The following is a 56,431-nucleotide window of genomic DNA, read 5'->3' as shown; positions in this document are numbered from 1 at the left end:
GCGCCACGCTCTGCTTGCCGCGGTTCAGCCAGACGAAATAGGCCGACATGCCTTCGACGGCGGAATCGTAGTGGCGCGCGGTTTCGCCTTCGGGACGCTCGATCTTCACCACGCGCGCGCCGGCGTCGGCGAGGCGGACGGTGCACAAGGGAGCCGCGACCGCCTGCTCGATCGAAACGACAAACAGGTCCTCCAGCGGGCGGGCGGCGTCAGACATTGCGCTGCACCCCGGAACGGGCGAGAACACCCGGCTTCAGCCGCTCGTTCTTGCCGTAATCTTCGGCCGGGTGGAAAAACAGGCGCGGGGTGTCGTCGATGTCCTCGAGCCTTTTGCGATAGGCCTCCAAATAGGCCTTGCGGCCTTCCTCGCCGACACGGCCGGGCATATAGGCGACGAAAGGCGGCAGCACGTCGAAGCCGGCATAGCGTAGCAGGCCGTTGTGGATAGGCCACAGCACCGTCAGGATGTCGCCATCGATGCCATCGGGCGCATAGGTATCGGCCGAGGTGCCCGTCGTGGCGGCCACCATGGCGAGCTTCCCCTTGAACATGCCGGTGTCGTATTTGCGGCCAGGCAGATAGGCAAAGCCGCGCGCGAAGACGCGGTCTGCCCAGCCCTTGATCATCGCGGGCATTCCGAACCACCAGACGGGAAACTGGAAGAGCACGAAGTCCGCCCGTTTCAGCTTTTCGATCTCGGCATTGATGTCGGCCGCCAGCCGGCCCGTCTCATAGGCGGCGGTCTGCTCGCGCTGCAGGCTGAAGAAATCCGGATCGTTGCGCTCGCCGGTCATGTCTTCCGGTCCCGCCACGGGGTTGAAGCCCATGGCATAGAGATCGCTTACGATCACGCTGTGGCCCACCTTTGTCAGCGTCTCCGCGGCAAGGTCCCTCATCGCCCCGTTGAAGGACTTCGGTTCCGGATGTGCATAGACGACGAGGACGTTCACGGCGACGACTCCTAGTAAGAACGCGGTAGGCCGAGCACGTGCTCGGCCAGGAACGACAGGATAAGGTTGGTGGAGATCGGCGCGACCTGATAGAGACGTGTCTCGCGGAACTTGCGCTCGACGTCGTATTCCTCGGCGAAGCCGAACCCGCCATGCGTCTGGATGCAGACATTGGCGGCTTCGTTGGAAGCGTCGGCGGCGAGCATCTTGGCCATGTTCGCCTCGGCGCCGGGGTTCTTGCCGGCTTCGTAAAGGGCGAGCGCCTCGCGCACCATCAGCTCTGCCGCGCGCATGTTGGCGTAAGCCCTGGCGATCGGGAACTGGATGCCCTGGTTCTTGCCGATCGCCCGGCCGAACACATGGCGCTCCCTGGCGTAGGCGCTTGCCTTTTCAATGAACCACTTGGCATCGCCGATGCATTCGGAAGCGATCAGGATCCGCTCGGCATTCATGCCGGACAGGATGTAGCGGAAGCCTTTTCCTTCCTCGCCGATCAGGTTTTCGGCGGGCACGCGCAAATCATCGAAGAAGACCTCGGTGGTGGCGTGGTTCATCATGGTGCGGATCGGCCGGATGGTCAGGCCGTTGCCAAGAGCTTCGCGCATCTCGACGATGATGACGGAAAGGCCGTCGGTCTTCTTCATGCCGTCCGCCAGCGGCGTGGTGCGCGCCAGAAGCAGCATCAGGTCCGAGTGCTCGGCGCGGCTGGTCCAGATCTTCTGACCCTTGACCACGAAATGGTTGCCGTCGAGCCGGGCGGTGGTCTTCAGCGCGCCGGTGTCGGTGCCGCTGGTCGGCTCGGTGACGCCGAAAGCCTGCAGGCGCAACTCGCCGGTGGCGATCTTCGGCAGATAGCGCTGCTTCTGCGCTGCCGAGCCGTGGCGAAGCAGCGTGCCCATCGTGTACATCTGTGCATGGCAGGCGCCGCCGTTGCAGCCGGCGCGCTGGATCTCTTCCAGCACGGCAGCCGCGGCCGAAAGCGGCAGGCCGGAGCCGCCATACTCCTCGGGGATCAGGATCGACAGCCAGCCCGCTCCCGTCAGGGCTTGGACGAATTCGCGGGGGTAGGCCATATCCCTGTCGAGCGCGCGCCAATACTCGCCGGGAAAGCGCGCGCAGAGCTTTGCGACGGCTTCACGAATGTCCTGATAGTGTTCCATGAATTGCCGGGCCTTTCGTCTCGCTCCGGCGTCCAGTATCACGCCGATACATCTCGACAGCAACGCAGGGCACGCGTGATCAGCTATACCGAAATTGAAACCCTTACGGCGCCGGGCCGAGAAGCTGGCCGACCCACACCGCCCGCTCGACAAGATCCCGAGCGGTATCCTCTATCGCCTGGCCGGCAAAGCGCGCCAGCCGCGAGGCCGGCCGGTCGGCCGGATAGGCAAGGATGAGGCGGCGCACGGGCACGGGATCGATCAGCGGCGCGGCGGTGAGCAGGCCGGCGGCGACATCGGCATGGATGGGCGCGAGCGGCAGGATCGTCCAGCCATGGCCGTTGCGAACGAGGTCCTTCAGCACCGAATAGGTGTCCGCCTCGATGCCGACATCGAGCGTGATGCCAGTCTCCGCGGCGCAGCGTTCGACGATGATGCGCAGCCCGTGCTTGATGCTGGGCAGAAGCAGCCTTTTCCCGGCGAGCGAGGCGAACGGCACGGCGCGCACGGTCGAGAAGCCGGCGTCGGGCGGCCCGATCAGGAAGAGGTTCTCCAGCAGCAGCGGCCTTGTGCGCAGCGACCTTGCCATGCGTGGATCGTAGAGCACCGCGATGTCTATTTCGCCCCGATGCAGCCAATCGAGCAAATAGCCGGTATAGGCGCTGACGAGCCTGAGCTTCGCCTTGGGATGGGCTTTGCCGAAGGCCGCCGCGAGCGGCAGCGAGATGATGTCGGCCACCGTGGGTGGCAAGCCGATGGCAATCTCGCCGGTCAGCGGCGCATCGGCGGGCGTGGCGGTGGCGCGGATCTCGTCGATCTCGGCCTGAACGCGCACGGCGTGAGCCAGCACTTCCTTGCCCTGTTCGGACAGCACCATGCCGCGCCCATGACGCAGGAACAGGGCAAAGCCCAGTTCCTCCTCCAGCATGCGTACCTGGCGGCTCAGCGCCGGCTGCGCGATGTGCAACCGGTCGGCGGCCTTGCTGAGGCTGCCGAGCTCGGCGACGTGGATCAGGGTGCGCAGCTGCGATAGCTCCATGAGCTATCGAATATCATTATATCTGATCACGAGAAAGAGACGAAGATTGGATTTGTGAAGCACGGTAATATAACCGGCAAATCCAATCCTCGGGGGTCCAAGGTGACGGCGAGCCTACAAGCGAAACACCCGGACGCGGCTGCCTCCGCGGCTCTTCCGGCGGCATCTGAAACGCAGTGGCCGGATCAGGTCTATGACGTGCTCAAGGCCGCCGGCATCAGCCAGATGTCCTATGTGCCGGACGCCGGCCATACCACGCTGATCCGCCGCTTCAGCGCCGATCCCGAGGTCATCACCAATGTGCTGACGACCGAGGAGGAGGGCATTGCCATCGCCGCCGGCTCCTGGCTCGGCGGCAAGCGCAGCGTCGTGCTGATGCAATCCTCCGGGGTCGGCAATTGCATCAACATGCTGTCGCTGCCGGTGCAGGCGCGCTTTCCCTTGCTCGTCCTGGTGACGATGCGGGGCGAGTGGGCCGAGTTCAATCCATGGCAGGTGCCGATGGGACAGGCGACCGAAGCTTCGCTGAGAGCGATCGGCCTCAGCGTGCTGCGGGCAGAGACCGGCGCCGACCTGGTGGACACTGTGGCGCAGGCGGCCGCGATGGCCTTCGACGCCGACCAGCAGATCGCGGTGCTGATCGGCCAGCGGCTGCTTGGCAAGAAGAAGTGGTGAACGACATGACATTGCCGACGATGGATCGCCGCGTAGCGGTGAAGAAGTTGCTCGACGCGCGCGACGGCGCCCTGGTGGTGACCGGGCTCGGCTCGCCGAGCTACGACGTGCACGCCGCCGGCGACCGCGACGACAATTACTATCTCTGGGGCGCCATGGGCGGCGCGGCATTGGTCGGCCTCGGGCTTGCCCAGGCTCAGCCGCGGAGGCGGGTGATGGTCATCACCGGGGATGGCGAGCAACTGATGGCCTTCGGATCGCTTGCGACGATTTCGGTGGCGCGGCCGAAAAATCTCGACCTGGTCATTCTGGATAACCAGCATTTCGGCGAGACCGGCATGCAATCCAGCCATACCGGCCGCGGCATCGGCTTCGATAAGGTCGCCGCCGCCTGCGGTTTCGCGGAGGTCGCGGAGCTGCGCTCGTTGGAGGAGGTCGACGCGCTGTGCGAAAAGCTGCGCCGTCCCGCCGAAGGGCCTCGGTTGTTCGTGCTGAAGATCACCGCCGAGAACCTGCCGCGCTCGCTGCCGCCGCGCGACGCCGTCGCCGTCAAGAACCGCTTTCGCGCCCATCTGGGCTTTGCCACCTGTTGAGGGCCGACATGCCGCTGGTCAGCTTCCAGAACACGGTCGGCGGTCGGCTGCAATCGAGCGCCGACACGTTCGAGAGCTATGACCCCTTCACCGGCAAGCCGTGGGCGTTGATCCCGCGCGGCGGCAAGGCCGAAGTGGACGCGGCCGTGGCGTCCGCCAGGGCGGCTTTCCGGTCGAAGGACTGGGCCGGCATAACCCCGACCGCGCGCGGCAAGCTGCTGGTGCGGGTGGCGGAGCTGATCGCCGAGAACGCCGAGCGCATCGCCGCGATTGAGACCCGCGACAATGGCAAGCTGATCACCGAGATGACGGCGCAACTGCGCTACATTCCCGAATGGTACCGCTATTTCGGCGGCCTTGCCGACAAGATCGAAGGATCGGTGTTGCCGATCGACAAGGCCGGCATGTTCGCCTTCACCCGCCACGAGCCGCTCGGCGTCATCGCCGCGATCGTGCCCTGGAACTCGCCGCTGCTGCTGCTCACCTGGAAGCTTGCGCCGCTGCTGGCGGCCGGCAACACCGTCGTCATCAAGCCGTCGGAACACGCCTCGGCCTCGACGCTGGAATTCGTGAAGCTGTTCGCGCAGGCGGGCTTTCCGCCCGGCGTCGTCAACACCGTCACCGGCATGCCGCAGGATGTCGGCGTGCCGCTCGTCTCCCATCCCGACGTCGCCAAGATCGCCTTCACGGGCGGCGAGCCGGGCGGGCTTGCCGTCTACCGCGCGGCCGCCGAGGGGTTGAAGACGGTCACGCTCGAGCTCGGCGGCAAGTCGGCCAACATCGTCTTCGACGAGGCCAATCTGGAAAGCGCCGTCAACGGCGCGATCTCCGGCATTTTCGCGGCCAGCGGCCAGACCTGCATCGCGGGTTCGCGGCTGCTCGTCCAGCGCAAGATTCACGACCGGTTCGTGGACGATTTGATCACGCTTGCCGCCAGCGCCCGAATGGGCAACCCGGCGCTGCCGGAAACGCAGGTCGGACCCATCACCACGCAGTCCCAGCGTGAGAAGGTGCTCTCCTATCTTGGAATCGCCAAGCGCGAGGGCGCGTTGTGCGTGCTGGGCGGTGGCAAGCCTGCGTCGGACAAGCTGGCGGACGGCTGGTTCGTCGAACCCACCATCTTTGCCGGCGTGAACAATTCGATGCGCATCGCGCGCGAAGAAGTGTTCGGGCCGATCCTGTCGGTCATTCCTTTCGACGACGAGGAAGAAGCCTTCGCCATCGCCAATGACAGCCCCTACGGGCTGGCGGCGGGACTGTGGACGAGCGACATGGGCAGGGCGCTGCGCGGCGCGGCGGCGATGGAGGCGGGCATGGTCTGGATCAATTCATACCGCGCGGTCTCCTATATGGCGCCCTTCGGCGGCTACAAGAAAAGCGGTATCGGCCGCGAGAGCGGGCAGGAGGCGATCGGCGCCTATCTGCAGACCAAGACGGTGTGGATGGATATGGCAGGGAAGACCGCCAATCCCTTCGTGATCCGCTAAGATAGGCAAGGCCTCAAGCGGGGATGGCCCGTTCAGAATGACGAGGGAACAGCATATGAGACAAACTGGCAAGGTGGCGGTCGTCACCGGAGCGGCACGCGGGATCGGACGCGCATGCGCCGAGCGCTTCCTGGCTGAAGGCGCGAAGGTCGTGCTCGGCGATATCGACGCCGACGAGCTGAAGAAATGCGCTGCCGAAATCGGCACCTCGGAGACCGTCCTGGCCGTGGTCACGGATGTCAGCAGGAAGGACCAGGTCGACGCGCTGGTCGCGGCGGCGGTCGCCAGGTTCGGCCGTGTCGATATCATGCTCAACAATGCCGGCATCGCTCCGGTCCAGGATTTTCTCGACATCAGTGAGGCCGACTACGACCGGGTCCTCGCCGTCAATTTGAAGGGCGCGTTCATGGGCACGCAGGCGGCGGCTCGCCAGATGATCGTGCAGGGGCAGGGCGGCGTGATCATAAACATGTCCTCGATCAATTCGGGGCTGGCCAATCCGCGCGTCGCCACTTACGCGATTTCCAAGGGCGGCATGAACCAGGTCACCGGCACCGCCGCCGTCGCCTTCGCGCCCTACGGCATCCGCGTCGTCGGTGTCGGTCCGGGCACGATTGCCACCGAGATGGTGATGGACGGCACATTCATCGATTCCGAAGAAATGCGCCGCGCGATCCTTTCGCGCACGCCGCTCGGTCGCCTCGGGACGGCGGCGGAGATCGCTTCGGTCGTGGCGTTCCTCGCCAGCGACGACGCGTCCTACATCACCGGCGAGACAATCTATCCCGACGGCGGCCGCCGCGTGCTTAACTACACCGTCCCGGTCAAGGAATAGGGAAATGGGAAACAAGGTAATAAGCAATTTCGACAAGCTGCATCACATCTGCATCGTCGTGCACGATATCGACAAGGCGCAGGCCTATTACGACTCCATCGGTATCGGCCCGTGGGAATCCTACCCGCCTCTGGCCGAATATGAGGAGCTGCAGGTCCCGAGCCCCAAAGGCTTCATGGCGATGCAATACCGGATTTGCAATTTGCCGAACGTTCAGTTGCAGCTCTGCCAGCCGAGCCACGATCCTACGCCGCAGCGCATCCACCTGGACACGAAAGGCGAGGGTGTCTTCCACATTGGCTTTGAAGTCCGCGACGCGGATGCAGCCGAAACGGAGGCCGAGGGCGACGGCCTCTCCGTGCTGATGCGCGGGCGCCGGGAAAATCGCACAGGCTTCACTTATTACGACACGGCCGACAAGGCGGGCGTGATCCTTTTGACCCGGGCTACGAATTTACCGGGCAAATGATCCACCGAGGATATGACATGGCGCGCGGCACGCTGATGCAGCCGCTCTATCGTTTGTTTCCGCGCAATTCCGGACGGAAGGTTACGGCGAAGTCGCCGAGCCTAACCGCTGCGCACTTTTCCTGGAATTGCGTCAGTCGCCGCGCAATTCCTGAAGCCTGTCGACCAGGAATTTGCCGCTGGTGATGATGTGCATTTCCAGCAGGCTGACGGCGCGCAGCGTGTCCTTGGCCTCGCACAGCTCGATAAGCTGCCAGTGGTCTCGATCGGACTTCACCTGGATTTCGGTGAGCGAGACCATCATGCGGGTATAGCGCTCCAGCTGCTGGTAGATACGTCCCACCAGCTCGATCGTCGCCTTGCGACCGGACGGAGCGTAGAGGGCGGCATGGAAGTTCCAGTTCAGCTGGTTGGAGTATTCGCCGGTCGCGCCCTGCTCTTGATGCTGCTTCGCTCGTTCCTTGGCAAGTGCGAGGTCGTCGTCGGTCATCCTCGGGATGGCCAGCGCGAGCAGCCACGTCTCGATCCGGGCGCGCAATTCATAAAGCTCGAGGATCTCGTCGAGCGAGATCGAGGAGACGACGGCGCCTTTATGGGAGACGAGCGTGACGAAGCCTTCCGAATGAAGCTGGTGCAGCGCCTCGCGCACGGGTATCCGGCTGACGCCGAATTCTGTCGCCAGATGCTCCTGCCGCAACTGGGCATTCGCCTCGTATTCGCCGACCAGGATCTTCTGCCTGATGGCGTCGGCGACCTGGGCCGATATGGTTTTCTTCTGTACGAGCATGGATCAGCCTAGAGCGACGGCGCCTTTGTTTAGCGTGCGGCGCCATTTTGATTGCAGAAACGGACGCATAGCACCGCTCGCAGGTTGTTGTCACTCCGATGCCAATGCCTTGCCTCCGCTTCAGTAGACATGTTCCTCGATCGGCTGGTTGTTGGCGATACGCTCGTAGCGGAAGGCCGAGAGATCGATGGAACGGTATTCGCCATACGCAATGAGGTCGCTCACGCCTGAGCCGGTTGCCGCGGCGTGCATCATGCCATGGCCGCTGAAGCCGGTGGCCAGCACGAAGTTCGAGATCTCCGGATGAGGCCCGATGATACCGCTGTGGTCGAAGGTGTTGTACTCATAGAGGCCTGCCCAGGCGCGCAGCATGCGCAACTGTTCGAAGCCGGGTATGCGATGCGCCAGGGCCGGCCAGATCAGCTCGTCGAACAGGTCGTAGTCCACGTCGAGGCCAAAATCGCCCGGATCGTTCTCACGCACGGGTGGAATACCGCATAGGAAGAGCTGACCCTCCGGCCGCAGCCAGAAGCCGCTGGTGTCGAAGACGAAAGGACAATTGTCGATCCGCGCCGGGCTTTCGAAGACGAAGACGCATCGCTTGCTGGGCACGACCGGGAGATCCGTGCCGGCCATCCGCGCAATGCCCGCGCTCCACGGCCCGGCCGCGTTGATCACCATGCCGACGGAAAGCCGTTCGCCATTGTCCAGCACCACCTCGCCGACCTTGTTTCGGGACGCCATGGTCAGCCCGGTCACGGTCGCGGCACGATAGTCGACCTTCTGGGCGCGTGCCTTGCGGCGGAAAGCCTGCATCAGGCCAGGTCCGTCGAACCAACCTTCGCAGCCGCGGCCGAAAGAGCCGAGCGCCAGGTCGTCTGTGTTGAGCCAGGGAAAGCGCCGCGCCAGATCGGCCTTCTCGATCAGCTCGATATCGACACCCATGTCGCGCTGAACGCGGTTCTTGGCGCGCTGTGCTTCGGCCCGCTCCGGCGTCGCCAGCACAAGATAGCCAGGCTCGTGAAGTCCGATGTCCGCCGGCTCGTCTCCGACCGCAAGCCGGGTGCCCACCTCGCGCAGAAAGTCGAGGCTGAATTTCGACATGGCGATATTCGGCGGCGTGCCGAACTGCTGGCGTATGGCACTGGTCGACAACGAAGAAGATGAGGCGGTGTAATAGGGGTCTCGCTCGATAACCGCGATGCTGCCGTCGAAATCCGGATTGGCGGAGAGGAAATAGGCGATCGAGCTGCCGACGACGCCTCCGCCGACGATCACCACATCGTAATTTGCGCTCATTCCGGTCGCGTTCCCTTGCTCAAACGTCGTGGGTCACGGCGAAGATTGGATACTTTCCCTGCCAGCAAGCCCCTTGAGGACACTCATAACCCAGGCCAACGGCAAGAAAAAGAGGTTTGACGAGAAAATCAGAATACATTATCCAATTTTTACGCATCTGCTGCCGGCTGGACCGCGCAGTCATTCCGGGAGTGTTCAGTGGGTTTCATCGCGCCCCGTCTCGACGTCATCAAGCCAAGTCCGAGCATGGCGGTTACGGCCCGAGCGATCGGCATGCGCGCGGCCGGCATCGACGTCATCAGCCTGAGCGCCGGGGAGCCTGATTTTCCGACGCCGCCGCATGTCGTCGAGGCGGCCTATGAGGCGATGCGCAGGGGCGAGACCCGCTATACGGCGGTGGACGGCACGGCGGCGCTGAAGAAAGCGGTGGCCGACAAGTTCAGGCGCGAGAACGGCCTCGACTACAGGCCGTCGGAAATCACCGTCGCCAGCGGCGCGAAGCAGATCATCTACAACGCCCTGCTGGCAACGCTGGCGCCAGGCGACGAGGTGATCGTTCCCGCCCCTTACTGGGTTTCCTACACCGACATCGTGCTTCTGGGCGAAGGCAAGCCCGTGGTCGTTCCCTGCGGCGAGGAGCTCGGCTTCAAGCTCACGCCATCTGCTTTGCGGGCAGCCATCACCGGGCGCACGAAATGGCTGCTCATGAACACCCCGTCCAACCCGACGGGCGCCGTCTATAGCCGTGACGAGCTTGCTGCCCTGGCGGCAGTGCTGCTCGACCATCCGCACGTTCATGTGCTGACCGACGACATCTACGAGCACATCCTGTTCGATGGGCGTACTTTTCATACAATCGCCGGCGTCGAGCCGCGGCTGAAGGAGCGTACGCTGACAGTCAACGGCGTGTCGAAGGCCTATGCCATGACAGGCTGGCGGATCGGCTATGCCGGCGGGCCGGAACCACTGATCCACGCCATGGCGACGGTGCAGAGCCAGAGCACGTCGAACCCGTCATCCATCTCGCAGGCCGCGGCCATAGCCGCGCTGGACGGCCCGCAGGATTTCTTGGCGCCGCGCGCGCTCGAGTTCCAGGCGCGACGCAATCGAGCATTGGAGCTGCTGCGGGCAATCCCCGGCCTTGCTTGCCAGACGCCAGAAGGGGCCTTTTATCTCTATCCCAACTGCACGGCCCTGATCGGCCGCCGGCGTCCGGACGGCTCTGTCGTCGGCAGCGATGACGATCTTTCGCTCTACCTGCTCGATCAGGCGCGGGTCGCGGTGGTGCAAGGCTCGGCCTACGGCCTGTCGCCGCATTTCCGCATCTCCATAGCCACGTCGATGGACCTGATCGAGAAGGCGATCGGGCGTATCGCCGAGGCAGTCGAAGCCATGCGGTAGCGCGGCGATGGACTTGAACCTCGTCCGAGAGCTTATCGACGCCGTCTCGCGCTCACCCATAGGCGAGCTGCAAATCGAGCGCGACGGAATTCGCGTCCGAATTGCCAGGCACGTGTCGGCGTCCGCATTGCAGACCCAATCGCTGCCGCAACCCGTGTCAGTGTCAAGCGCGACCGGTGCCGGCCCAACCGTTGCGGTCATTTCGCGGTATTCGATCCGCGCACCGTTGACGGGCGTGTTCTATCGTTCCGCCGGCGAGGGCGAACCGCCGCTCGTTTCGGTGGGCGATGTGGTCGAGGAGGGTCAGAAGATCGGCGTCCTCGAAGCCATGAAGACATTCAACGTCGTCGAAGCCGATCGCGCCGGGAGGATTGTCGAGATCGCGCTCGATGACCATGCCGCCGTGCAGTCGGGTGACGTGCTGTTCGTCCTGGAAGAGGCGGGTTGAGCGTCATGTTCGACACCGTCCTGATCGCCAACCGGGGTGAAATCGCGCTGCGCATTCTGCGCGCCTGCCGCGATCTCGGCCTTCAGTCGGTGGCGGCCTATTCGGAAGCCGATGCGAGCCTGCGCCACGTAGCGCTGGCGGACAAGGCGATCTGCATCGGGCCGGCGGCTTCGGCCGACAGCTACCTCAACATCGAGGAGATCATCACAGCCGCGCAACTCACCGGCGCGGGCGCGGTCCATCCCGGCTACGGGTTTCTGTCGGAGAATGCGGCTTTCGCCGAGGCCATCGAAAATGCCGGTCTTGTCTTCATCGGGCCGTCGGCTGCGGCAATCCGCACGATGGGCGACAAGGTCGCGGCCAAGCGGGCGATGGTCGCCGCCGGCGTGCCCTGCGTTCCAGGCTCGGAAGGCGCGCTGCCGCAGGACGAGCAAGCGGTGCGCGCGATCGCCGAAACCATAGGTTATCCGGTCATCGTCAAGGCGGCCGGCGGCGGCGGCGGGCGCGGCATGCGCATCGTGCGCGAGGAAGGCGCGCTGATGGAAGCCGTCGCGCTGGCGCGGGAGGAAGCCGGACGAGCCTTCGGCAACCCGCACGTCTATCTGGAAAAATTCCTCGAACACCCGCGCCATGTCGAGATCCAGATTCTGGCCGACCGGCATGGCGCCGCCGTGTGGCTTGGCGAGCGGGACTGCTCCATGCAGCGCCGCCACCAGAAGATCATCGAGGAGGCGCCCGCGCCCGGCATCGATCGCGAGGCCATCGGCGGAATCGGCGATCTTTGCGCCCGCGCCTGTGTCGAGATCGGCTACACGGGCGCCGGCACGTTCGAGTTCCTCTACGAGGACGGGCGGTTTTATTTCATCGAGATGAACACTCGGGTGCAGGTGGAGCATCCCGTCACCGAGCTCATCACCGGCATCGACATCGTTCGCGAGCAGATCCGGATCGCCCAGGGCCAGCCTCTGTCCTTCGGGCAGGAGGATGTTCGCATCCAGGGCCACGCCGTCGAATGCCGTATCAACGCCGAGGATCCTTACAGCTTTCGGCCGCATCCGGGGCTGGTCGAGCGCTGGACGCCGCCGGGCGGTCCTGGGATCCGCGTCGAGTCGCATCTCTATTCCGGCTACACCGTGCCGCCGCATTACGACTCCCTGGTCGCCAAGCTGCTCGCGCATGGCGCCACGCGGGGCGATGCGATCCGCAGGATGAAGGGCGCGCTCGCCGAGATGGAGGCGGTCGGCATCGCCACCAACGCGCCGCTGCACGGCATGTTGATGGAGGAGCCAGGTTTCGCGGCCGGAGGCTTCGACATCCATCATCTCGAGCGCCTGATCGAAGGCGGCCTGCTCGACGGACGAGGGCAGCGATGACGGCCGAGGAGATCGAGAGGCTTGCCGCATGGTGTACGGCCGCGGGTGTCGGTGAGATCGAACTGGCGGAGGCCGGCTTTTCGCTTTGCCTGCGTATCCAGTCAGCCGATCCTGCGCTGCGCGCGGCGGCGAGCGAGGTGCCGAAGGCCGAGGTTCTGAAGACCGTTCGCGCGCCGGGCGTCGGCACGTTCCGTCTCGTTCATCCGACGACTGGCCACCCGGTCATCGAACGCGGCCAGCCGGTCCGGAAGGGTGAGGTCGTCGGCGTCCTCCAGATCGGCTCATGCCTCAAGGGCGTGGTCGCGCCTGCGGACGGCGCGCTGGGAGCCGCGCTGGCCGAGGATGGCGCGGTCGTCGGCTATAGCACGCCGCTCTACGAATTGCTGTGACATGAATTCTGAGGAAGCCGCCATGACGGACAGCGGACTTGAAGTCGATATCAATTCGGACATGGGCGAGGGCTTCGGCGCCTACAGGCTGGGCGACGACGCGGCGATCCTCGATATCGTGAGCTCGGCCAATGTCGCCTGCGGTTTCCACGCCGGCGACCCGGAGATCATGACGGCCACCTTTTCCATGGCGCGGGCGAAGGGCGTCGCCGTCGGCGCGCATCCGAGCTTCGCCGATCTGTGGGGGTTCGGACGCCGCACCATTCCGCATTCGGCGGACGAGATCGAAAGGCTGGTCGCATACCAGATCGGCGCGGCGCAGGCGCTCTCCTCCTATGCGGGGCACCCGATCCGTTATGTGAAGGCGCATGGCGCGCTGGGCAACCTCACCCAGACCGATCGCGCGGTCGCCGAAGCCGTCACGCGCGCCGTCAAGGCCGTCGATCCTACCTTGATCTGCCTGGTGATCGCGCTCGGCTTCCAGGACAGGATCGCGCGCGACGCAGGCCTGACGGTCAAGTCGGAGATATTCGCCGATCGCGCCTATACGCAAGAGGGGTTCCTGGTCTCGCGCAAGCTGGAGGGCGCCGTCATCCACGACGCCGGGAAGGCCGCGGAGCGGGTCGTGCGCATGGTCAAGCAGGGCGCGATCGAGACGATTTCCGGTCAATTGCTGAAGACGCCGATCGACTCGGTCTGCGTCCACAGCGATACGCCGGCAGCGGTCGCCATCGCCGCCCGCGTGCGGGCCGGGCTGGAACAGAGTGGTATAAGCGTCAAGGCCTTCGTTGCAACGCGCTGAGGCTCGGTCGCGCCCGAACTCACGGCGCCAGCGCTCGCGCCAGGCGTTTCAGACGGCGTCGAGTCCCAGTTCGAGGAAGCGGTCGAGCTGCTCCACTTCCTGGGGTGTGAGGCTGATGCCGTCCCGTTTCGACTTCTCACGGGCGAGGAACCGCCTCTGCGAAGGCAGGCGCGCGCCCTGGCCGACGATCGCCTCGAACAACGCTTCCGCCCGGGAGAAAGGACTTCCGGGGCGACCAGCGGCGAAAGCTTCCGGCGACAGGGCGATGACCAACTCGCCATGCCTCGGATAAAGCGTCGTGGTGCCAAGCAGGTCGAGGGCCTCGCGGCTCGTCAGGTCGCCGAGCATGGCGCCGGCGAGCAGCTCGATCATGGTTCCGATGGCCGAGCCCTTGTGACCGCCGAAGGAAAGCATGGCGCCGGCAAGCGCTGCCTCCGGATCGGTCGTCGGCCTGCCGTCAGCGTCGATCGCCCAGCCTTCCGGCAATTGTTTCCCGGCACGGCGATGCAGCTCGATTTCGCCGCGCGCCGCGACGGACGTCGCGAAGTCGAAGACATAAGGCGGATGCCCCTGGCGTGGCCAGCCGAAGGCGAAGGGATTGGTGCCAAGCAAGGGTCTTGAGCCTCCCGTCGGCGCGACCGTCGCGTAGCTTGGACACATGGCGATGCCGGCAAGACCGGCGCCGGCCAGTGCCTCGACCTCGACCCAGAGGGCGGAAAAATGAACCGCGTTGTTGATCGCCAGCGCCGCGATGCCGGTTGCGCGCGCCCGCTCGACCAGCACGGGCAGGCCGAGCTCGAAGGCGGGATTGGCGAAACCGCTCTTCGCGTCCACTTTCACGATTGCCGGCGCGTCCGGCGGCAGCAATTCAGGCACTGCCTTGGGCTCGGCCTTTCCGGCCTTGACGGTGCGCAGCGCGCCTTCGATGCGATAGATGCCGTGCGACTTGCAGGCGTCGCGTTCCCCGGCGACGATGGCGCGCGTGATCGCGCCAGCCTGGGCAGGGTTCAGCCCGGCCTTGCTGAAAATCGCCTCGACGCGCTCATGCAAAGCTTCGATGGTAAGGGCGGTTGTGCTCATTCTCGCCTTCGGGGTTGCCCGCAGGGCATGCGCCTGCAGGTCAGGAAAATTGCAGCTCGCTCGCGAAGGCTCTCAGATCCTGCGCGAGCAGGCCGGGTTGCTCTAAGGCTGCAAAATGCCCGCCGGATGGCATTGTTGTCCACCGGCGCACATCGCGAAAAACCCGTTCGACCCAGCTTCTTGGCGGCATCGGCAATTCCTTCGGAAACAGCGCTACCGCGAGCGGAACCTCGATCCGCGCGCCAGGCGGGAATGTCAATGGCCGAGCGCGAGTCTCCCAATAGAGTCGCATGGACGAGGCGACGGTTCGCGTGAACCAGTAGAGCGAGATGTTGGCGAGGACTTCGTCGCGAGAGAATGCGGCGTTGTCCAAGTTGCCGTCGCAGTCGCTCCAGTCGCGGAACTTTTCGATCATCCATGCCGCCAATCCCACGGGCGAATCGCTGAGCCCGTAGGCAAGGGTCTGGGGGCGTGTTCCCTGAATGTGGCTGTAGGCGCCATGAAGATCCGCCCATCGGACTTTCTCGCTAAGGAAGATGCGTTCTTCCGCGGTGAGGTCGCCGCCGAGGCCTGGGTCATGCGGGGGCGAATACGAGCCAGGAATGAAATTCAGATGCACTCCGGCCAGATTGCCTGGATGCGCGTGCGCCATGATGGTCGACACGCTGGCGCCGAGGTCGCCGCCCTGCGCCAGATAGCGCTCATAACCCAGGCGGCTCATCAGCTCGGCCCAGAGGCCGGCGATGGCGAACAGGTTGAGCCCGGCCTTGGTCGGCCGGCTCGAAAAGCCGTATCCGGGGAGCGACGGGATGACGACGTTGAAGGCGTCTTCTTGCCTGCCTCCATTTGCAGTCGGATCGGACAGCAGCGGAGCAAGCTTGATGAATTCGCAGAAGCTGCCCGGCCAGCCATGGGTCAGGATGACGGTTCTGGCAGTCGGAACAGCGGCACGGACGTGGAAGAAATGGATGGTCTGGCCGTCGATATCCGTCTGGTAGTGCGGAAAGGCATTCCAGGCGGCTTCGTGTTCGCGCCAGTCGAAGTCTGTGCGCCAGCGCCCGACAAACCGCCGTAGTTCCTCCCGCTCCGTCCCTTGGGCCCAGCCGATTTCCTGCAACTGGTCCGGTTCGCGCCAGTCTGAAATGCGCCGCTTCAGGTCGTCGATTTCAGCCTGTGCAATCCGGATCGTAAAGGGGCGGATAGCTGTTGACATGTTCTCTCGCCGATATGGGTTGAACCAGTCGATATCGTTGCGGCTTTTGTTTTCGTTCCGGCCGTCATCCTGATCGGAGGCCACCGGCGCTGATGTTCCGCGCGGGGACGAACGCGTCAAGCTGCTGCCTGGCAGCACGCAGTGCTTGGGTCGCCGCTTCGATCGAGACTGGCACAAAACGCAAGCGCCCGCCGACCGGGGCCTGCGCGAGTCGCCAGAGATCGGCTTCGATCACGGTCGCGATCTTCGGGTAGCCGCCGCAGGTGTTGGCATCGGCAAGCTGGATGATCGGCTGGCCGGATGGCGGCACCTGAACGGTGCCTGGCACGATGCCATGCGAGAGCAATTCCAGGGGTGAGATGAGCGAGAGCGTTTCTCCGGACAGGCGATAGCCCATGCGGTTGGCGTCGCTGGTGATCTTCCACTCGCTGCTGGTGAAGGCGACCTGCGCCTGCGCCGTGAAAGCGTCGAACTCGGCGGCGGGAAGTACCCTCAGTTCGACCGGAGAGGCGGTGGTGCTGCCGGTGACTTGCCGCTCTTCCAGTGCCACGCCAAGGCCGGCTGGAGGAAGCGGGCACATCGCGGTGTTGAGCCGAAGCCGGTCGCCGCGCGCCAGGCCGCGCCCAGCCAACCCGCCGAAACCAGCTTTCGCATCCGTCGCGCGCGATCCCATGACGGGCGGCAGGTCGAGCCCACCGGCGAAGGCGATGTAGGAACGCGCGCCCGCGCGCGGCGCTTCCACAAGAAGCGTCTCGCCCGCGCGAATGCTGGTTGCCCACCAGGATGGATACCGCCGGTCGCTGATGCTGATGGGGCAATCGGCTCCGGTGACGGCCAGCGCGGTGTCGACATGTGACTTGAGCCGGAAGGGATAAAGCGCAATCTCCAGCCCCGCGGCCGATCGATCATTGCCCAGCATGAGATTGGCGATCGCCAATGCCTGTTTGTCCATCGCGCCGCCGTGGCTGATCCCGAGCGACAGATGACCCGGACGGCCAAGGTCCTGGACAGTGTTCGGAACACCGGTGGTCAGGATTTCGATCATTGCTCTATGCCCGCAATCTCGAACCGGATCTTGTCTCCGGGCCTCAGCAGCACCGGCGATTGCGCCTGAATATCGAAGATCTTCACGTCGGTGTGGCCGATGATGTGCCAGCCCGACGGGGCGGCCATGGGCATGACGCCTGCCTGCGCGCCGCCGATGATGACGGCGCCCTCGGCTACTTTCAGGCGAGGGTTGTTGCGCCGTGGCCAGGTGAGCCGCGGCTCGAGACCGGACAAGTAAGGGAACCCCGGCATGGCCCCGATGGCGGCGACGGAATAGGTCGCGGCCGCGTGACGATTGACCGTCTCTTCCAGCGACAATCCACAGTGCGCGGCCCAGCCAGCGAGGTCTTCGCCGCGCGAGCCGCCGTAATGCACGGGAATCCTGTGCAAGGTGCCGGCGGCGGCTTGTGGATCGGTGCCCACCCAAAGTGATTGCAGTTGCTCGCCGACACTCAATGCATCCGTGACGAGCGGGTCGAACAGCACCAGCAGGTTGTTCATGCCGGGGACCGCCTCACGCACGCCGTCGAGGCCTCGTGCAGCTCCGGCAACAGCCCAAACCAACTCTTGAGTGGCGTCGTCGAACCTTGCCTGCGCGCCATCGAGAAGCAGCGCGCCTGATCCCGCAAGGCTGATGCGCGGCGCTGGCCCAATGGTCATGAGCGGTCAGTCCTTCACCGGCACCGTGTAGTTCAGGATCAGGCGGCCGCCATCTGGATAAATGGTCTGACCGACGATGTAGGAGGCATCGTCGCTGGCCAGGAAGGAAGCGACGCTGGCGATCTCCGATGGCTCGCCGCAGCGACCGCTCGGCGTTCGCGACAGGATGGTCTGTCGCTGCGCCTCGCTGGCCATGACCGAGCTCTTGACCATGTCGGTCAGGATCGTTCCCGGTCCGATGGCGTTGACGCGGATGTTGTGCGGGATGAGCCCGACCGCCATCACCGCCGTCAGTTGCTTGATGCCGCCCTTCGACACCGCGTAGGCGACGGAGTTGGGAATGGCGAGGATCGCGTTGATCGACGACATGTTGATGATCGAGCCGCCGCGCCCCTGAGCGATCATGGCTCGCGCCGCGGCCTGGCCGAGAAGGAACGGCGCCTTGAGATTGATGCGCTGAACCCAATCGAAGGCTTCCTCGGGGAAGTCGACGAAATCATCGAGGTGGATCACGCCGGCATTGTTGATCAAGACGTCGACTCCGCCAAAGGCGTCGGTGGCCTCGGCGATGATGTTGGCGGCCATGTCCGCCGTGCATGCGGAAAGATCGGCTTCGAGCCAGACGGCGCGCGCGCCGAGACGTTGCGCATGCTCGCGGCCGCGATCAGCCTTCACATCCACGAGCACGACATTGGCACCATCGGCATGAAAGCGCTCGGCGCAGGCAAGGCCCAAGCCCTGCGCCGCCCCGGTGATGATCACGACTTTTCCTGCATGCTTCACAGCCGATTCCTTTTTTGCTTCAAATGAGGATATGTTATCCAATCTATCGCCAGGCGTGAGCTTATGGCAAGCCCGGTGTGGAGGTCAAAAAGCGGCCACGTGCCCAGGATTGCCGGGAATCGGCCTTTTTTGAATGATCCCTTGCAAGTCGGTTGACTTTGCGCTTCAGATGATGATTGGATAATATATTCAGAAAATTGACTGCTGGAGGATGAAAATGGCGGGCGGGCAGCGGGAAGGTGAACTGGTCGAGGCGTTCCGTGTCTTTGCCACGCCGTTGATCAGCGACAATCTCGCCCGCGTGCCCGGGGCTGTCGGGTTGCGACCGTTCCATAAGATCGACGGCGTCATGGTCGGACGGGCGCTGACAGTGAGGACGCGACCCGGCGACAACCAGTTCATCCACCGCGCGCTCGACTTGGTGAAGCCGGGCGATGTCATTGTCGTCGACGGTGGCGGTTACGAAGGGCGGGCGCTCGTCGGCGAGATCATGACAAGCCTCGCTGCCTCACGCGGCGCCGCCGGCATCGTCATCGACGGAGCCATCCGCGATGCCGGCGCCATCGGCCGCAAATCATTTCCCTGCTTCGCACGATCGGCCATCCATCTCGGCCCTTACAAGGACGGTCCCGGGGCCATCAATGTTGCGGTCTCGGTGGGCGGAATGGTCGTCGGTCCCGGCGACATCGTCGTGGGCGACGAGGACGGCGTCGTTGCGTTTCCGCTCGAGGGCGCCGCGACCTTGCTGGCAGCCGTCAAGGCGCAGGAAACGCGCGAAGCCGACATCATGCAGAGCATCAAGGAGAACCGTTACCAGGGCGCCTATGCCCAGGCTTCGGCCAGCAGCCATTGAGCTGCGGAACTTGACGCCGGGGCCTCGATTGCAGGCCGGCCAGCGATTGCAGACATTGCCGCTCCGCCTCTGAAGGAGGAGCGCAACCTCGCCGATCCGCCCGGGGCGGCTCGGCGACAATCAAGCAGAATGCATTCCGGGCCACGACCCGGATGCGCCAACAGGGGAAAATGGAGAGAATGATGGTTGTTTCCTTCAAGAGGCTTGCCTGCGCCACCGCCCTTGCCGGGTTGGCCATGACCGCAGCCGCCGCCGCTGCAGAGATCAAGATCGGCATCGTCGCGCCGATGACCGGCCAGTTGGCCAGCGAAGGCCAGGACATGGAAAACGCGGTGAAGATGGCGATCGATGCCGCCAATGCCAAGGGTGGCGTCAATGGCGACAAGATCACCACGACCACTGCCGACGACGCCTGCGATCCGCAGCAGGCGGTCACCGCCGGCAGCAAGCTGGTATCGGAAGGCGTGACGGCAATCGTCGGCGGCTATTGCTCCGGCGCCGTCCTGCCGACATTGAAGATCTATGGCGACGCCGGCGTTCCGTTCGTCATCATCGGCGCGAATTCGACCAAGCTGGTCGCCGCCAATCAGGGCAACGCCTTCCTCGCCAATTCGACCGGCGACATGCAGGCGACGACAGCCGTCGAGCTCTTCAAGAAGAATGGCTACAAGAAGATCGCCGTCATAGACGAGGGCGATGCCTATTCGTCCGACCTGGCAAAGCTCACCGCCGAAGCCTTCAAGAACGCGGGCGGCGAGATCGCCGCCAAGGAAACCACCACCGCCGGCGAGCAGGACTATTCAGCGGTCGTCACCAAGGTGAAGTCGAGCGGTGCGGACGCCGTTTTCTGGACCGCCTACCATGCCGGCGGCGCGCTTCTGACCAAGCAGCTTCGGCAGGCAGGCTTCCAGGGCGGCATCGTCCTTGGCGACGGCAACAATTCGCCGGAATATCTGGAGATTGCCGGCTCGGCCGGCGAGGGCGTGTTTATGCTCTCTCCGCCGACCGTCGATCTCCTCTCCGGCGCTGCCGATTTCAAGGCCAAGTACAAGGGGGCCTACGGCCGCGACGCAGGCGCCTACGCGGCACTTTCCCATGATGTCGGCAACCTGATCGTAGACGCCATCGCACGGGCAAAATCTGCCGATCAGAAGGCGATCATCGAGGCGTTGAAAACAAGCGACTTCAAGGGTCTGGCCGGCGAAATCAAGTTCACCGACAAGAACACGCTGCAGACGTCGAACTTCCGCCCGGTTGTTGCCAAGGGCGGCAAGTGGGTCGCCGAGGAGTAACGGCAAAGGCAAGCCGATGCCGGGGCGGCAGTGTGCCAGCCTCGGCACCATTGTCGTTTTCGGCTCGTTTTCTGGGCGGGGTATCGATGCCGCGCCAAGGCACGACTTTTCCAATACCTGCACCGGAGCATCAATGACGCTCGACCTTGTCATTCAGCAACTGGTGAACGGCCTGATCGTCGGCTCGTTCTACGCCCTGATAGCGCTCGGCTACAGCATGGTCTTCGGCGTCATCAAGCTCCTGAATTTCGCGCATGGCGATATCTATATGAGCGGCGCCTTCGTCGGCCTTATCGTGTTTTCCTTCGTCGGCATATGGGTTGGCAATGGCTGGCTTGGTGTCGTTTGCGCGTTGCTGGTTTCGATGCTCGCCGTAGGCCTGCTCGGTGTCGTCATCGAGCGCTTCGCCTACCGGCCGATGCGCAACGCGCCGCGCCTGTCGATCCTGATCACCGCGCTCGGCGCCTCGATGGTCCTGAATGGCACGGCGCTTGCGCTGACCGGCGGGCGGCATTTCGCATTCAACACCGATCTCGGTTTTGCGGGCCTGGACGTTTCGGCCGTGCACATCACCTACACACAGATCGTGCTTGTCGCCGCCTCGATCCTGCTGATGGCCGGCATGCAGGCCTTTGTCTCGCGCACTATGTACGGCAAGGCGATGCGCGCCGTGTCGATCGACATGGGAGCCAGCCGCCTGATGGGCATCGATGTCGATCGGGTGATTGCGCTGACCTTCTTCATGGGGTCGGCACTTGCGGCCGGCGGTGGCGTGATGGCCGGCGCCTACTATGGCAGCGTCCATTTCTTCATGGGCTTCATCATGGGGCTCAAGGCCTTCACCGCGGCCGTCATCGGCGGCATCGGCAGTGTACCGGGCGCCATGCTGGGCGGTCTGCTGCTCGGCCTTCTCGAGGCCTACGGATCATCGTTGCCCTTCGTCGGATCGGAATGGCGCGACGTCTTCGTGTTCGGCGCGCTGATCCTGTTCCTGGTCTTCAAGCCAACCGGCCTGCTCGGACGCTCGGTTGTGGAGCGGGTGTGATGAGCGACGGAGCGAGCACCTTGTCCGCCGCCGCGCAACCGCCATTGGTGCGGCGCTCGTTTTTGCTGTCCGGTCTCGTCGCTCTGGGTTGCGCGCTCGCGCTGCCGCAATTCGCCAATGCCTATGTGACGGAGGTGGCAACAACGGCGCTGCTCTATGTGGTGCTGTGCCTCGGTCTCAACATCGTCGTCGGCTATGCCGGTCTGCTCGACCTCGGCTATGCGGCCTTCTTTGCCGTTGGCGCCTACACGACCGGCATCCTGACCTCGGAATTCGGTTTCAACTTCTGGCTCACCATTCCTGTCGCCATGGCGGCTGCCTGCCTGGCCGGCATCATCATCGGCGCGCCGACCTTGAGGTTGCGCAGCGACTATCTGGCGATCGTCACGCTGGGCTTTGGCGAGATCGTGCGCATCATTGCCCGCAACCTCGATATCACCGGCGGCGCCAGCGGTCTGGTCGGTATCGAGCGGCCGGAGATATTCGGCTTCAAGCTGATGCAGGTGCAGCATTTCTACTACGCATTCCTGGCGCTGGCGCTGCTCGCCGTTTTCGTCTGCCTGAGCGTCGAGCGGTCGCGCATGGGGCGTGCCTGGTTCTATGTCCGTTATGACGAGGACGCCGCCGCCGGGATCGGCATCAACCGCGTGTCGGCCAAGCTTCAGGCCTACATGATGGGGGCCGTGATCGCGTCGGTGGCCGGCTGCCTCTATGCCGCGAAGATGACCGCGATTTCGCCGGAAAGCTTCACCTTCAACCAGTCGCTTCTGATCCTGTTGGGCGTCGTCCTGGGCGGCATGGGCCGCATTCCCGGTGTGGTCTTGGGTGCCATCCTCGTGGCCCTGCTGCCGGAAGTGCTGCGCGGAGTCGGCACTTATCGTCCGCTGGTGACGGCTGTGGCGCTGCTGGCAATCATGCTCTTCAGGCCGAACGGCCTGTGGCCGGACAAGCGGGGTTGACCATGGCTTTGCTGGAAGTCCGCGATCTGCGCCTCAGCTTCGGAGGGCTGAAGGTCCTGCAGGATATTTCGTTCTCGGTGGAGAAGGGCGCCATCAACAGCCTCATCGGGCCGAATGGCGCGGGCAAGACGTCCCTCTTCAACTGCCTGACCGGCTTCTATAGGCCAAAGGGCGGCTCGATCCGGCTGGGCGGCCGGCCGATCACGGGCTTGCCGCCGCACCGCATCACGGCGCTTGGCCTTGCCCGCACTTTCCAGAACATCCGGCTGTTCAAGGAAATGTCGGTTCTGGAAAACGCCATGTCCGGCCAGCATTGCCGCAGCCGCCACGGCATCGTCTCGGCAATCCTGCACCTGCCGTCGCAACGGCGGGAGGAGGATATGATACGCGCGGCGGGAATGCGCTGGCTGGACTTCGTCGGCATCGCCGAGCATGCGCATCGTCTCGCCGGCGGCCTATCCTACGGCGACCAGCGACGGCTTGAACTTGCAAGGGCCTTGGCCTCGACACCGGAGATCATCCTGCTCGATGAGCCCGCCGCCGGGCTGAACGAGCGCGAGAAGCTCGACCTGGTGCATCTGATCCGCCGCATTCGCGACGAGACGGGCGTCACCGTGCTCTTGATCGAGCACGATATGGGGCTGGTGATGCAGGTATCGGAAAAGATCGTTGTCTTCGACTATGGGCAGAAGATCGCCGATGGCGCGCCCGAGGCCGTGCGCGCCGATCCCAAAGTCATCGAAGCCTATCTCGGCACGGAGGATTGATGGACACCGATATTGTCCTTGCGGCCGACCGGATCGTCACGCGCTACGGCAGCATCGAGGCGCTTCATGGCGTCAGCCTCTCGATAAGGCGTGGCCAGATCGTGGCATTGCTCGGCGCGAACGGCGCCGGCAAAAGCACGACATTGCGAACGCTGTCCGGTCTCATTGCGGCGTCCTCGGGAAGTGTCCGGTTCCTGGGTGAGGACATAACCAAGGTCCCGGCCCACCGGTTGCCCCACCGCGGTCTTGTTCACGTTCCCGAGGGACGGCGCATTTTCGGCGACATGACGATCAAGGAGAATCTCGACCTGGGTTCGTTCACGCTGACCGACGATGCAGAGCGGCGACGGCGGCTGGATCATGTGTTCGAGCTCTTCCCGATCCTGGCGCGACGGCACAATGGCGATGCAAGGAACCTGTCCGGCGGAGAGCAGCAGATGCTGGCGATCGGGAGAGCTCTCATGGCCGCCCCGAAGGTGCTGCTGCTCGACGAACCCTCGATGGGGCTGGCGCCGCAGCTGATCAAGGAAGTCATGAACATCGTGCAGCGCCTCAATCGCGAGGGGGTGACGATCCTATTGGTGGAACAGAACAGCAAAGTCGCATTGAAGTTCGCGGACTACGGCTACGTTCTGAAGGGCGGACGTATAGTGCTTGAGGGGCGGGGGAGCGATCTCGCCAACAATGATGCGGTCATCAGCGCCTATCTGGGCGGTGTCGCGGCCTGACTGACCGTCAATGTGCGGATTTGCGCTTTCGAGACCGTCTCAGATCTCCCGCCACGCCCAGTTGATAGCCGATCCCGTCGGTCAGGCTTGTCGTTTGCGATCAACATGTCCACTGGGATAGCGCCGCGCCAAGGCCACGAAATCTCGCTCGCCCCTCCAAGTGTATGTCCAACACGGGATCGGCAAGAATCAATGCGCTGTGTTCATGGTCCGGGCGAAGGTCTCGGCGATCGCGAGAACGGCAGCGTGAATCGGTCCTGCGGTGAGACTGGGCATGATCGAAGCGTCAACGACAAAAAGATTGTCGAGCGCCTTGAGCCTCAGATTAGGGTCGACAACGGCACCGGCATCCTTGCCCATCCTGCAGGTACCGCAGGGATGATGATGTGTGATGACCGACTGCGCTATGAAATTGTCGATCTCCGCTTCACCATTCAGGGCGGCTGGCAAAAGTTCGCGCTCTCGCCAATCGGCAAGCTCGTCTCGATGACCGATCTCTCGTGCCGCCTCCAGGGCCTGTCGAAACAATTTTCGATCTTGGCCGGTTTGCAGATATGCGGGGTCGATGATCAATCGATCATCGAGCTCCGGCCCGCTTATACGCACGCTGCCGCGGCTCGTCGGATGAGTGATCCCGAACAGCAACGAATATGCCGTGCCGGCGGCAGGCGCCTCAAAGCGTTCGGACACGATCGGCGCCACGCCGCAACCAACGACAATTTCGGGCTGCCCGGTACCGGTGAACCCGGCAGCTCGCATATAGGCCATCGACTCGGAATGCTGGAGGCGTGATGGCGGAATCGGCTTGCGGGCCGCATACAGGTTGCCTGCGCCCAGCAGATGGTCCTGAAGGTTTCGACCGATTTCCGGCATATCGATCAAACAGCCCACACCGGCGGCCTCAAGCGTATCGTGCGGACCTATGCCCGAGCGCATCAGCAAAGCCGGACTCTCCAGCGCGCCGGCACACAGCACCACTTGATCCGCAAGCACTTCCAAGGGGCTGCCGTGTGGCCCCACAATTTCGAGACTGCGCACCTGATTGCCATCCAAGGTGAGCCGGCGCACCTGGGATCCCGTTAGGACAGTTAAATTTCCGCGGCTTCGAACAATCGGCGTGAGCCAGGCGTCGGCCACAGTAACCCGCCGCCCATCCCGAATGTTCAGGGAGTTCGGGGTGACGCCGATCATCTGTCCGCTGTTGTGGCCCTCAAGACGTGGCAGGCCCAGAGAGGCGCCGGCTTCGATGAATGCGCGCGCCACCGGACTGACATGATCCGACGGCAGATAGACGGGCATCGGCCCACCCTTGCCGTAAAGGCTGCTGCCTCCGAGCGGATGATCTTCGATCGCCAGAAATGAAGGTAGCAATTCATCCCAGCTCCATCGGCGATCGCCAGTCACCTCGACCCACGCCTGGAAGTCCGAGGGATGGCCGCGCATGTAGCCCATCGCATGCAGGCAACTTGACCCGCCGATCAACCGGCCCCGCGCCCAGCGATGTACCCGGCCCGCGGTCCCCTTCTGTGGCTCCGTGGGATAGTTCCAATCGTAGCTGCGGCCCTGAAGCGCGGGCCAGGCGGCTGGAACCCTGATATCGGGATCGCTCTCTTCCTCGCCCGCCTCTATCAGCATGACACGGCGGGCCGGCTCCTCGCTCAGCCGCGCCGCGAGCAACGAGCCTGCCGAGCCACCGCCGACGATGACGACATCGGCACTCGGGTTGTGCCCGCCAATCGCCTTGGTCATCTCCCCTCCATATTCTTATCAAGTCCAAGCTTCGGCGGTTGCGTGCCCGACGGTTCCGCAGCCAACCCAGCTCGCCAATCCCGGCCGGGCGGATGCGCGATCCGAAACACAGGAAGGATTGCGAGACTCCAGTCGGACGTCTCCGAGGCCTTAACTCTCGCTATTCATGGACATCTTTGCCGCCGCTTTGGCCTTCAAGAGGTGTCGTTTCGAGGCTTTACGGGCGGCTTTCTCGTCGCCGGCGGCAATCGATTCGTATATCTCGCGCATCTCCGACAGGCTGCTTTGCGCTCTGCCCTCCAAAGACATCGATCGCCCTCGAAAAAAGCTGATCCTGGCCACCAGACCGCGATGGACTTCCTCAAGGATGGGGTTGCCGCAATTCGCGAGTATTATTGAATAGAAGTCGGCTGCGGTCATGACCTGGGCCAGGCTGTCATTACTTGAGGCCGCCTCCTCGAATGCGGCAAGAGACTTCTCAAGTTCGTGCAACTGTTCGGTCGGGATTCTGGTAGCGCATCGTCCGGCTGCCTCCACTTCCAACAGCTCTCGAACCTCGTAGATGGCGGTTGCCTCGCTCCACGAAAGCGCCGGTATCGACGGCCCGCGATTGGGTACGATCTCGATCAGGCGTTCGGCCTCGAGGCTGCGCAATGCCTCCCTTAGCGAGGGGCGGCTTACGCCGAGCTGTGCGCACAACTGGCTCTCAATAAGGCGGCTTCCCGGCTCAAACAGGCCGGACAGGATGGCGAGCCGCAACTTGCCGACAGTCTCCTGCTGCACTGTTCGTGGCGAAATCCGCAAATTCAGTTCGGGCGGCATCGGTTACGTCTCACGGGCTCAGGTCAGAATCTGACGCATCATATGCGAGGCCGGTGGCATTGGACAGTGGGAATGGCCAGATTGTCAATTCTTAAGATTGCAAGAATGTCAGACAATATAGGTTGACGCCCCAGTGGTTGTGTGATCCTCTTCTGCGAGCAAGCAGCAGCACCGGGGATCATGAACGTCGTGGCAGGCATACTTTCCAGGCAGATTGGTTCGCGACGTGTGGATACCGATCGCATCGTCCTGAATGTGCGAGAGAGCGGTACCGGCCCGTTGATGCTGTTTTTCCACGGCATAACCTCCAACTCCGCGGTCTTCGCGCCGTTGATGATTCGGCTCTCGGATCGCTTCACGACTGTGGCTGTCGATCAGAGAGGACATGGCCTCAGTGACAAGCCGGAAAGCGGCTATGAGGCGAATGACTACGCGGACGACATCGCCAGCCTGATACGCACGCTCGGCCGGGGTCCTGCCATCCTCGTCGGACATTCGCTCGGCGCCAGAAACTCGGTCACGGCCGCCGTGAGGTATCCAGACCTGGTACGCTCAGTCGTCGCAATTGACTTCACGCCATACATCGAGACCGAGGCATTGGATGCGCTGGAATCCCGGGTGAACGCGGGAAGCAAGCTTTTCAAGGATCTCGAGGCCGTCGAAGAATATCTGGCCGGCCGCTATCCGAACATCCCCGCCGGCGCCATCAAGATCAGGGCCGAAAGCGGCTATCAGCGGGTCGAGGGAGGCTTGCGCCCCTTGGCGTCGCCTGCGGGCATGGCGCAGACCGCCAAAGGCCTGCGGGCAGACTTGACGCAGACCTATCGGGACGTGACCAGACCCGTCCTCATTGTCCGCGGGGAACAAAGCAGGCTGGTCTCAGCGGCGGCGCTGGCAAAGACGAGCCGACTGCGGCCCGACCTGCCCGTGGTCGTCGTCCCGGACGCCGACCACTACGTCAACGAGGTCTCGCCCGAGATCACGCTGAAAGCCATCACCAATTTCATCGACGCCTGACGGTCGAGCAGCCGTCTTCTTGCATGCAGGATCAAGACAGAAAATGGCCAATGTAAACAACACTCCGGGCAAGACGCGTCGTGCCGAGGTCGCGGGTGGCGGCTTTGCCGGCCTGACGGCCGCGATCGCTCTGCGGCAGAACGGTTGGGATGTCCGGCTGCACGAAAAGAGTTCCGAGCTCAGGGCCTTCGGCGCGGGCATCTATCTCTGGCACAACGGCCTTCGCGTCCTCGAAGGGTTGGGCGCGCTGGACGAGGTCCTCCAGGGTTCGCATACACCTCCGACCTATGAGACCTGGATGCACAACAAGTCCGTCTCCAAGGAGACGTTCAACGGCTTGCCATGGCGCATCATGACCCGGAGCCATCTGCATGATGCGCTGGTCAACCGCGCCCGCGCGCTCGGTGTCGACATCCGCGTCAATTCCGAGGCGGTCGCCGCCGATCCGGAAGGCCGCCTCACCCTGCAAACCGGAGAGGTCCTCAAAGCCGACCTGATCGTCGGCGCCGACGGCGTCGGCTCCAAGGTGAGGGACTCCATCGGCTTCACGCAGGATCGATGGATATCGAAGGACGGCCTCATCCGTTTGATCGTCCCGCGCAAGAAGAAGGAACTCGGCCATGGCGAGTGGGACAACACCATCGACATGTGGAACTTCTGGCCGCGTGTCCAGCGTATCCTCTATTCGCCCTGCAACGAGAACGAACTCTATCTCGGCCTGATGGCTCCAGCCGCCGATCCGCGTGGATCGGCAGTGCCGATCGACCTCGAAGTCTGGGTCGAGATGTTTCCTTTCCTGGAGCCGTGCCTGGTCGAGGCGGCGAAGCTGAAGACCGCTCGATACGACAAATACGAGACGACCAAGCTGGATAGCTGGACGAGGGGCAAGGTCGCCCTTGTCGGCGATGCCGCGCACGCGATGTGCCCGGCTCTTGCCCAGGGCGCCGGCTGCGCGATGGTCAATGCCTTCAGCCTGTCGCAGGACCTGGAGACGGGCTCTTCCGTCGAAGACGCGCTCGTCGATTGGGAGAAGCGCATTCGCCCGATCACCGATCGCTGCCAGGCACTGTCCGGCGACTATGCGGCGAACCGTTCGCTCTCGAAGGGAAACATGTTCACACCCGCAGCCCTGGAAGCAGCGCGTTACGACCCGCTGCGCCGCGTTTTTTCATGGCCGCAATAATTCGGCCCGGCCGGTCAACAGATCAATCGCGCGGCAGAAGCTGTGCTCTCCTCGGGAGATAATATGGACCATTCATTGGAAGTTGAAAAAAACTACGACGTTCGGGGCTGGTATTCGACTGTCCATGAGATCCGGCATGACGGCGGGGAACCCGGCGACACGCTCATCAAAGTCGCGGTAGGGGTCGTCATCCGCAATCCTTTTGCCGGCAAATTTGTCGCCGACCTGTCCGATATCGTGAATCCCAGCCCCGCCATCGGCCATGCGCTTGGCGAACGAGCCGCGGCGCTGCTCGGCAACCGGCCGGTCAACAGCTACGGCAAGGGCGGCATCGCCGGAACGGCCGGCGAACAGGAGCATGTCGTCGCCTGCATCACCACGCTGTTCGGCGATCCGCTTCGGCAGCAGGTGGGAGGCGGCAGGGCCTGGATTTCATCGGTCAGCAAGGTCGCCGCTGCCGGCACGGCGATCGATATTCCTCTCGCCCACAAGGACGAGCTCTACATCCGTTCCCATTACGATGCCGTCACCTTCTCCGTGCCGGATGGCCCGCGCCCGGATGAGCTTCTGATCTGCGTCGCCGTTGCATCGGGTCCGCGCGTGCATCAGCGCGTCGGGGGCAAAACCGTCGCCGACCTCGAGGCCGCCGTCTAGTTCGATCGAAAAGGATCAATTCCATGCCCCTGAACATCAAGGACCTCAAGATCACCTCCGCGGATTTCCAGCCGCTCGGGAAACTGCGCGACGAGCATGCCGGCGACAAAGGCAACGTGTTGCCCAGGCTGACCGTCAGCGGCGTCCCGGCAGGTGCGAAAGAGCTCGCGGTCATCTGCCATGACCCAGACGCGCCCTTGGCCAACGGTTTCACGCATTGGGTCGTCTACGGGATAGATCCGTCGACCACCGATCTTTCGGACGCGCAGCGGAAGTTCCGCGTCGGACCCAACGGCGCCGGCGACAAGCAATATTACGGCCCCCAGCCTCCCGCCGGACATGGCGAGCATCACTATTACTTCTGGGTCTATGCCCTGGACACGAAGGTCGAAGGGACGCCCACCAGGGAAGAGTTCCTGCAGAAATATGCCGGGAACATCATCGAGCAGAATCGGATCGTCGGCATCTACGAGAACAAGTGAAACCCCGCGTCGCCGGCGGCCGACAACAACAATAAAAATGGTCGTCATCGTTGCGCAATGGGAGAATTGGAAATGAAAGACAAAAGCGCAGCGCACCGTAAGGTCTTCGAAGAACTGGTCACAGCGACGAAGATACTTCTGAACGAAGGCATCCTGGACACGTTCGGGCACATCAGCGCCCGTGACCCCGAGGATCCCCAAAGTTTCTTCCTCGCCCAGAAGCTTGCGCCAAGCCTGATAACGGCCGACGACATGCTGCGGTTCAATCTCGATGGCGAGACCACGGACAACCGGCCGTCCTACCTGGAACGTTACATCCACAGCGAGATCTACAAGGCGCGGCCTGACGTCAACTGCGTGCTCCACAGCCACTCTCCGGCCGTCCTGCCCTATTGCTTTACCGACCAGCCGTTGCGGCCCGTGACCCATATGGGCGCGTTTCTCGGCGAGTCGGTTCCCGTCTACGAAATACGCGACAAGCAGGGTGACGCCACGGACCTCTTCGGCGGCAGCCCGAGCGTCTGCCGGGATATAGCCGAAAGCCTCGGCGACCAGACCGTGGTCCTCATGGCGCGGCACGGTGTCGTCAATGTCGGCAGTTCTGTCCGGCAGGTGGTGTTCCGGGCTTTCTATCTTGAACAGGAAGCGGCAGCGCAGACCGCCGGCCTGCAGATCGGCAAGATCAAGTATCTGTCGCCAGGCGAAATCAAGGCTGCGGGAAACCTCGTCGGCGCCCAAATCGACCGGGGATGGGATCACTGGTCGCAGCGCCTTAGGGAAGCGGGTCTGGCCTAGCGCCAGCGGGTCTTTGAACACCCTGGCACGGCCTGCTCCCTGCCAGGGTATCCAGCCCCGACCTCGAAAATTCTCCGGGGCCAGAGCGTCAGGCGAAAGCAGTAGAACCATGCCGCACGCACAAAGCTACGATTACATCATCGTTGGGGCCGGATCGGCCGGTTGCGTGCTCGCTAACCGGCTGAGCGCCGACCCGCAATGTTCCGTGCTGCTGATCGAGGCCGGCGGCTGGGATCGCGACCCGATGATCCATATCCCGCTTGGATGGGGCAAGATCCTGACCGAACGCCGCCATGACTGGATGTATTTCTGCGAGCCGGAAGACAATGTCGGCGGCCGCCGCGTCGAATGCGCGCGCGGCAAGGTCATCGGCGGATCGTCGTCGACCAATGCCATGGCCTATGTGCGCGGAAACCGCGGGGACTACGATCGCTGGGCCGCCGGCGGGCTCAGCGACTGGTCGTATGAGAAGGTCCTGCCTTATTTCCGCAAGCAGGAAAGCTGGGAAGGCGGCGAAAGCCGCTTCCGTGGCGGAAGCGGCCCGCTCAACACGCAGTTCTGCCGCTACAAGGACACACTGATCGAGGCCTTTGCGCAGGCCAGCCTGCAGGCGGGCTATGCGCAGACGAGCGACTACAATGGCGAACAGCAGGAAGGTTTCGGCCGCCTCCAGATGACGATCGCCAAAGGCCGGCGCAGCTCGGCTGCGTCTGCCTATCTGCGGCCGGCCTTGAAGCGCCCCAATCTGACCGTGCTGACCGAAGCGATGGCGACGAAGATCGTGCTGGAAGGCACGCGCGCCAAAGGAGTGACGATAAAGCATCACGGCGCCGAGCGGACGGTCATCGCCCGCAGGGAAGTCCTGCTCTCGGGCGGGGTGGTCAACACCCCGCAGCTCCTGATGCTGTCCGGCATCGGGGCCTCCGACGAGCTTGCGGCGCACGGCATCCAGACGCGGGTCGACTCACCTTCGGTCGGCAAGAACCTGCAGGATCACGTCTCAGTCATCCTTATGTACCGGCGCCGGACCCCTGGCCCGTTCCTGCGCAATATGCGCGCGGACCGGATCGGCCTGGATTTCCTCAAGACTTATCTCACGGGAAGCGGTTTTTCGGGGGATGTGCCGGGCGGGGTCGTGGCATTCCTGAAAAGCGCACCGGAGCGGCCGCTGCCGGATGTGCAGCTGCTGTTCACTGCTGCCCCACTCGCCGCATGGCCATATCTTCAGCCGTTCAAGGCGCCGTTTGCGGACGGCTTCGCGACACGGATCGTGGCGACGCAGCCCGAGAGCAGGGGAGCGGTGAAACTCGCCTCGGCCGATCCTGCCGCGGCGCCGCTTATCCACCAGAATTTCCTCGCCTCCCCGAAGGACTGGCAATCGCTGCGGGCCGGTTTCCGGGTGGCAAGGAACCTGGCCGCCCAGCCCTCCATGCAGCCCTTCATCGAGGCGGAGTTCTTTCCCGGCCCCAAGTGCCAGAGCGATGACGAGATCGACGAGCATATCCGCAAGACCTCCATCACCGTGCATCATCCCGCCGGGACCTGCCGGATGGGCGCCGACGCGGCCTCGGTCGTCGACCCGCAATTGCGCCTTCGCGGCGTCGACGGCCTGCGCGTGGTGGATGCCTCCGTCATGCCCGACCTGGTCTGCGGGAACATCAACGCGGCGGTGATCATGATCGCCGAGAAGGCCGCCGACCTCATCGCGGCATCGAAAGCAACAATAGAAAGCAGGGCAGCGTGATGATCCGACGTATCGCCATCATAGGTCTGGGCACGATGGGGCCGGGCATGGCCGCCAGGCTCGCCAGGGGCGGCCTGCAGGTGACCGCCTATGATGTCGCCCCGGCAGCGATTGAGCGCGCGCGCACCATGCTGGGCACGGCAGAGGGCGTTCTCGACTCCCTTGGCGTCGCGCCCTCGTCGGCCGGCGCCGGAACGGTCCGCTTCACTGACGATATCGGCGATGCGGTGGCGGACGCCGATCTAGTCATCGAGAACGTGCCCGAGAACATTTCGGTCAAGGCTGAAGTCTATCGAATGATCGATGGCCTGATCTCATCGGACACGATCGTCGCGTCCGACACTTCCGGCATCCCCATCACCAAGCTGCAGGCGCATATCTCGCATCCCGAGCGGATGGTGGGCATGCACTGGTCGAACCCGCCACACATCATCCCGATGATCGAGGTGATCGGCGGCGAGAAGACCGCGCCGCAGACCGTGGCGACGATCCGCGAGCTGATCCGCTCGATCGGCCTGCTGCCGGTGGTGGTGAAGAAGGACGTACCGGGCTTCGTCGAGAACCGCGTTTTCTATGCGTTGCTGCGCGAGGCGGTCGACCTCGTCGAGCGCGGCGTCATCGAGCCGGAAGATCTCGACACATGCGTGTCCTGGGGCATCGGCTACAAGATCGCGGTGATCGGACCGATGGCGCTGCTCGATATGGCGGGCCTGGATATCTACAAGTCCGTCTCGTCTTTCCTCAACGCCGATCTCTCCAACCGCGATGATGTCGCGCCGATGGTGCTGGAGAGGACGAACGCCTCGAAGTTCGGCATCAAGTCGGGCGAAGGCATGTTCTCCTATACGCCCGAGCAGACCAAGGCGCTGCAAGCCGACCGCGCGCGCAAGCTCGTCGCGGTGCGGCGCATCCTGGAAGGCCGGGAGTAGCCGATGGCGCGTCGAGCTCACAGGGCGGGTTGGGTTGGAGCGCTGGCCGTTTGCGCCGGGCGCGCCTTTGGGCACCGGCCGGCACGGCTACCTCTGACGGCAGTTCATGGAGCGGCAAGCCATGCGCATTGAACCCATTCGAGCGGCCGGCGGCCGGCCGGCCCATATCCGTCACGACGACGACCTGATCCTGGCCAAGGGCGTTTCGGTGACGCTGGCCCGGCAACTGGTTCTGCAGAATATCGATCTGTCGATACCGAAAGGATCGTTCGTCTCCCTCATTGGCCCTTCCGGCTGCGGCAAGAGCACCTTGCTCAAAGTGCTTGCCGGGCTGGTGAATCCGACAAGCGGCAGCGTTTCGATCGCCGGGCTTTCGCCGGTCGAGGCCGCGCGCAAGCGCATGATCGGCCTCGTCTTCCAGGACGCCAACCTGCTGCCGTGGAAGAATGCCGTCGACAACGCGTCGTTGCTGCTCAGCATTGCCGACAAGTCGCTCTCGCGCGCGGATCTGCGGGCGAGGGGGCAGGAAATGCTGGAACTGGTGGGATTGGGCGACAGCGCCCACAAGCGCCCCCATGAATTGTCCGGCGGCATGCGCCAGCGCGTCGCCATCGCGCGGGCGCTCGCGCTCGATCCGGCGGTGCTCTTGATGGACGAGCCGTTCGGCGCGCTCGACGCCATCACCCGCGACTCGATGGGCCAGTCGCTACTCGAAATCTGGCAGCGCACCGGCAAGACCATCGTCCTCGTCACCCACTCCATCGACGAGGCCATACACCTGTCGCGGCATGTCCATGTCCTGGGCATCAAGCCGGGGCGGATCACCGGGAGCCTCGACGTCGGCCTGCCTTACCCGCGCGACCTGTCGGTAACGGAAGACCCGGAATTCGTCAGGCTGGTCGTCCAGCTTCGCACGATGCTGCGCGCCAGCCATCAACCGGGAGACGCGTCATGAGCGATCAACCTCTCTCCAATCTCTCAGAGCCTCGGATTGCCTCGAATTGGGGCGCGGCGACCAGCAGTTGGCTGCCCGCGGTCATCCTCCTGCTGGCCACGATCGTGGTGTGGGAAGCCGTGGTGCGGATTTTCGCCATATCGGCTTTCATCATCCCTGCTCCGTCCGAGATAGCGCAATCGCTTGTCGCGCAATGGGGGACCCTCATGCAGGCCACGCTGGTGACGGCCGGCGAGATCCTGTTCGGCTTCCTCGTCTCTGTCGTGGTCGGCGTCGTCATCGCGCTGGTCATCGTGCGCTTCGACTGGCTGGGACGCGCGCTCTATCCTCTGGTGGTCCTGTTCCAGAACGTGCCCAAGGTGGCGCTGGCGCCGATTTTCATCCTTTGGTTCGGCTACGGGCTCGCCCCCAAGATCGGCCTGATCCTGGTGATCGCCTTCTTCCCGGTGACGCTGTCGATGCTGGCGGGCATGCAGTCGGTCGACCGATCGCTGCTGTCGCTGATGAATTCGGTCGGCGCCAGCCAGACGCAGATCCTATTCAGGATCCGTGTTCCACATTCGCTGCCGAACCTGATGGCAGGAACCAAGATAGCCGCCACGCTGAGCGTGATCGGCGCCATCGTCGGCGAATTCGCCGGCGCCTCGGACGGGTTGGGCTATGTCATCCAGTTCGCCTCGACCCAGCTCGACACCGCGCTGGTCTTCGCCGCCTTGCTCCTCGTTTCGGTGCTGGGCATCGCCTTCTACTACGCAGCCGAAATTCTCGAACGCATCGTGGTGCCATGGGCACCGAAATTCAGCCACGCCTAGGTTTCCTGGGCGAGCCAACGTCAGAAGGATCAATCAATGCTAAGACGCTCATTCATCAAGGCGGCCACGCTCGCAGCGTTTGCCGGGACGCTTGGCTTCTCCGGCGGGGCGCTGGCGGCGGACAAGGTCAACGTCCAGCTCGACTGGGTGGTGCGTGGCAACCACGCCATGTTCTTCGTCGGCAAGGAAAAAGGCTTCTTCGCCAAGAACGACATCGATGTCGCCGAGATCCGCAAGGGCTCAGGGTCGCCCGACGCCATGCGGCTGGTCGGCAATGAGAACGCCGATTTCGGCTTCGGCGATCTTCCCACGCTCGCCGTCGCACGGTCGCAGAATGTCCCGGTGGTGGCGGTTGCCGCCGTCAATCAGCATTCGCCACTGGCGATCGTCTCGCTGGCCAAGACGGTGAAGCTCGCCAAGCCGGCTGATCTCAAGGGTCTCACCATCGGCATTCATCCGGCCGGTTCGACCTACATCTTCTTCAAGGGATTCCTGGCAGCCAATGGCCTGACCGAGAAGGACATGACGCTGAACAGCGTCTCGCCACCCTATGAAAGCTATCTGCTTCTGGGCCGGGTCCAGACGGTTGTCGGCTATGTCGACGCCGAGGTTCCCGAACTGGAGGCCAAGGCGGGCGGTCCCGGTTCGCTCAGCATCATGATGGGCGCGGACCATGGCTGGAAGGCCTACGGCTCCGGCCTGTTCACCTCGGAGAAGATGATCAAGAACAAGCCGGACGTCGTCGCCCGCTTCGTCAAAGCCTACCGGGAAGCCTTCGACTATGTCGTCGCCCATCCGGAAGAGGCGGCCGAGATCACGTCCAAGGCAGCTCCAGGCTACGCGGACAAGAAGGATGTGCTGCTTGCGCAGATCAACGCCGACATCGCCTCGACCTTCACCAGCCCCGACACCAAGGAGCACGGTCTCGGCTGGATGACGAAGGCGCAGTGGGAGGAAACGCTGAAGACGCTCACCGATCAGGGCGTGCTCAAGACGGCCCTGCCGGCGGATGACGTCTTCACCGACAAGTTCCTGGCGAAGGAATAGGCGCGCCATGACGCGGGTCGACGGATCGATGGGCGCCTATCGGCACGCCAGCCTGTCCTGCTCCACGCCGCAGGACACAGCGCGCCTCCCCTCGGCCGCGTCGGTACGGTCGAGCGTGATCTGTGCCCGGGTGGCATATGCGCGGCGCGACAGGCCGCACCACAGCCGCTCGATGGGCAGGTTCTCGCGCTTGTCGTTGAGAATCGTGAACGTGCCGGTCTTGGGGTCGAACCACAGCTCGAGCCGGGCACTCTTGCCGGACTCGATCGTTGCGATCCCAGCCGAATACCAGTGGGCGAAGTCGGCATTGCAGGCCAGTTCTTCATTGCCCGCATTCGAAATCGTCAACGGGACCATGTCGAGCCCATCTGTGCCCTTCCGGACGTTGACATGGTGCAACTCAACCGCGTTGGCGAGGGATGTGAACGACAGCATCACCGGGAGGACATAACGAATTTTCACTTTGCCTGGGCTCCATGGGTAACTTTTCTCAGGCAGTCTATCTCGCTTCGGCGCAATAACAACAAGAATATTGATTGGTAAATCAAACAATGAGGGTAACATGTTAAAGATTCTTAAGAGTAGTGTAAGCGCAGTCATCTTGAGTGGCGTCTTGCTCGGAAGCGCGCTGGCTGGCGAAGTCAAGTCGATCGCCATCCTGACGCCGGAGGAAGGCACCGATTATGGCTGGAACCAGCAAGGTATCGACGCCGCCAAGGCGGCCGGCAAGGCAGCCGGTGTCGAAGTGGTCGTGGCCCAGGGGCTCGGCTATGGCGACGTCCGTCCGACGCTGCGGGAACTCGCGTCAGACGGCGCCAGCCTGCTGATCGCGCATGCCAGCGGCTACAACACCTCAGCGCCTGAGATCGCCAAGGAACTCAAGGTTCCGGTGGCGATCGTCGACACGCCGAACGGCCTGGAGAAAGGTCTTGTCGCCGACTACACGCTCAGCGGCCACCAGGGCGCTTATCTCGCCGGCCGGCTTGCCGCCAAGATGTCGCGCTCGAAGTCGGTCGGTATCGTCGTGTCTGGCGAACCGCCGTCATGGAACTCGCAGTCGGCAGCGTTCGCGCAAGGCGTGAAGGCGGAGAACCCGGACGTCAAGATCACCTATGCGGTGATCGGCCCAGCCGCCTACAGCGACGCGGCAGGCGGCAAGCGCGTGACCGAGAGCGTGATCGCCTCTGGCGCCGACATCATCTTCGGCCAGGGCAACGGCTCCAGCTTCGGCATGCTGCAGGCGGTCGAGACCACCAAGGCCACGGATGGCGGGAAGGTCTACTTCATCGACGTCATCGGCGACAAGTCGCCCATCGACAAGGGCTTCCTGCTTTCGTCGGTGGTGTGGAACATCGAGCCGGTCTATGCGGCGATGATCGCCGACATCAAGGCGGACACGTTCGGCACCAAGCACTATGCGATCGGCCTCAAGGACGATTCCGTGAAGCTTTTGAAGACCGCCGCGATCCCGGACAAGGTATGGTCCGAGATCCAGGCTGTGCGCGACGACGTCATCTCCGGCAAGATCAAGGTCGATCCGGTCTATGACGCCGCCGCCGTCAGGGCGCTGATGACAAGCGTCGCCCAGTAAGGCGACCAACAGCTTTCGGAGGGGCGACCGGTTCACCCCTCCGGATATTTCCCGCTTTTCAGTGCTGGGCCGTCATGAGCAGTTTTTCTTCATTGCCCGCCGACAAGCGCGACATCGTCGCGCTCGAAGGCGTGACCAAACGCTTTCCAGGCATCGTCGCCAATGACGGTATCGACCTGTCGATCCGCCCCGGCGAGGTGCATGTGCTGCTCGGCGAGAACGGCGCGGGAAAATCCACCTTGATCGGCATGCTGTCGGGACTGCAGCAGCCGGATGAGGGGCGCATTCTGGTCGATGGCAAGCCGACGCCGATCGCTTCGCCGCGCCATGCGCTGGCGCTGGGCATCGGCACGGTGTTCCAGCACATGATGCTGGTGCCGACGCTGACGGTGGCCGAGAACCTGCTTCTTGGCGGGCCATGGTGGCAGCGGCCCAAGACGGAGGAACTCGAGGCCCGCGTCGCGGGCATCACCAGCAGCCTTGGCATAACCGTGAAGCTGCATGCCAAGGTTTCGGAACTTTCGCTCGGCGAGCAGCAGCAGGTCGAGATATTGCGCGCCATGGTGCGCAACAGTCGCCTGCTGATCCTCGACGAGTCCACGTCGATGCTGACCCCGAAGGGCATCGAGGGGCTCGGCGCGCTGATGCGCCGCCTCGTCGAGCAGGGGCTGGCGATCGTCTTCATCACCCACAAGCTCAAGGAAGCCGCGGCCTTCGGCGACCGTATCTCAGTGCTCAAGCTCGGTCGCAAGGTTGGTGAGATTCCGCCCGAACGGTTTCGCGCGCTTGGCGAGCAGGAGATCATCTCGGAGATCGTGGAACTGATGTTCGGTAAGCAGAAGGGCGATCCCGAAGCGGTCGAACGCCCCGTCCGCGCGGTCCACGCCGAAGCCGCGCCATTGCTCAGGGTGGTCGACCTGACGGTGGCGCCGACCGACAACGCGCCCGGCCTGTCGTCGATCTCGTTCGACATCCGCCCGGGAGAGATACTCGGCATCGCTGGCATTGACGGCAATGGCCAGAAGCAGTTGGCCGAGGCCTTGGCGGGGCAGCGTGCGGCGATCGGCGGCTCGGTGCGGCTGGAAGACACCCCCATCGAAGCCTTGAGCGTCGGCGAACGCCGCCAGCGCGGCCTTCGCTATCTGACCGACGACCGGCTGGGCGAGGGCACGGTGGGCACGTTCCCCGTTTCCATCAACTTCTTCCTCAAGCAGGTTGGCGCCGCGCCCTTCTGGCGCGGCGGCGTCGAGCAGCGCGCCGAGATCGACAGGCGCGCAGCCCATCTGGTACGCGAATACGATGTGCGCACACCCAGCCTGAAGACGCCTGTCGCCCGGCTCTCGGGAGGCAATATCCAGAAGGTGCTCCTGGCGCGCGAACTGGCCGAAGGCGCCAAGGCGGTGATCTTCAACAAGCCGACTTATGGGCTCGATCTCGCCAACACAATGGCTTCGCGCCAGCGCATCCGCGACACGGCGGCGCGCGGCCTCGCCGTGCTGCTGATCTCCACCGACCTCGAGGAACTGCTCAGCATGTGCGACCGCATAGCCGTCATCGCCAATGGCTCGCTGGTCGGCACGGTCGCCAATGCCGAAGAGGCCCGCATCAAGGTCGGCCGCCTGATGATTGGACTAGCCGCATGAGCATCGACACCGCACCTGGCGCCGGCGCCACCGCACTCGACGCCACGAGCGGCGCCACCACCCGCCGCGACATACTGCACCGGCTGCTGATGACGCTCGGACCCATCCTTGCCGCTCTCGTCATCGCCGGCTGCATCCTGCTTGCCGTCGGCGTCGACCCGCTCGCCTACTACGGCTATGTGCTGGAGAAGGGGCTGTTCTCGCCGCTCGGGATCCAGCAGACGCTGACGCGCATGGCGCCGCTTTTGTTTCTCGCCGCCGGCCTGATCGTGGCCTTTCGCGCCGGCATGTGGAACCTGGGCGGCGACGGCCAGTTCCTGCTCGGAGCGGTCACGGCGGCCGCCAGCGCTCCCGTCCTGGTGCAGGTCATGCCTGCCTGGCTGGCGCTGATCTGTTCATTCCTGATCGCCACGGTGGTGGCCATGATCTGGTCGCTGCTACCGGCGCTGCTGCGCGCCTATCAGGGCGTCAACGAGATCATCACCACGCTGATGATGACTTTCCTCGGCACCTCGCTTGCCAACGTGCTGGTCAAGCTCGTGTTCCGCGACCCTGGCACGACCGTGCCGCAGACCCGTACCTTGCCGGTGGACGACAGGCTGCCGCGGCTCTTCGACACGACCATCACCAGCGGCCTTGTGCTCGGACTTGCGGCGATCATCATCGTGCACCTGGTGATGACGCGCACGGCGTTCGGACTGAAATTGAGGATCGTCGGCGCCAATCCGCGCGCGGCCGTCCATGCTGGGCTGGGCGTGCCCGGCCTGACCATGGCCGTCTTCGCCATTTCGGCGGGTCTCGCCGGCCTTGCCGGCTCCGTCGACATCATCGGCGTGCAGGGCAATGTCCGCGCCGACTGGAATCCCGCCTATGGGTTGGCGGTCATTCCCGCGGTGTTCCTTGCGCGCATGAACGGCTTCGCCGCGATCGGCTTCGTGTTCCTGCTTTCGGTGCTTTCGATCGGCGGCGAGAGCGCTGCGCGGCGGCTGGGCGTGCCCAATCACTTCACGCTGGTGCTGGTCTCGATCGTGCTGATCGTGCTCGCCCTCGCCGAATATGTAGACCACCGCTACAACCAGTCGAGAAAGGCCTGAGACATGACCGGGCTCTTCAGCGAAGTCTTTCTCAGCGCGCTGCTGTTCGGTGCCGTCACCGCGGCCATTCCGCTGCTGCTTGCCGGCCTCGGCGAGCAGATGTCGGAAAAGGCCGGCGTGCTCAACATCGGCATCGAAGGCATGATGCTGGCCGGCGCCTATCTCGGTTTCGTCGGCGCCTTTTATTCGGGGTCGCTTTGGCTCGGCTTCCTTACTGGCGCCGCTGGCGGCATCGCGGTGGCGCTGATCATGGTGTTGCTTTGCGTGCGCATCGGGCTGAACCAGATCGTCATCGGCATCGCGCTGACGCTCGGGCTGGAAGGCCTGACGGCGCTGCTCCATCATTTCCAGTTTTCGCGCAGCTATCCCCGCCTGCCGGCGGCGGACGCGACCGTCATTCCGCTGCTGTCGGACATTCCCGTCATCGGGCCGGCCTTCTTCAAGCATCACTTGATCGTCTATCTGGCGGTCGCCCTGGTTTTCGCCATGAGCTATCTCTACCGGCGCACGCAGCTCGGCCTCAACCTGCAGGCCGCCGGCGACAAGCCAGCCGCGCTCGATGTCGCGGGTATCGACGTCATCAGGACACGCGCCATTGCGGTGCTGTCGACCGGCGCTCTGGCCGGGCTAGGCGGCGCCTATCTTGCCAATGTCGGAGCCGGCCTTTTCATTCCCTTCATCACCAACGGCGCCGGCTTCCTCGGCATCGTGCTGGCCATGCTGGCGCGGGGACATCCAATCTGGGTGCTATTTGGTGCCCTTCTGTTTGGCGTGTGCCTGTCGCTGACCACGGCCATGCAGGTGGCGGGCATCAACATTCCGACCGACATCATCCAGATGCTGCCGTTCCTGGCGGTGATGATCATGCTGGTGCTGTTCGGGAGGCGCGCCAGCCTGCCCGCCGCACTCGGCATTCCATACGAGCGCGGCGCGCGCTGAAAAACCGGACACGCGGACGGGAGCCGCGCAACAATAGGAGGCAACAATGTCGGATACCAAGGTCTACCTGCTCGACGGGGGCTCGCTCGTTCTCGACGGCTATCACGTGTTCTGGAATCGCGGCCCCGGCGGCGAAGTCCGCTTCCCGGTCTATTCGATCCTGATCGAGCATGCCGAGGGGCGGTTCCTGATCGACACCGGCTACGACTACGACCACGTCATGAAGGTGCTGCCCTTCGAGAAGCCGATCCAGGAGAAGCATCAGACCATTCCCGGCGCGCTTGGCCTGCTCGGGCTTGAACCGAAGGACATCGACGTCGTCGTCAACTCGCATTTCCATTTCGACCATTGCGGCGGCAATAAGTATTTTCCGCATGCCAAGAAGATCTGCCACCGCTCAGAGGTGCCGCAGGCCTGCAATCCGCAGCCCTTCGAACATCTCGGCTATTCGGACCTCAGCTTCTCGGCCGAGGCAGCGGAAGCCCGTGGCGCCACCGCACAGCTGCTGGAAGGCACGACGCGCGCGAATTCGACCTTCGAGGGCATCGAGGGCGATGTCGATTTGGCCAAGGGTGTGAAGCTGATCTCGACGCCCGGCCATTCGATCGGCCACTACAGCCTGTTGGTCGAGTTTTCCAAGCGCAAGCCGATCATGTTCACCATCGACGCCGCTTACACGCAGAAGAGCCTGGAAACGCTTTGCCAGGCGGCCTTCCACATCGACCCGGTCGCGGGCGTCAATTCGATGCGCAAGGTGAAGAAGCTGGCCGAGGATCACGGCGCGGAGCTGATGTACTCGCACGACATGGACAACTTCAAGACCTACAAGACCGGCACGCAGTTCTACGGCTGACCCGCCGCCAATCCGGAGACCCACGCCCATGCGCTATCCCGATCACGCCGATTCGGTCATCACCCTGACCGCGGGACCGGTCAACGCCTACCCCGACGTGCTGCGCGGCCTCGGCCGCACCGTGCTCTATGACTATGACCCGGCTTTCCAGCTCTTCTACGAGAAGGTGGTCGGCAAGGCGCAAAAGGCGATGCGGCTTTCCAGCCGGCCCGTCATCCTGCATGGCGAGCCGGTGCTGGGCCTCGAGGCGGCTGCGGCATCGCTGATCACGCCCGACGACGTCGTGCTCAACCTTGCCTCCGGTGTCTACGGCAAGGGGTTCGGCTATTGGGCAAAGCGCTATTCGCCCAATCTGCTCGAAATCGAAGTGCCCTACAACGAGGCGATCGACCCGCAGGCTGTCGCCGACATGCTGAAGGCGCATCCGGAGGTCACCGTCGTCTCCGTCTGCCATCACGACACCCCGTCGGGCACGATCAATCCGATCGACGCCATCGGTGCCGTGGTGGCGGCGCATGGCGGCTACCTGATCGTCGACGCGGTTTCGTCCTTTGGCGGCATGAAGACGCATCCCGAGGACTGCAAGGCCGACATCTACGTCACTGGCCCCAACAAATGCCTGGGCGCGCCTCCCGGCCTCACCATGATGGGGGTGAGCGAGCGGGCCTGGGCCAAGATGAAGGCCAACAAGGCGGCGCCTCGCGCTTCGATGCTGAGCATCGTCGATTGGGAAGACGCCTGGTCGCGCGACAAGCCCTTCCCCTTCACGCCGTCGGTTGCCGAGATGAATGGCCTCGACGTGGCGCTGGATCTCTACCTTGACGAAGGGCCGGAGGCGGTCTGGGCGCGCCATGCGCTGACGGCGAAGGCCATGCGCGCCGGTGTCGTCGCCATGGGCCTGTCGATCTGGCCCGCCAGCGATGCCATCGCCTCGCCGACGACCACGTCGGTCCGCACGCCCGATGGTATCGACGAAAAGGCGCTTCGGGCCGCTGCCCGCGCCCGTTACGGCGTGGTGTTCTCGTCAGGTCGCGGCGAGACGCTGGGCAAGCTGACGCGCATCGGCCACATGGGTCCGACCGCGCAACCGATCTATGCAATCGCGGCGCTGACGGCACTCGGCGGCGCCATGAACGCGGCCGGCCAGAAGCTTGCGGTCGGCAAGGGCATCGACGCGGCACTGAGCGTCATTGACGCGGACGCCTGAACGAAATCATCGGATTGAGGGAGTATTTTGATGACTGAACGGCTTGCGGGAAAGACGGCCCTGGTCACGGGCGCCGCACAAGGCATCGGCAAGGCGATCGCGGCACGGCTTGCCGCCGATGGCGCGACCGTCATCGTCAGCGACATCAACGCCGACGGCGCCAAGGCGGCCGCAGCGTCGATCGGCGGCAAGGCGAAGGCCGTCGTCGCCGATATTTCCGATCCGGCGTCGGTCAAGGCGCTGTTCGGCGAGATACAGGCGCTGACCGGCGGCGTGGACATACTGGTCAACAATGCCAGCATCGTTCCGTTCATCGCCTGGGACGACGTCGACCTCGAACACTGGCGCAAGATCATCGACGTCAATCTGACGGGCACCTTCATCGTCACCCGTGCGGCAACCGACCAGATGCGAGCCGCGGGCAAGGCGGGCCGCGTCATAAGCATCGCCTCCAACACATTCTTCGCCGGCACGCCGAACATGGCTGCCTATGTCGCTGCCAAGGGCGGCGTCATTGGCTTCACCCGCGCGCTGGCCACGGAGCTTGGCAAATACAACATCACCGCCAATGCGGTGACGCCGGGCCTGATCGAGAGCGACGGCGTCAAAGCGAGTCCGCACAACGAGGCGTTCGGTTTCGTCGAGATGCTGCAGGCTATGAAGGGTAAAGGACAGCCCGAACATATCGCCGACGTCGTAGCATTTCTTGCCTCGGACGATGCGCGCTGGATGACTGGCCAGACAATCAACGTCGATGCGGGCATGGTCCGGTATTAAAGCATGTCTCCCGAAATTGGGAACCGGTTTCGGGACAAGGACATGCGTAAAAACAAAGAGATAGCGCGTTTCGCCGTTTCCATGAAACGGTGAAATGCGCTGGGGCAAGAGGAGCCCGCAGCTGCAGCCCGCTCTACATCACGGGCTTCAGGATCAGAACTTCTTGCCCAAATTGACGAGGAAGCCGTTGTCGGTGCCGCCATCGCTGCCGATCAGGCCGCGATATTCCAACCGCACGGCAAAATCCTGTGCCGTCTGGATGTTCATCCCGAGGCCGATCATGAAGCGGTCCCGGGCCAGCCCGTCGATGGAGGTGTGGTAGAACGGCCCGCCGAACATGTCGGCGTAGTTCATGGTGATCGCGCTGTCGCCCTGGAAGTCGTGCTGATATTCCAGCCGGAGCTGCGGCGAGATCACCCCGAAGCTGACCGGGTATTTGTAGGCGAGGGTGAGGCCGAGATTGCCCGTGATGGTGTCGATATCCTGCTCGTCATAGTGCAGCGCCGACGACGGATCGCCGTCCTCGGTGAAGGCATCGAGCGTCGCGCGGGCCGCGTCGAGACGCGTGTAAGGCGTGACCTGCCAGTCCTCGACTTGATATTTGACGCCCGCCGAGACCGAGGCGAACCACTGGCCGCCGTCGCGGTCGCCGGTGACGAAGCCGCCACCCGACGTCAAGTAGCGTTTGGAGTCGAACGACAGCCATTGATAGCCGAGCAGACCGTCGATGAAGAAGTTCTGGCCCGGATGGTAGCTGGCATAGATGCCTGCCGTGTAGGCATGGCCGGTGCTGCGGCTGCCATTGTCGCCTATGTCGCTGGCATCGCGGCCGTAACCCATGCCCAGACCGATCGCGAAGGCGCGGCTGAAGCGATAGTCGACGCCGGCGCTGAGGCCTGTGGTTTGGAACTTGTAACCGCCATCGCCGTCACGTTTGCCGATGTTGATCGAGCCGCCGGTCCAGATCGTCACCTTGCTATGGCCGAAACTGCCGGTACCGAAGCTGCCTGGCGTGCTCGCCGTGGTGCCGTCGTCCATGAAGGACTGGAACGGTCCGTCCTGGGCGGTCGCCTGGCTGCGTCCGCAGGATTCGCCCTGCGCAACCAGCTCGTTGTCGCCGCATGTGCTGTCGAAGGACAGCGCGATGCCCTGAACGAAAGCCAGGCCATCGGTCGGCTCCTGGCCGTCATTGCTGTCATGCAGGGCTTCGAGCCGTTGCTGGAAGTTGTCGATCTGCGACGTGGCGAAACGGCGCGTTGCTTCGGTCTGCGCGTTGAGGATGCCCATGACCTCGCTATCCTTGGTCGGATCCGGGCGGGACTCGACGTTGATCGTGATCGATGTCACGGCCGACGTGGCATAGGCATTGCTTATCGTGAATGTCACCGTGGCCGTGCCCTCGAACGCCGTGGTCGGGGTAAAGGTCATCTGGAAGCCGTTGAGCGCCGTCGTGCCGGATGAGGGCGGCGGCACCGATACCAGGCTGGCGGTTGTGAATGGACCGCCGGTGGCGTCCTTGGTCAGGTCGACGACCACGGCCTTGCCCGATACCGTCGTGACATTCTGCGCGACGGGAACCGGATGCGCCCTGACATTGATCGTGACCGTGGCCGGCGCCGAGGTTCCGCCCGGTCCGGTCGCCGTGTACCGCAAGGTGTCCGATCCGACGAAGGAAGTCGCCGGCGTGTAGGAGATGGTGGTGCCGTTGACCGTCGCGGTACCATGCGCCGGTGCGGTGGAGACCGCTATGGAAGTGATATCGCCGGTGTCGTTGTTCGTGACGTTTATGGCGACCGCCTGTCCGTCAAGCGTCTCGGTTGTGTCCGGGTTGGCGACCGGTGGGTTGCTGCCGATCGCAAGCGTATAGCTCGCCGCGCCGGTGAAGCCGAGGTTGTCGGTCGCCGTAATGGTGATGGGAAACGAGCCGACAACGGTGGGGCTGCCCGAGAGCGTGCCCGTGGATGACAGCGTCATTCCAGCCGGCAGCGAGCCGCTCGTCAGCGCAAAGCTGTAAGGGGTGTTGCCGCCACCGGCCGTGATCGTCTGGTTGTAGGCGACGCCGTACTGTCCGGCTGGCAGGGTCGCGGGAGCAAGCGTTATGGTCGGCGCGTTGATCGCCAGCGTGTAGGCCACACTGCCGGTGCCGGGCGTGCCGCTTGTGCTGTCCGACGCCGTCACCGTGAAACTGAAGCTGCCGGCAACTGTTGGCGTTCCCGAAAGCGTTCCCGTCGAAGAGAACGACAGGCCTGCCGGCAGCGTCCCGGCGGTCACCGCGAAGGTGTAGGGCGCGTTGCCGCCGCTAGCCGTCACCGGCTGGCTGTAGACGGTTCCGGCCGTGCCGGACGGAATGGCGGCGGGCGACAGGGTCAGGCTCGGCGTACCGATGGTGAAGCTGTATGCCTGCGTGCCGATCTGGCCGTGAGTGTCGGTTGCCTGGACCGTGAAGGAGAAATTGCCGGATTGCGTCGGGGTGCCTGAAAGCACGCCCGCCGAATCCAGCAACAGGCCGTTCGGCAAGGCGCCGGCGCTGACCAGGAAGCTGTATGGCGCGACACCGCCGGTTGCGGTGATGGTGGCCGAATAGGCCGAAGCGGCCGTCGCATTCGTCAGCGTTGTGGGTGCGAGCGTGATGGTGGGGGCACCGACCTGCAAGACGTAATTTTGTGTTCTGGCAAATGGCGCGCCGGTACCTGTGCTGCTGTCGCTTGCGTGGACCGAGAAAGTGAACGACCCCGTCTGGGTGGTTGTTCCCGACAATATGCCGGACGCGGCATCCAACGACAGGCCCGCAGGCAGCGAGCCGGCGCTGACGGTGTAGGTGTAGGGCGCTGTGCCCCCGGACGCCGTGAACTGCTGGCTGTACGCCGAGCCGTAGGTAGCGGTCAGCGTTCCCGCCGGCGGCGTCATGGCAAGCGTCGGCGCGCCGACGGAAAGCGTGAAGGGCTGCGAGATTGCAACTGGGCCGGTGCTGCTGTCGGAACCGGAGACCGTCAGGCTGAAGCTGCCTGCCTGCGTCGGTGTTCCGGAAACCGTCACGCTGTTCGCCGTCGTGCCAGTCTGGGAAAGGCCGGCCGGCAAGCCGCTCACCGCCAGCGTGTATGGCGCGGTGCCGCCGGACGCGGTGAAGGTCTGCGTATAGGTGACGCCGACTTGCGCGGTCAGCGCCCCCGACGGGCTCACTGTGATCGTGGGATTGCTGACCGTGATCGTAACGGTCGCCGGAGCCGATGTCCCTGCCGAGTTGGTGGCGGTATAGGTGAAGCTATCCGTGCCATGGTAGCCTGGATTGGGCTGGTAGGTTATCGACGTGCCACTGGCTATGGCCGTGCCGTTGGCCGGCGCCAACCCAATAGCGACGGAAGTTGGTGCCCCGCCGGTAATGTTGAGCGTGATCGGATTGGCGCCGCTGTTATAGGCAACCGTGGCTGATACCGGGTTCGCAACCGGCGGGATGTCGACGATCTGGATGCTGTAGGCGCGCGCCGCGCTCGAATAGGGACCGGTGCCGGTGCTGCTGTCGGTCGCGGTGACGGAAAAATTGAAGGTCCCGGCCGCGGTTGGCGTGCCCGAGATCGTCCCGCTGGCGGACAGGGCAACACCCGGCGGCAGCGTCCCCGTCGTGACCGCGTATGTATAAGGCGAAGTGCCGCCGGTGGCTGGATTGAGCGACGCCGAATATGCCTGGCCCATCGTGCCGTTGGCGAGCGTCGTCGCTGGCAGGGTGATCGTCGGCGCCGCGACTGTGAGCGTGTAGGCCTGCGTACCGTTGAACGGTCCGGGCGCGCCGCTGGCATCCGTGGCTCTGACGGTGAAGTTGAACGTGCCGCCAGCAGTCGGCGTGCCGGAGAGCGTGCCGGACGAGGACAGCGTCATCCCGGCCGGCAGCGAGCCCGCGCTGATCGTGAACGTATAAGGAGCCGTGCCGCCGCTTGCGGTGATGGAAGTGCTATAGGCCGATCCGACAGTCGCGCCGCCGGGCAGGGTGGTGGGGGCAAGAGTGATGGTCGGCGCGGTGTTGATGACCACGGTGATGCTAGGGGCAACGAACCATTGACCGCCAGTGGAAATCGTCGTGCTGTCCACCGACCTCACCGCAAATGTGAAGCTGCCTTGGGTGGTCGGTACGCCGGAAAGCAGGCCGCTGGAAGACAGCGACAATCCGGGCGGCAGGCCGCCGCTATCGAGACTGTAGGTATAGGGCGCGGTGCCGCCGCTGGTGTTGAATTGCTGGCTGTATGCAAAGCCCACTGCGCCGGGGGGCGGACTGGTCGGCGAAACAACGAGGGTCGGCCCGGGAACGGTGAAGCTGTAGCTCTTGTCCGCGGTCAATTGGGTAGGCGACGTCGAATCGGTCACATGGACGGTGTAGTTGTAAGGACCCGAGCCGGTCGGCGTGCCGGAGATCCGGCCGTTCGACGCAAGGCTGAGGCCCGGAGGCAAGCTGCCGCCGCCCGAAGTATAGGTATAGGGCGCGACGCCTCCGGTGGACGTCAGCGTCTGGTCGTAGAAGACGCCGATCGCTGGCGTCGGCAGGGTTGCGGGGCTGACGGTGATGGGCGAAGTGGCCGGGGTAATGGTCACATTGACCGTGACGACGCCCGCGGACGCATCCTGAAAGGTGAAGGTGTCCGAGGTGGCGCCGTCGCCATTGTTGAGGTAGGTCAGCAACCCGGCGGCGGCATTGTCGACTGTGACATGGCCGTGTGCCGGTTGCACAACGTCGCTCTCCGGGTTTATTCCGAATCCGCTAGGATCGCATGACGAGGCGTCGATCTGATGAGAGCCGCCAGACGCCACCGTTATCGCAATCGGGGTGGGGCAGCCTACCGACGTCGCGGCCTGGGCCTGGGATGGCGCCAAGGCGGCAAGGGCAGCAAGCGCGAGCATAGCCAGCCACAGCGCGAAGCCGCTTGCCAGCGCATGCGCACGCACTGTGCGATACTTTGCATTCCAGTTCAATGCATGCCCCCATGCCAGCAGTTTTATGTGATCTAGTACCGAAGCGCAGAATTCCGCGATGTCAAATGTTTAGCTGTCTACGCAATGCCCGGGTGATTTCTCTGCAGGATTCCCACACAAAGTAGATCATGAAGTTTTCATCATGTCCATCTTGTGATGAAAAAGGCACTTGCAGAATCCATGAATCATGAGCAATCTTTAATACAACCGCGTTTCTTAGAATATTAGGGGGAACTAATGGCCGAAGTTTTCCTCGGGCAGATCATGATGACGGGCTTCGCTTTCCCGCCAAGGGGTTTTGCCTTTTGCAACGGGTCGCTCCTCGCGATCGCCCAGAACCAGGCGCTGTTTTCGCTTCTGGGCACCGTCTATGGCGGCAATGGCACCACGAATTTCGCTTTGCCAAACCTGCAGAGCCGCACGCCGGTTGGTTTCGGGGCATCGGCCGATGCTGCCTGGCAGCCTTCACCTTACCAGTTGGGAGAAACCGGCGGCGTCGAAAATGTCACGCTGCTGACCTCGCAAGTGCCGGCGCACAATCATGTCGGCAACGCAACCACGACAGCCGGCGCAGGGCGCAGTCCCAGCAATGCGCTTTACGGCTCCACCACAAACGCCATCTATGCGGCACCGAATGGTCGCGTGGTGCCCTTGGCGGGCCCGACCGTGACCTATGTCGGCGGCAACCAGCCGCACCCGAACATACAGCCCTACGAGACCATCAACTACAACATCGCGATGAACGGGATATTTCCGTCGCGCTCCTGATATCTGCCAGCCAGCGCCAACCTCCATGGAGATTGATCGATGAGTGAGCCTTATGTCGGAGAAATCCGCATGTTCGGTTTCCCCCGTTTGCCCGTCGGCTGGCTGCCTTGCGATGGATCGCTATACGCCATCTCCCAGTATGACGCGCTGTATGCGCTGATTGGCACCAATTACGGCGGCGACGGTCAGGTCACTTTCGCCACGCCGCAGCTTTCGGGACACTTGCCGATCCATCAGGGGGCCGGAACGGGCCTATCGCGCTACGTTATAGGCCAACTGGGAGGAAGCGAGACGGTGACTTTGCTGCCCGCGCAGCTGCCGCAGCACAATCATTCAATGACTGCGACGCCTGCGAGCGCCAACGCGAAATCTGTCTCCGCTACGGTCGAACTCGGGGCCATCGCAAACGATACCATGTACGTGACCGATACTGCCGGCGCGACGCCCATCATCACCGCTCCTCAATCGACGCAGCCCAGCGGCGGGACCTCGCCCCACGACAACACGATGCCCACTCTCACCGTGCAGTTCTGCATCGCCTATGCCGGAATTTTCCCGTCGCAGGGCTGAACCGCGCGCAGGTTATCAACGGAAGATGCCCAGTCACCAAGATCGCAGGATATCCCAATGACCACGCCTTTCCTCGGAGAGATACAGATCCTCGGTTTTAATTTTGCGCCATATGGGTGGGCGTCGTGTAACGGCGCTTTGATTCCAATCCAGCAAAATACGGCGCTGTTCGCGCTGTTAGGCGTCAACTACGGCGGCAATGGCCAGACCAATTTTCAGCTGCCCAATTTCGCCAATCGGGCCGGCTGCAATCAGGGCCAGGGTCCGGGGCTGACGCCCCGCACCATTGGCGAGACATTCGGCGAGAACAGCGAGACGCTGACGACCGCCGAAATGCCGGCTCACATGCACCAGTTCACGATCTACAACCAGCCGGATTCGACCAAGAAATCGGGCTCGCCATCTGCCGGCAATTCATTGACCTCGCCAGTGGATACCACTCTGTTTGTCGCTAATGCGCAACCGAATGCGCAATTCCCAGCCAACATGATCGGCTTTACCGGAGGGGGCCAGCCGCATGAAAACCGGCAGCCCTATCTCGCGATTAACTACTGCATAGCGATGCAGGGCACCTTTCCGTCCTTCGGGTGATGGCGTTTACCGATGCCGAGCAGCTGCCTGCATTTCCATCGGTCGCGCAGCCGCGGCTCACGCTGCCCCGCGGCGCATACCGCGCCGCCACGCTCGGCGACATTGCCTTCCTGCGGCGGCTTTACTGGTCGTTCCGCATGGAGGAAATGGAGCCCGTGCCTTGGCCGCAGGAGATGAAGCGGGCATTTATCGATCAGCAGTTCGATCTTCAGCACCGCCACTATGTGGCGAGGTTTTCCAGCGCCGATTTCCTGCTGCTGCTGGACGGCGGCGAGCCGATCGGACGCCTTTATGTCGATACCAGCGTCGACCGCTGGCATGTCATAGATATCGGCTACCTGCCGCATTGGCGCGGCCGCGGCAGGGGACAGGCCGTGCTGAAAGCAATTCAGCGCCAGGCGAAAGCCCGTTCGGCTTCCGGTGTCATGCTGCATGTCGAGCGCCGCAATCTGCGCGCCCTGGCGCTTTATCGCCGTCTCCACTTTCGTGAAATCGGCACCAGCGATACCCATATCGAGATGCAATGGGGCGGATCCTGGCCGCCGCCCGCGCCTCAGTTGAAGATCGCCTGATAGACGATACCGGCCTTGTCGCGGGCAACGGGAACCAGGAAGATTTCCATCTGGCCGAGAGTGGCGTTCTTCAGCTTGTAGAGCTTTTGCGGCAGCACCACTTGCGAGCCGCTGCGGAATATCAGTGAAAAAGGCGAGCGCCGCATCCCGGGGAAGCCGGTTTCCAGCAGGGGATTTGCCTCCGCAAGGGTTAGCGGGACTGAGCTTTGTCCAAAGTCGATGTCGAACGAACTGCCGACGCAGCCGGCGAAATGACCAAGCGTTACAATTTCCATGACCTCTTCCGCCCTCTTCAATCATTGGCCGGGCAACACCTGTCGCTTCGCCCCAGGTGATTTGTGGCATAGCGCGTCGCTCGGCTGGCTGACATTGCATTTTCGCAAGATGCTAAAGTTTTTGCGAAGTTTTCCCTCGTGTGCAAGACTTGCCACCGCAATCCGGATGCACGCGGTTGCTTGCCGGTAGAGTAATCCCGTCGGTCGAGGCGGCCTGGTGCCCGACATGGTTGAATCGAAGCTGCCGGTGGACGTCATGGGAAGTATGCCCTTCAGCCCATCGCTGACGTCTCTGTATTCAGCCAGATGCCAATAGGGTCGAGGATAACCAGCTATCGATCATGAAGCTGGGGCATTGGCCAGCCGGCGAGCTCGGTGATGGCAGTCGCACAACTCGTCGCGTCCAACGTCGCTGGACACCTGCCGATGGTTGGGACTGAGGTCGTGTCATCAAGGCGCAATAGGCCCAGCACTAACATGTGATGTTGCTCATAGTCTTGAAGAGGCATTGGGTGGCGAATGAGGGGATACGTCATTGGAGATGAGCGATGCCCCTGCCCGCGGCGCTGAATGATGCCGACTTGGAATTCAAATGCCTGGAGTGTGACCGTGCCTTTGTAAGGAAGGGGTCATGGTTCAAGGTGATCTCCACCTTCAGATGTGAGGGTTGCGGAGCTGCGAACCGTATCGGGTATACCGACAAGTTGGCTTTGTTCGAGAAGCACTCAGCGCTTTTGCTCATCATGGAGCCGACCGCGAATGGCGGCCCGACGGTTCACCGTTGGGGTGACGTTGGTTGAATTGCCGGAAAAATCGAGTGCCCTCTGCTCGCTATTGATAACATGCGCTGTTGAGCTGCGGAGGGAGCCATCGATTTCGATAAGCGAGCGGCCCGGCACGAGAACGGGGGAGCCCACGGGCCGGGCCTGACCGGCGGGGGCACGGACTAGATACAGGGCGCCGGCTGATGCTGTTATAGCAACTCTCAATGAAGTCTCCGCCGTGCGAATGGAGGACACTCCCAATGACACCGGTCATGAGACACGACTAGCAACATGCCCATATGGGTTGTCGCAAGTCCCGCAGCGCCGCCCGGCCGCGCTGAACATCGCCCTTGGAGCATGATCCCGAGAAGCGGGAACCGGCTTTCGAAGAAGATCATGTACCAACAAAGAGTTAGGTCAGGGTGACGGTTCGACGAAAACGTCATTCTGATCTAGTCCGGTTATTGCGCATTGCATCGTGACGGCGTCATAACGATGCAAAAAAATCGCTACTTATCCCTCGCTTGAATGAAACATTTGTCGCCGATACCCCGTATGCAAAGGAGTAGGGGTGGAATATGTTGCACGAAGCCAACGAAGACTGCGCTGTGAGTCTGAGCGAAGACGAAGCGCGCCTTGCTGAACGCTACCGCTTTCTTTGCGGTCAACGCGATGGACCTTCTAGATACGGCATAGCAGTCCTGGCCGGAGTGCTCGCAGGCGGAATGTTTATCGTCTCGGCGATATTCTTTGGTGGCGGAGAACAGGGCGATCCTCTCTTCACATTCGGCATTGGCGTATGTTGTCTTGTCGCTGGCGGTGCCCTTTGGTTCCATAGGCGCCAAGCCGAGAAGCGTCGCTGGCAAGAAAAGAAGTCAATCATCCATAAGTTTCGCAGCCGAGGACTCGGCATCCAGCTGAACGGCCAAGTGCATCATCTGTTCGGTTAAAGCATGTCTCCCGAAGGTGGGAACCGGTTTCGGGATAAAGACATGCGTAAAATCAAAACCTAAAGTCATGGAGCGAATCTGAAAGATCGCGGCGCGCTTTGGGTATTGAAAGGCTTATGCGCGGCAAAAAGTTCGCGCATACACAAGTTGGGGATACCTTCGGTAAAATGATCACGGCTGTTGCTACTGCGCCGTGTTGTGCGCCTTGAATGCCAAGCGAAGTTCGAGCGCCTCAGGGCTGGTGCTGCCCAGCGTGACGTCTCCGCTCTGCGACCCCCACGCATAAGCAAAGTCGAATACAGGAGCGGGAGAGTAGGTAGCCCAGCGCGTGAATATCTGGTTCGCCTGGTCCGGTGTCGGCAGTACGTAGACGTCCGTAGCCACTCCGGTACGGGTCTTCCAACTGCCACCTCCGAAGGCCTGGAATACAGGCACAATCCTATCGAGAGGGATACCAGCGGCAACGGCTGCTTCGACCGTCCGGTCGATGAAGTCCAGATCGAAAGCTTTGCCGCGCACCGGATACGGGTCCAGGCCGAACAGATCAATCCCCGTGTTGGCGGGATTGAAGGTGTTCATGAAAGCCGGGGCTTCGAAAGATCCCATGTCCATCAAAGTGACAAACGTAACTGCGCCGGGGACATTGGCTCTGATCCAATCGGCTTCCGCTTTCAGGTCCGCCGGCCTGACTGCTGGAGAATGATATTTGCCGGTGATGTCCGGCTCATCGCACAGGCGAAAACCGAACAGCCGCGGATTGCCGATAAATGGCTTCACCTTGGCGATGAAGCCTGGCGTCACGCCGCTGGATTCATTTAGCCATATCAGCCCCTTCATCCCGGGCGGCAAGGCATTGAGTTGCTCTACAGTTTGTACATCGGCAAGGTCGAAGCCCGCGGTCGCGATTGCAATGCCCGAGCCACCGGATGTGTAGTGATGCGTTTTGCCACCTCCCCCCGCAGGCAGCACCGATTGGCTGCAGATCAGCGCAATGAGCAACGCCGATATGCACAAATTGCTCATGTGCGTGAACCTTGATGACGAAGTTGTTGGCGCGACGAGTGCCGACTTGATGGGTTGCGCGGCTCGAAAGACTGCGCAACACCCCCAAGTTGAGCCCATCGGCATGCTTCAACTATCCACCAAATTCGCCTCGCGTCCTCCTTTTTAGGTTGCACGGAAGAATTCGGCTTCATCTGTTCGATCGATGGGCCAGCTTCGAGGCGAGCCGGTGCCAAGCCAGTATAAGTCGCAGCAAGGTGGACTCGGCACGATAATCCGGGCCGGATTGAGTGAAGCTCCTTCGAATGAACGATCAGCTGCTGGTCAAGCGGAGATAATATCGTCGCTGCGGCGTCCAGGCCGATACTTTGCTGAAGAGGAGGGGCAAGCGCGATGTGCGGTATCGTTGGAATCGTCGGTCGAAGCCAAGTCGCGCCGCTCATCGTCGACGCGCTGAAGCGGCTCGAATATCGCGGCTACGACTCCGCCGGCGTCGCCACCATCGAGAAGGGCGAGCTTGGCCGCCGCCGCGCCGAAGGCAAGCTCATCAACCTCGAGCGCCGGCTGAAGGACGAGCCGCTCGACGGCACGATCGGCATCGGCCACACGCGCTGGGCGACGCATGGCGTGCCCAACGAGACCAATGCGCATCCGCATTTTTCCAACGGCGTCGCGATCGTCCACAACGGCATCATCGAGAATTTCGCCGAGCTGCGCGACGAGCTCACCCGCGACGGCTACTCTTTCGCCTCACAGACCGACACCGAGGTCGTCGCGCATCTGGTGGCGCGGGAGCTCGCCAAGGGGCTGAAGCCCGTGGAAGCCGCGCATGCGGCGCTGAAGCGGCTTTCCGGCGCCTTCGCGCTGGCGATCATGTTCAAGGGCGACGAGGACCTGATCGTCGGCGCCCGCAACGGTCCCCCGCTCGCGATTGGACATGGCGGCGATCAGATGTTTCTTGGGTCCGATGCCATCGCGCTGGCGCCCTTCACCAACTCGATCACCTATCTGGAGGACGGCGATTGGGCCGTCGTGCGTCGCGAAAGCGTTACGATTTATGACATCGACGGCAACAAGGTCGACCGCAAGCGCCAGCAGTCGCTGTCGACCAGTTTCATGGTCGACAAGGGCAACCGCCGGCATTTCATGGAAAAGGAAATCCATGAGCAGCCGGAGGTGATCTCGCACACGCTGGCGCATTACGTGGATTTCGTCTCCGGCAAGTCGAAGCCGCTCGACCTGCCGTTCGACTTCGCCAGGATCGGCCGGCTGGCGCTCTCGGCCTGTGGCACCGCCTATCTTGCGGGACTGATCTCGAAATACTGGTTCGAGCGCTATGCGCGGCTTCCCGTGGATATCGATGTCGCCTCCGAGTTCCGCTACCGCGAGATGCCGCTTTCAGCCAACGATGCGGCCTTCTTCATCTCGCAGTCGGGCGAGACCGCCGACACGCTGGCCTCGCTGCGCTATTGCCGCAAGGCCGGCATGAAGATCGGCACGGTCGTCAATGTGCGCGAATCGACCATGGCGCGCGAATCCGACGTCGTGCTGCCG

Annotated in this window: 57 protein-coding genes (1 of these 57 cut by a window edge); 40 read left to right on the top strand and 17 right to left on the bottom strand. The window is 63.3% G+C overall.

Translation table 11 applies throughout. The features are described 5' to 3' along the window. The 4 genes from RFM41_RS23435 to RFM41_RS23420 all read right to left on the bottom strand — a co-directional run. Positions 1-217 carry the start of a CaiB/BaiF CoA transferase family protein gene (locus RFM41_RS23435; RefSeq protein ID WP_320251511.1) on the bottom strand. Its footprint begins 914 nt before the window's first position, so only the first 217 of its 1,131 coding nucleotides appear in the window; the start codon lies at positions 215-217; its stop codon lies off the left edge, out of view. Then, positions 210-950 carry an NAD(P)H-dependent oxidoreductase gene (locus tag RFM41_RS23430; protein ID WP_320251509.1) on the bottom strand — a complete coding sequence of 247 codons (741 nt, stop codon included), beginning with the start codon at positions 948-950 and terminating at the stop codon, positions 210-212. The genes RFM41_RS23435 and RFM41_RS23430 overlap by 8 nt, the downstream gene beginning before the upstream one ends. Before the next feature lie 11 nt (positions 951-961). After that, the gene (locus RFM41_RS23425; protein ID WP_320251507.1) at positions 962-2,110 is read right to left on the bottom strand and encodes an acyl-CoA dehydrogenase family protein; all 1,149 of its coding nucleotides are present in this window, start codon (positions 2,108-2,110) and stop codon (positions 962-964) included. A gap of 103 nt (positions 2,111-2,213) precedes the next feature. Beyond that, positions 2,214-3,149: a LysR family transcriptional regulator gene (locus RFM41_RS23420; protein WP_320251505.1), complete on the bottom strand. Its 936-nt coding sequence runs from the start codon at positions 3,147-3,149 to the stop codon at positions 2,214-2,216. A 102-nt stretch (positions 3,150-3,251) separates the two neighbouring features. On the opposite strand from RFM41_RS23420, the gene RFM41_RS23415 reads away from it, so the two are divergent. The 5 genes from RFM41_RS23415 to RFM41_RS23395 are packed head-to-tail and all read left to right on the top strand — an operon-like array spanning position 3,252 to position 7,208. Further along, positions 3,252-3,824 carry a thiamine pyrophosphate-binding protein gene (locus tag RFM41_RS23415; RefSeq protein ID WP_320251503.1) on the top strand — a complete coding sequence of 191 codons (573 nt, stop codon included), beginning with the start codon at positions 3,252-3,254 and terminating at the stop codon, positions 3,822-3,824. A 5-nt stretch (positions 3,825-3,829) separates the two neighbouring features. Next, the gene (locus tag RFM41_RS23410) at positions 3,830-4,417 is read left to right on the top strand and encodes a thiamine pyrophosphate-dependent enzyme (protein ID WP_320251628.1); all 588 of its coding nucleotides are present in this window, start codon (positions 3,830-3,832) and stop codon (positions 4,415-4,417) included. A gap of 8 nt (positions 4,418-4,425) precedes the next feature. Then, positions 4,426-5,904, top strand: a complete 1,479-nt coding sequence (locus RFM41_RS23405; protein ID WP_320251501.1) for an aldehyde dehydrogenase — start codon at positions 4,426-4,428, stop codon at positions 5,902-5,904. A gap of 55 nt (positions 5,905-5,959) precedes the next feature. Then, positions 5,960-6,739 (top strand): SDR family NAD(P)-dependent oxidoreductase, encoded by a 780-nt coding sequence (locus tag RFM41_RS23400; protein ID WP_320251499.1) that lies wholly within the window; start codon positions 5,960-5,962, stop codon positions 6,737-6,739. 4 nt (positions 6,740-6,743) lie between these two features. Further along, positions 6,744-7,208, top strand: a complete 465-nt coding sequence (locus RFM41_RS23395) for a VOC family protein (RefSeq protein ID WP_320251497.1) — start codon at positions 6,744-6,746, stop codon at positions 7,206-7,208. A 132-nt stretch (positions 7,209-7,340) separates the two neighbouring features. Here RFM41_RS23395 and RFM41_RS23390 read toward each other — a convergent pair whose 3' ends face one another. Both RFM41_RS23390 and RFM41_RS23385 read right to left on the bottom strand, forming a co-directional pair. Beyond that, the gene (locus RFM41_RS23390) at positions 7,341-7,994 is read right to left on the bottom strand and encodes a GntR family transcriptional regulator (protein WP_320251496.1); all 654 of its coding nucleotides are present in this window, start codon (positions 7,992-7,994) and stop codon (positions 7,341-7,343) included. A 120-nt stretch (positions 7,995-8,114) separates the two neighbouring features. Continuing rightward, entirely contained in the window at positions 8,115-9,293 is a 1,179-nt protein-coding gene (locus RFM41_RS23385) for an NAD(P)/FAD-dependent oxidoreductase (RefSeq protein ID WP_320251495.1), read from the bottom strand. A 198-nt stretch (positions 9,294-9,491) separates the two neighbouring features. Between RFM41_RS23385 and RFM41_RS23380 the strand changes: the two genes are divergently transcribed. From RFM41_RS23380 to RFM41_RS23360, 5 genes are read left to right on the top strand one after another with little or no spacing between them, the layout of a single operon-like run. After that, entirely contained in the window at positions 9,492-10,694 is a 1,203-nt protein-coding gene (locus RFM41_RS23380; protein ID WP_320251494.1) for a pyridoxal phosphate-dependent aminotransferase, read from the top strand. Positions 10,695-10,701: 7 nt separating this feature from the next. Further along, positions 10,702-11,142, top strand: a complete 441-nt coding sequence (locus tag RFM41_RS23375; protein WP_320251492.1) for an acetyl-CoA carboxylase biotin carboxyl carrier protein — start codon at positions 10,702-10,704, stop codon at positions 11,140-11,142. A gap of 5 nt (positions 11,143-11,147) precedes the next feature. After that, positions 11,148-12,515, top strand: coding sequence for an acetyl-CoA carboxylase biotin carboxylase subunit (gene accC, locus RFM41_RS23370; RefSeq protein ID WP_320251490.1), 1,368 nt, complete (start codon positions 11,148-11,150; stop codon positions 12,513-12,515). Next, the gene (locus RFM41_RS23365) at positions 12,512-12,904 is read left to right on the top strand and encodes a biotin attachment protein (RefSeq protein ID WP_320251488.1); all 393 of its coding nucleotides are present in this window, start codon (positions 12,512-12,514) and stop codon (positions 12,902-12,904) included. The genes accC and RFM41_RS23365 overlap by 4 nt, the downstream gene beginning before the upstream one ends. 22 nt (positions 12,905-12,926) lie before the next feature. Continuing rightward, positions 12,927-13,706, top strand: a complete 780-nt coding sequence (locus RFM41_RS23360; protein ID WP_320251487.1) for a LamB/YcsF family protein — start codon at positions 12,927-12,929, stop codon at positions 13,704-13,706. A 48-nt stretch (positions 13,707-13,754) separates the two neighbouring features. Here RFM41_RS23360 and RFM41_RS23355 read toward each other — a convergent pair whose 3' ends face one another. From RFM41_RS23355 to RFM41_RS23335, 5 genes are read right to left on the bottom strand one after another with little or no spacing between them, the layout of a single operon-like run. Further along, positions 13,755-14,786, bottom strand: a complete 1,032-nt coding sequence (locus RFM41_RS23355) for an Ldh family oxidoreductase (RefSeq protein ID WP_320251486.1) — start codon at positions 14,784-14,786, stop codon at positions 13,755-13,757. 40 nt (positions 14,787-14,826) lie between these two features. After that, the gene (locus tag RFM41_RS23350) at positions 14,827-16,083 is read right to left on the bottom strand and encodes an epoxide hydrolase family protein (RefSeq protein ID WP_320251485.1); all 1,257 of its coding nucleotides are present in this window, start codon (positions 16,081-16,083) and stop codon (positions 14,827-14,829) included. Continuing rightward, the gene (locus tag RFM41_RS23345; RefSeq protein WP_320251483.1) at positions 16,064-17,044 is read right to left on the bottom strand and encodes a 5-oxoprolinase subunit C family protein; all 981 of its coding nucleotides are present in this window, start codon (positions 17,042-17,044) and stop codon (positions 16,064-16,066) included. Before RFM41_RS23345 ends, RFM41_RS23350 begins: the two co-directional genes overlap by 20 nt. Continuing rightward, positions 17,041-17,706, bottom strand: a complete 666-nt coding sequence (gene pxpB, locus RFM41_RS23340; RefSeq protein WP_320251481.1) for a 5-oxoprolinase subunit PxpB — start codon at positions 17,704-17,706, stop codon at positions 17,041-17,043. The genes RFM41_RS23345 and pxpB overlap by 4 nt, the downstream gene beginning before the upstream one ends. Positions 17,707-17,712: 6 nt before the next feature. Beyond that, a complete protein-coding gene (locus RFM41_RS23335) occupies positions 17,713-18,489 on the bottom strand; it encodes an SDR family NAD(P)-dependent oxidoreductase (protein ID WP_320251480.1) in 777 nt (258 codons plus the stop codon). A 217-nt stretch (positions 18,490-18,706) separates the two neighbouring features. Here RFM41_RS23335 and RFM41_RS23330 point away from each other — a divergent pair, with 217 nt between their 5' ends. The 6 genes from RFM41_RS23330 to RFM41_RS23305 all read left to right on the top strand — a co-directional run bounded on the left by RFM41_RS23330 (position 18,707) and on the right by RFM41_RS23305 (position 24,133). Next, positions 18,707-19,342, top strand: a complete 636-nt coding sequence (locus RFM41_RS23330) for an RraA family protein (RefSeq protein WP_320251478.1) — start codon at positions 18,707-18,709, stop codon at positions 19,340-19,342. Between the two features lie 182 nt (positions 19,343-19,524). Then, positions 19,525-20,634, top strand: coding sequence for a branched-chain amino acid ABC transporter substrate-binding protein (locus RFM41_RS23325; RefSeq protein WP_320251477.1), 1,110 nt, complete (start codon positions 19,525-19,527; stop codon positions 20,632-20,634). A 133-nt stretch (positions 20,635-20,767) separates the two neighbouring features. Then, entirely contained in the window at positions 20,768-21,679 is a 912-nt protein-coding gene (locus RFM41_RS23320) for a branched-chain amino acid ABC transporter permease (RefSeq protein WP_320251476.1), read from the top strand. After that, the gene (locus RFM41_RS23315; protein ID WP_320251475.1) at positions 21,679-22,638 is read left to right on the top strand and encodes a branched-chain amino acid ABC transporter permease; all 960 of its coding nucleotides are present in this window, start codon (positions 21,679-21,681) and stop codon (positions 22,636-22,638) included. The genes RFM41_RS23320 and RFM41_RS23315 overlap by 1 nt, the downstream gene beginning before the upstream one ends. A 2-nt stretch (positions 22,639-22,640) precedes the next feature. After that, a complete protein-coding gene (locus tag RFM41_RS23310) occupies positions 22,641-23,405 on the top strand; it encodes an ABC transporter ATP-binding protein (protein ID WP_320251473.1) in 765 nt (254 codons plus the stop codon). Then, entirely contained in the window at positions 23,405-24,133 is a 729-nt protein-coding gene (locus tag RFM41_RS23305) for an ABC transporter ATP-binding protein (RefSeq protein ID WP_320251471.1), read from the top strand. The genes RFM41_RS23310 and RFM41_RS23305 overlap by 1 nt, the downstream gene beginning before the upstream one ends. Before the next feature lie 189 nt (positions 24,134-24,322). Here the strand turns inward: RFM41_RS23305 and RFM41_RS23300 are convergent, their stop codons facing one another. Both RFM41_RS23300 and RFM41_RS23295 read right to left on the bottom strand, forming a co-directional pair. Further along, complete coding sequence (locus RFM41_RS23300; RefSeq protein WP_320251470.1) at positions 24,323-25,882, bottom strand: GMC family oxidoreductase; 1,560 nt, start codon at positions 25,880-25,882, stop codon at positions 24,323-24,325. Between the two features lie 150 nt (positions 25,883-26,032). Then, complete coding sequence (locus RFM41_RS23295) at positions 26,033-26,704, bottom strand: GntR family transcriptional regulator (RefSeq protein ID WP_320251468.1); 672 nt, start codon at positions 26,702-26,704, stop codon at positions 26,033-26,035. Between the two features lie 180 nt (positions 26,705-26,884). Here RFM41_RS23295 and RFM41_RS23290 point away from each other — a divergent pair, with 180 nt between their 5' ends. The 10 genes from RFM41_RS23290 (at position 26,885) to RFM41_RS23245 (ending at position 36,322) form a co-directional block, all read left to right on the top strand. Next, the gene (locus RFM41_RS23290; protein ID WP_320251467.1) at positions 26,885-27,721 is read left to right on the top strand and encodes an alpha/beta fold hydrolase; all 837 of its coding nucleotides are present in this window, start codon (positions 26,885-26,887) and stop codon (positions 27,719-27,721) included. 43 nt (positions 27,722-27,764) lie between these two features. Beyond that, positions 27,765-28,904: an FAD-dependent oxidoreductase gene (locus RFM41_RS23285; protein WP_320251466.1), complete on the top strand. Its 1,140-nt coding sequence runs from the start codon at positions 27,765-27,767 to the stop codon at positions 28,902-28,904. A 75-nt stretch (positions 28,905-28,979) separates the two neighbouring features. Then, positions 28,980-29,558: an amino acid synthesis family protein gene (locus tag RFM41_RS23280; RefSeq protein ID WP_320251464.1), complete on the top strand. Its 579-nt coding sequence runs from the start codon at positions 28,980-28,982 to the stop codon at positions 29,556-29,558. A gap of 23 nt (positions 29,559-29,581) precedes the next feature. After that, the gene (locus RFM41_RS23275) at positions 29,582-30,040 is read left to right on the top strand and encodes a YbhB/YbcL family Raf kinase inhibitor-like protein (RefSeq protein WP_320251462.1); all 459 of its coding nucleotides are present in this window, start codon (positions 29,582-29,584) and stop codon (positions 30,038-30,040) included. Positions 30,041-30,112: 72 nt separating this feature from the next. Beyond that, positions 30,113-30,835, top strand: coding sequence for a class II aldolase/adducin family protein (locus RFM41_RS23270; RefSeq protein ID WP_320251461.1), 723 nt, complete (start codon positions 30,113-30,115; stop codon positions 30,833-30,835). 109 nt (positions 30,836-30,944) lie between these two features. Then, a complete protein-coding gene (locus tag RFM41_RS23265; RefSeq protein ID WP_320251459.1) occupies positions 30,945-32,579 on the top strand; it encodes a GMC family oxidoreductase in 1,635 nt (544 codons plus the stop codon). After that, positions 32,579-33,508, top strand: coding sequence for a 5-formyl-3-hydroxy-2-methylpyridine 4-carboxylate 5-dehydrogenase (gene fhmpcd1, locus RFM41_RS23260; RefSeq protein WP_320251458.1), 930 nt, complete (start codon positions 32,579-32,581; stop codon positions 33,506-33,508). Before RFM41_RS23265 ends, fhmpcd1 begins: the two co-directional genes overlap by 1 nt. Before the next feature lie 121 nt (positions 33,509-33,629). Beyond that, the gene (locus RFM41_RS23255) at positions 33,630-34,463 is read left to right on the top strand and encodes an ABC transporter ATP-binding protein (protein ID WP_320251457.1); all 834 of its coding nucleotides are present in this window, start codon (positions 33,630-33,632) and stop codon (positions 34,461-34,463) included. After that, positions 34,460-35,275 carry an ABC transporter permease gene (locus RFM41_RS23250; protein WP_320251456.1) on the top strand — a complete coding sequence of 272 codons (816 nt, stop codon included), beginning with the start codon at positions 34,460-34,462 and terminating at the stop codon, positions 35,273-35,275. Before RFM41_RS23255 ends, RFM41_RS23250 begins: the two co-directional genes overlap by 4 nt. Positions 35,276-35,311: 36 nt before the next feature. After that, a complete protein-coding gene (locus RFM41_RS23245; protein WP_320251455.1) occupies positions 35,312-36,322 on the top strand; it encodes an ABC transporter substrate-binding protein in 1,011 nt (336 codons plus the stop codon). Between the two features lie 36 nt (positions 36,323-36,358). Here RFM41_RS23245 and RFM41_RS23240 read toward each other — a convergent pair whose 3' ends face one another. Next, complete coding sequence (locus RFM41_RS23240) at positions 36,359-36,784, bottom strand: hypothetical protein (RefSeq protein ID WP_320251453.1); 426 nt, start codon at positions 36,782-36,784, stop codon at positions 36,359-36,361. Positions 36,785-36,935: 151 nt separating this feature from the next. Here RFM41_RS23240 and RFM41_RS23235 point away from each other — a divergent pair, with 151 nt between their 5' ends. The 7 genes from RFM41_RS23235 to pldH all read left to right on the top strand — a co-directional run bounded on the left by RFM41_RS23235 (position 36,936) and on the right by pldH (position 44,426). Beyond that, positions 36,936-37,913 carry a putative B6 ABC transporter substrate-binding protein gene (locus RFM41_RS23235; protein WP_430691553.1) on the top strand — a complete coding sequence of 326 codons (978 nt, stop codon included), beginning with the start codon at positions 36,936-36,938 and terminating at the stop codon, positions 37,911-37,913. Between the two features lie 74 nt (positions 37,914-37,987). Further along, complete coding sequence (locus RFM41_RS23230) at positions 37,988-39,556, top strand: putative B6 ABC transporter ATP-binding protein (RefSeq protein WP_320251449.1); 1,569 nt, start codon at positions 37,988-37,990, stop codon at positions 39,554-39,556. Beyond that, positions 39,553-40,650, top strand: a complete 1,098-nt coding sequence (locus RFM41_RS23225) for a putative B6 ABC transporter permease subunit 2 (RefSeq protein ID WP_320251447.1) — start codon at positions 39,553-39,555, stop codon at positions 40,648-40,650. The genes RFM41_RS23230 and RFM41_RS23225 overlap by 4 nt, the downstream gene beginning before the upstream one ends. A gap of 3 nt (positions 40,651-40,653) precedes the next feature. After that, positions 40,654-41,589, top strand: a complete 936-nt coding sequence (locus RFM41_RS23220; protein ID WP_320251445.1) for a putative B6 ABC transporter permease subunit 1 — start codon at positions 40,654-40,656, stop codon at positions 41,587-41,589. 46 nt (positions 41,590-41,635) lie between these two features. Continuing rightward, on the top strand, positions 41,636-42,442 hold the full coding sequence (gene pldA, locus RFM41_RS23215) for a 4-pyridoxolactonase (RefSeq protein WP_320251444.1): 807 nt from the start codon (positions 41,636-41,638) through the stop codon (positions 42,440-42,442). Between the two features lie 28 nt (positions 42,443-42,470). Further along, on the top strand, positions 42,471-43,649 hold the full coding sequence (ppaT, locus tag RFM41_RS23210; RefSeq protein ID WP_320251442.1) for a pyridoxamine--pyruvate transaminase: 1,179 nt from the start codon (positions 42,471-42,473) through the stop codon (positions 43,647-43,649). A 30-nt stretch (positions 43,650-43,679) separates the two neighbouring features. Next, positions 43,680-44,426: a pyridoxal 4-dehydrogenase, SDR-type gene (gene pldH / locus RFM41_RS23205; RefSeq protein ID WP_320251441.1), complete on the top strand. Its 747-nt coding sequence runs from the start codon at positions 43,680-43,682 to the stop codon at positions 44,424-44,426. Between the two features lie 153 nt (positions 44,427-44,579). Here pldH and RFM41_RS23200 read toward each other — a convergent pair whose 3' ends face one another. Beyond that, complete coding sequence (locus tag RFM41_RS23200; protein WP_320251439.1) at positions 44,580-49,142, bottom strand: putative Ig domain-containing protein; 4,563 nt, start codon at positions 49,140-49,142, stop codon at positions 44,580-44,582. Between the two features lie 480 nt (positions 49,143-49,622). Between RFM41_RS23200 and RFM41_RS23195 the strand changes: the two genes are divergently transcribed. From RFM41_RS23195 to RFM41_RS23180, 4 genes are read left to right on the top strand one after another with little or no spacing between them, the layout of a single operon-like run. After that, on the top strand, positions 49,623-50,153 hold the full coding sequence (locus tag RFM41_RS23195; protein WP_320251438.1) for a phage tail protein: 531 nt from the start codon (positions 49,623-49,625) through the stop codon (positions 50,151-50,153). Between the two features lie 39 nt (positions 50,154-50,192). Further along, positions 50,193-50,723, top strand: coding sequence for a phage tail protein (locus RFM41_RS23190; RefSeq protein WP_320251437.1), 531 nt, complete (start codon positions 50,193-50,195; stop codon positions 50,721-50,723). Between the two features lie 57 nt (positions 50,724-50,780). Further along, a complete protein-coding gene (locus RFM41_RS23185; RefSeq protein WP_320251435.1) occupies positions 50,781-51,314 on the top strand; it encodes a phage tail protein in 534 nt (177 codons plus the stop codon). Then, complete coding sequence (locus RFM41_RS23180; protein ID WP_320251434.1) at positions 51,314-51,886, top strand: GNAT family N-acetyltransferase; 573 nt, start codon at positions 51,314-51,316, stop codon at positions 51,884-51,886. Before RFM41_RS23185 ends, RFM41_RS23180 begins: the two co-directional genes overlap by 1 nt. Here RFM41_RS23180 and RFM41_RS23175 read toward each other — a convergent pair. Next, on the bottom strand, positions 51,868-52,161 hold the full coding sequence (locus RFM41_RS23175) for a DUF6916 family protein (protein WP_320251433.1): 294 nt from the start codon (positions 52,159-52,161) through the stop codon (positions 51,868-51,870). The genes RFM41_RS23180 and RFM41_RS23175 overlap by 19 nt on opposite strands. A gap of 548 nt (positions 52,162-52,709) precedes the next feature. Here RFM41_RS23175 and RFM41_RS23170 point away from each other — a divergent pair. Beyond that, positions 52,710-52,961 carry a hypothetical protein gene (locus tag RFM41_RS23170; protein WP_320319301.1) on the top strand — a complete coding sequence of 84 codons (252 nt, stop codon included), beginning with the start codon at positions 52,710-52,712 and terminating at the stop codon, positions 52,959-52,961. A 542-nt stretch (positions 52,962-53,503) separates the two neighbouring features. Next, a complete protein-coding gene (locus RFM41_RS23165) occupies positions 53,504-53,875 on the top strand; it encodes a hypothetical protein (RefSeq protein WP_320251431.1) in 372 nt (123 codons plus the stop codon). Between the two features lie 183 nt (positions 53,876-54,058). On the opposite strand, the gene RFM41_RS23160 is transcribed toward RFM41_RS23165, so the two are convergent. Then, the gene (locus RFM41_RS23160) at positions 54,059-54,898 is read right to left on the bottom strand and encodes a hypothetical protein (RefSeq protein WP_320251429.1); all 840 of its coding nucleotides are present in this window, start codon (positions 54,896-54,898) and stop codon (positions 54,059-54,061) included. Positions 54,899-55,270: 372 nt separating this feature from the next. On the opposite strand from RFM41_RS23160, the gene glmS reads away from it, so the two are divergent. Beyond that, positions 55,271-56,431, top strand: a 1,161-nt coding sequence (gene glmS, locus RFM41_RS23155) for a glutamine--fructose-6-phosphate transaminase (isomerizing) (protein WP_320319300.1), incomplete at its 3' end; no start/stop codon positions are given.

It is taken from the genome of Mesorhizobium vachelliae, from assembly GCF_033977325.1.
GTDB lineage: Bacteria > Pseudomonadota > Alphaproteobacteria > Rhizobiales > Rhizobiaceae > Mesorhizobium > Mesorhizobium vachelliae.
Note: the sequence above shows the minus strand (reverse complement) of the source record. Positions and strands in the feature narration are given on the sequence as shown.

Coding starts and splice junctions, on each gene's coding strand:
- RFM41_RS23345 (WP_320251483.1), bottom strand. CDS start 17,044: ATGATCGAAATCCTGACCACCGGTGTTCCGAACACTGTCCAGGACCTT.
- RFM41_RS23315 (WP_320251475.1), top strand. CDS start 21,679: ATGAGCGACGGAGCGAGCACCTTGTCCGCCGCCGCGCAACCGCCATTG.
- accC (WP_320251490.1), top strand. CDS start 11,148: ATGTTCGACACCGTCCTGATCGCCAACCGGGGTGAAATCGCGCTGCGC.
- RFM41_RS23330 (WP_320251478.1), top strand. CDS start 18,707: ATGGCGGGCGGGCAGCGGGAAGGTGAACTGGTCGAGGCGTTCCGTGTC.
- RFM41_RS23225 (WP_320251447.1), top strand. CDS start 39,553: ATGAGCATCGACACCGCACCTGGCGCCGGCGCCACCGCACTCGACGCC.
- pxpB (WP_320251481.1), bottom strand. CDS start 17,706: ATGACCATTGGGCCAGCGCCGCGCATCAGCCTTGCGGGATCAGGCGCG.
- RFM41_RS23165 (WP_320251431.1), top strand. CDS start 53,504: ATGTTGCACGAAGCCAACGAAGACTGCGCTGTGAGTCTGAGCGAAGAC.
- RFM41_RS23255 (WP_320251457.1), top strand. CDS start 33,630: ATGCGCATTGAACCCATTCGAGCGGCCGGCGGCCGGCCGGCCCATATC.
- RFM41_RS23355 (WP_320251486.1), bottom strand. CDS start 14,786: ATGAGCACAACCGCCCTTACCATCGAAGCTTTGCATGAGCGCGTCGAG.
- RFM41_RS23245 (WP_320251455.1), top strand. CDS start 35,312: ATGCTAAGACGCTCATTCATCAAGGCGGCCACGCTCGCAGCGTTTGCC.
- pldH (WP_320251441.1), top strand. CDS start 43,680: ATGACTGAACGGCTTGCGGGAAAGACGGCCCTGGTCACGGGCGCCGCA.
- RFM41_RS23325 (WP_320251477.1), top strand. CDS start 19,525: ATGGTTGTTTCCTTCAAGAGGCTTGCCTGCGCCACCGCCCTTGCCGGG.
- RFM41_RS23220 (WP_320251445.1), top strand. CDS start 40,654: ATGACCGGGCTCTTCAGCGAAGTCTTTCTCAGCGCGCTGCTGTTCGGT.
- RFM41_RS23395 (WP_320251497.1), top strand. CDS start 6,744: ATGGGAAACAAGGTAATAAGCAATTTCGACAAGCTGCATCACATCTGC.
- RFM41_RS23425 (WP_320251507.1), bottom strand. CDS start 2,110: ATGGAACACTATCAGGACATTCGTGAAGCCGTCGCAAAGCTCTGCGCG.
- pldA (WP_320251444.1), top strand. CDS start 41,636: ATGTCGGATACCAAGGTCTACCTGCTCGACGGGGGCTCGCTCGTTCTC.
- RFM41_RS23175 (WP_320251433.1), bottom strand. CDS start 52,161: ATGGAAATTGTAACGCTTGGTCATTTCGCCGGCTGCGTCGGCAGTTCG.
- RFM41_RS23300 (WP_320251470.1), bottom strand. CDS start 25,882: ATGACCAAGGCGATTGGCGGGCACAACCCGAGTGCCGATGTCGTCATC.
- RFM41_RS23275 (WP_320251462.1), top strand. CDS start 29,582: ATGCCCCTGAACATCAAGGACCTCAAGATCACCTCCGCGGATTTCCAG.
- RFM41_RS23405 (WP_320251501.1), top strand. CDS start 4,426: ATGCCGCTGGTCAGCTTCCAGAACACGGTCGGCGGTCGGCTGCAATCG.
- RFM41_RS23400 (WP_320251499.1), top strand. CDS start 5,960: ATGAGACAAACTGGCAAGGTGGCGGTCGTCACCGGAGCGGCACGCGGG.
- RFM41_RS23180 (WP_320251434.1), top strand. CDS start 51,314: ATGGCGTTTACCGATGCCGAGCAGCTGCCTGCATTTCCATCGGTCGCG.
- RFM41_RS23310 (WP_320251473.1), top strand. CDS start 22,641: ATGGCTTTGCTGGAAGTCCGCGATCTGCGCCTCAGCTTCGGAGGGCTG.
- RFM41_RS23270 (WP_320251461.1), top strand. CDS start 30,113: ATGAAAGACAAAAGCGCAGCGCACCGTAAGGTCTTCGAAGAACTGGTC.
- RFM41_RS23170 (WP_320319301.1), top strand. CDS start 52,710: ATGCCCCTGCCCGCGGCGCTGAATGATGCCGACTTGGAATTCAAATGC.
- RFM41_RS23190 (WP_320251437.1), top strand. CDS start 50,193: ATGAGTGAGCCTTATGTCGGAGAAATCCGCATGTTCGGTTTCCCCCGT.
- RFM41_RS23160 (WP_320251429.1), bottom strand. CDS start 54,898: ATGAGCAATTTGTGCATATCGGCGTTGCTCATTGCGCTGATCTGCAGC.
- RFM41_RS23265 (WP_320251459.1), top strand. CDS start 30,945: ATGCCGCACGCACAAAGCTACGATTACATCATCGTTGGGGCCGGATCG.
- RFM41_RS23185 (WP_320251435.1), top strand. CDS start 50,781: ATGACCACGCCTTTCCTCGGAGAGATACAGATCCTCGGTTTTAATTTT.
- fhmpcd1 (WP_320251458.1), top strand. CDS start 32,579: ATGATCCGACGTATCGCCATCATAGGTCTGGGCACGATGGGGCCGGGC.
- RFM41_RS23360 (WP_320251487.1), top strand. CDS start 12,927: ATGACGGACAGCGGACTTGAAGTCGATATCAATTCGGACATGGGCGAG.
- RFM41_RS23285 (WP_320251466.1), top strand. CDS start 27,765: ATGGCCAATGTAAACAACACTCCGGGCAAGACGCGTCGTGCCGAGGTC.
- RFM41_RS23365 (WP_320251488.1), top strand. CDS start 12,512: ATGACGGCCGAGGAGATCGAGAGGCTTGCCGCATGGTGTACGGCCGCG.
- RFM41_RS23385 (WP_320251495.1), bottom strand. CDS start 9,293: ATGAGCGCAAATTACGATGTGGTGATCGTCGGCGGAGGCGTCGTCGGC.
- RFM41_RS23230 (WP_320251449.1), top strand. CDS start 37,988: ATGAGCAGTTTTTCTTCATTGCCCGCCGACAAGCGCGACATCGTCGCG.
- RFM41_RS23420 (WP_320251505.1), bottom strand. CDS start 3,149: ATGGAGCTATCGCAGCTGCGCACCCTGATCCACGTCGCCGAGCTCGGC.
- RFM41_RS23295 (WP_320251468.1), bottom strand. CDS start 26,704: ATGCCGCCCGAACTGAATTTGCGGATTTCGCCACGAACAGTGCAGCAG.
- RFM41_RS23410 (WP_320251628.1), top strand. CDS start 3,830: ATGACATTGCCGACGATGGATCGCCGCGTAGCGGTGAAGAAGTTGCTC.
- RFM41_RS23195 (WP_320251438.1), top strand. CDS start 49,623: ATGGCCGAAGTTTTCCTCGGGCAGATCATGATGACGGGCTTCGCTTTC.
- RFM41_RS23375 (WP_320251492.1), top strand. CDS start 10,702: ATGGACTTGAACCTCGTCCGAGAGCTTATCGACGCCGTCTCGCGCTCA.
- RFM41_RS23320 (WP_320251476.1), top strand. CDS start 20,768: ATGACGCTCGACCTTGTCATTCAGCAACTGGTGAACGGCCTGATCGTC.
- ppaT (WP_320251442.1), top strand. CDS start 42,471: ATGCGCTATCCCGATCACGCCGATTCGGTCATCACCCTGACCGCGGGA.
- RFM41_RS23390 (WP_320251496.1), bottom strand. CDS start 7,994: ATGCTCGTACAGAAGAAAACCATATCGGCCCAGGTCGCCGACGCCATC.
- RFM41_RS23305 (WP_320251471.1), top strand. CDS start 23,405: ATGGACACCGATATTGTCCTTGCGGCCGACCGGATCGTCACGCGCTAC.
- RFM41_RS23250 (WP_320251456.1), top strand. CDS start 34,460: ATGAGCGATCAACCTCTCTCCAATCTCTCAGAGCCTCGGATTGCCTCG.
- RFM41_RS23290 (WP_320251467.1), top strand. CDS start 26,885: ATGAACGTCGTGGCAGGCATACTTTCCAGGCAGATTGGTTCGCGACGT.